We start from the raw sequence: 57671 nt of genomic DNA, 5'->3' as shown, positions 1-57671 counted from the left end.
GCCTGCGACTGGCTCGCCACCCTGGACGCCCTGTTCGCCGATGCGGAAAGCGCGGCCGGCGCCGAGGCGGAACGCCAGCGCCTCGCCGGCCTGCTCTCCGAGGAAGAGGACGAACGCCGGGCCGAAATGGCGGCGCTCGACATGGCGCGGGAGCGGGAGCGCAACCTGCTCGCCCGCGCCGGCGCGAGCGATGCGGAGGACTTTCTGCGAGTGGCCGCGCTGCTCGTGGAATACCGCGAGCTCACGCGTCGCCGGCAGGACCTGGAGGACGCCCTCAGGCTCGCCGCCGATACGCGGCCGCTCGATGACTTCCTCGCGTCCTTCCATGAGGGCGACCAGGAAACGCAGGAGAAGCGCCTTGCCACCGTGCAGGCGGAACTCGCCGCCATGGGCGACGGCGAGCAGGAGCTGGCAGCCCGCGTGGCCGAACTCAGCGCGCGCGTGGCCGCGCTCTCGCGCGACGAGGAGCTGGCCCGCATGCGCCAGGAGGAGGCCTCACTCCTCGAGCGCATGGAGCGCATGGCCCTCGCCTGGAGCCGCCGGGCCCTTGCCGCCGCCCTTCTGCGGCAGGCCAAGCTCAGCTTTGAAAAGGAGCGCCAGCCCGAGGTCATCCGCGAGGCGTCGGCCATCTTCTCGACCATCACGGACGGGCGCTGGCGCGGCATCAGCGCCTCGCTGGAGGACGCGAGCCTGCTCATCCTGCCCCCCGCGGGCGAACCCGTGGAGCCGCAGTTCCTGAGCCGGGGCGCGCAGGAGCAGGCCTATCTCGCCCTCAGGCTCGCCTACATCAAAAGCCACGCCCTGCACGCCGCGCCGCTGCCGGTCATCATGGACGAAGTACTCGTCAACTTCGATCCCGAACGCGCCCAGCGAACGGCCCGCGCTTTCGCTGACCTCGCGGCCGGCCGCGACGGCCACCAGATCTTCTACTTCACCTGCCAGCCGCACATGGTGGACGTGCTCCGGCAGGCCGCGCCGGACGCCCCGCTCTTCAAGGTGGAAAAGGGCCGCATCGCAGCCGCCTGAACGCAAAATGCGCCCCGTGGCTTTCACGGGGCGCATCCCTGACATGTTGGCGACCAAGGCCGGCTGCTAAAACTGGTAGCTGAAGCTCGCCGTCACCCCCTGGGCCGAGGTTTTCAGCCCCCCCTGAAAACTGTAGCTCAGGCCCAAGGCCATGTCACCGCCCGAAAATTCCACGCCAAGGGCGCCGCGCCAGGTGATGTGGTCCATGATCTGCGTTTCCAGCTCCACATCGGTGCGCGTGCCCGTAAAGCGGATGTTCGTCTTCGCGTCCATGTCGCCGGCGGCGGGAATGACCGAGATATCCAGCATGGGACGGCAGCTCCAGCCGCTGGGCAGCGGAAGGTCGCGCGAGAACGACACGCCCACAGGGAAGGTCCAGATATTCTGGTGCATGGCCTCCCCTTCCAGGACAGTGCCGTTGCTCTTCACATCATAACTGTCCGTATTCAGGTAGAGATAGCGGACGCCGGCATGGGGGGTCACGTCCAGCCAGGGCGTGGGGATGCGGCATTCGGCGCGCAGGCCAGCGCCGAGCGCCCAGGAGGACACTTCGCTCTTGAGCGGGCGCATCTGCATGCCCGCGGGGAGGTCCTGCTTAAGGCTGTTATAGGCCGAAGTATAGGCCACATCCGCCGCGAGCCCGAAATTGCCGCGCTGCCAGCCGGCATAGGCGCCCAAGCCCCAGAAGCCCATCTTGTTGTCCGTGGGCGCGAGCTCGCCGGAACCGCGGGCATAGCCGCCGCCAAGATTGAGGCTCAGGCCCAGGCGCAACGCGCTCTCAAAGGTGTAGTCGCAGCCGAGCGCGATGCCGCCAAGTGTGCCGCTGAAATCCATGTCCCAGTTGCCGGCGGTCATGCCGAAGCCGTTGGTGCTCTGGAAGAGCGGCATGATCCACAAAGCCCAGCCGTGCCGGTGGGACGCATCCTCCACCGGCTCGCCGTCCTCGCCCATGACTTCCATGCCGCCTTCGGGCTCCGTGCCCGTGCGCTGCCCCATGGCATTGCTTGCTGCCTGATTGGCGGCCATGGTCATCTGCGGCACGGCGCCGAGCACGGCCATGCGCGCGGCGCTCTCGATGGTGATGGCCGCAAGCCGGGCGTCATTGCCAATATAGTCGCGGCCGGTGGCCCGTGAGAGGAAACGGATGCCCGCAATATCCGAATCCACCCAGTTCGGCCCCATGCTGCCCGAGCCGAAGGCTTCATCGGCCGCCCCGGAAAGAGAGGGGTCAAGCCCGGGGAGTACGCTTGCGGCGGGCACCTGGCGCGTACCGATCATGCCGAATTGGGGCAGGCGCACCAGCTCCAGCAGGGGTGTTCCCGAGGCGAGATTGGCGCCGTTCCAGGCGCTCGCATCCGCATAGGCGCCTGCGCCGTTGAGGACCTTGTAGGTCGCCCCGTTGACGGCATCGGGGATATAGAGTTTCGCCCCGGAGCGGACATCGAAACTGCCGCCGGAAAGGGCGCCGGCCCCGGCGGCCGCGGCCGAAGCCGCGTTGACCACGAGGAGGGAACCGGGCGCAAAAATGGCGCGCCCCGGCGTCACCCCGGCCGGGCGCCCCATGACGGCGCCGTCCACCACGATGCCGGGCAGCGTAGAGAGCGTCTGCGGCTTTGCCACGGCGAGCGCCGCAGTGACCGGCCCGAGGGAGCTCGCGTCGGCCGTGTCGAACTGGCGCACGATCCAGTTGGCATCCGCGGTGCCGAGCCCCAGTGCCGCATTATTGCCCACAACGGCGCTCGCCCCGGTGGAATCCGTGAACCGGTCCACGGCCACGCGGCTGTTGATGGCAAGCAGCGTACCGTTTTGCAGCGCAAGGGATTCGATGCTCGCGCGCGCATGGTCATTGAAGGTAAGTCCACCGGACACATTAAGCTCTCCGGCGTGCAATTCGCCGCCGGAAACGGATGTCCTCCCCCCCACCTTCAGGGCGGCGATGGAAGCCCTGCTATTCTGAAGAGTGAGGCTATTGGTGATGACATTTGCGTTGCCACTTTCATTAATGGCGCCGGTGAGCGTGAGGCTGCCGTCCTGTATGGAGGCATCGTTGGCGTAGACGCTGTCAGCGAGCACATTGGTGGCCACGATGTTCTGCGCCATGATATTGCCGTTGGGGGCTCGCAAGGTCAGGGTGGCGCCGGGCCGCTGCACAAGGCCGTCCACCATTCTGGCGAAGATATTGCCGTCGATGGAGGTGACCACGGTGTCGCCGCTCACCACTTCCAGGCCTCCGTAAAAGGTGATGCCCTGCTGGGCGGTGAGAACGCTATTGTTGTGCTGGTGCGGCCCGTCCGGCGGCGTGGCGGGAGGCTGACTATCTGGGGGATTGATGCTCCCGTCGTCCAGGAGATAATCCCAGCCCATGGAGATGATTTTGGCTTCGATGTGACTGTTGTTGGTGACTACCCTGCCCGTGGCGGATGTCTGGAAAATGTTGCCTGCCGTAAGCGTGCTGTTTTCCACATACATGGGGCCCATGCGGAAATTCTGTGCGGAAGTGATGACGGCGTTGCTTGACAAAAGATGCACCGTCGCGCAGCCGATGTCATTGGCGGTGACCCGGGCCCCCGTCACCGTCAGATTCCTGCTGCCCGAGCCGGTGATCTTATTATACTCCACATCAGAGCTGATGGTCATGTTCCTGTTGATGGTGAGGTTCCCCGCGGCGGAGGCTTCCGTGACCAGGCCGCCCGCGAGCAGGAAAACGATGCCGATGGACGGCGCCACCACCCCCGCGTGCATCCGGCGGAGGGTTCGTGCCATGTCCGTAATGCGGCGCAGAAGAGCGAGCGCCCGTCGGCGGCAGGCGGCAGAGGAAGAAGCAATAAGAAGGCCCATGAAGGCTCCTTTGCCGAAGTTGCTGTAAGGGCGTCGACTATCGTTACACGGCAGGATTCAGGAGTCAATGGGGTGTGCGCCCCGGAAGGCGAATGCCCCGGCCCCGCGCGCGGCGGAACCGGGGCAAACATGGGCTTCAGCGGTCATGCCCGCGAGCTTCTACGGCACATCCGGGAAGAGCTGCAGTTTCTCGGGCGAGGTGATAGTGACGCTGTGCTTCACGCTGGCCTTGCCGTGGCCCGGAACCTCCACGTTCCAGAACAGCATGTGCTCCTGCTCGTTCTTTTGCGCCGGCGGCTCGTCCTTCAGGGTCACGGTGACGCCCTGGTCCACGACGACCGGGGCCGGGCGCTCCAGCTTCACCATGACGGGCCGCGCGTGTCCGTTGCTCACCGTATAGGTCCAGGCCCAGGTCCAGGTCTTGCTGGTGCTGATGATGCCGCTCTCGCCCTTCTTGCGCGCGTCGTCGAAGGTGCGCACGCTGACGCGCGGGTCGGCCCCGAAATAGAGCGTCGCCTCGCCGCCGCGCGGGCGGAACATGCCGCTCCCCACGCTCTGGCCGTCCACGCTGTAGTCGGCCATGCCCTCAGGCCACGCAGTGTCGCCCGCAAGGTCATGCTTCGCGAGCAGCCACACGCGGCTGTCGCCACGGGTGGGACGCGCCAGCCACTGGAGCGGCGCCTCCCAGGTGTCCGCCGTGATCATGAGGCGCGAACGCCCCTCGGGCAGGCCCGCCTCCGCGAGCGTCCAGCTCGCATAGACCGATGTGGTGTCGGCGGCAACGCCCGCATTGGCCGGGGCTGCGTCCGCGGCGCCCTCGGCCGCCACCTTGGCGCTGCGCACCGCATTGAGGGCCAGGGGCACGGGCCTGGGCTGCGGCCTCGGCTGCGAATCCACCACCCATTCCGCCAGGGGCGCGGGCTCGCGCGGGCCTGTGCCGCGCGTGGCCAGCGTGACCTTCGTCCCCTGCCAGTCGATGCCCGAATACTGCCAGACATCGGCCATGAGGCGCACGTCGATGGCGCCGCCCTTGCCTTCCTCCGGCCGGGCGTTGAAATCATAGACCGCGTTCCATCCGCAGTGGCGCCAGGTATAGGAATAGCGCACAATGACCTTTTCCCCGGCGGGCACGGGCTTTTGCAGGGTCACGCGCACGAGTTCGCCGAGCCGCGCGCCGGCGGGCAGGCGCTCGATGCGCTGCCTGAGGAGCTTGACGCGCGCTTCCAGCGTTTCCTTTTCCAGCGCCAGTTCCGGCACGCTCTCGGCGATGAGCCGCCCGCGCTGGGCCACGTCCTGCGCGCCGGCGTTTTCCGGCGACTGCCAGAAGGAGATGGCGGCATTGACGGCCGCAAGGCGCGCGTCGAGGCGCATGCGCTCGGTGACGAGTTCTTCCCGGGCGCGGGCAAGTGCCGCGGATTCCGTGAGTTCCACAGGCTCGGTGCTCCAGCGCACGATGGTCTGCCCGGGCACGGAGAGTTGCAGGTTGTCGGCATCCGGCGGCAGCGCAAAAACCAGGGTCTTGGCGGCATCGGGGCCCGAAGCCTCGGGCGCCAGACGCTCCTCCACATCAAGGCGCCCGCCCACCGGCGAGAGCAGGGCCGTGGCCGGGCTCGCCAGCGTGAAACCTGCGGCATGCGGACGCGCGGGCGCCGCGGCGGCCGCCGGCCACGCGAGGGAAAGGCAGAGCAGCCCCCCGAGCACGGCAAGGGCCGCGTCGCGGACCGGCCCGCGGGCACTCTGGGGGATCGGGTGTATCTTTGCCATGGCAAACTCCAGCAGGGCCGCGCCTAGCGGCCCGGGTTCAGCGGGTGAGCCTGCGGAACTTGAGGCGGTGCGGCGTCTCGGCCTCCTTGCCGAGGCGCTTCTTGCGGTCCTCCTCATATTCCCGGAAATTGCCCTCGAAGAAGGTCACGTGGGCGTCGTCCTCAAAGGCCATGATGTGCGTGGCCACGCGGTCGAGGAACCAGCGGTCGTGGCTGATGACGAGCACGCAGCCCGCGAAGTTGTCCAGCGCGTCTTCCAGAGCGCGCATGGTGTTGACATCGATGTCGTTGGTGGGCTCGTCCAGGAGGAGCACATTGGCGCCGGACTTGAGCATCCGCGCGAGGTGCAGGCGGTTGCGCTCGCCGCCGGAGAGCACGCCGGCCTTTTTCTGCTGGTCCGCGCCGTGGAAGTTGAAGCGCGTGCAGTAGGCGCGGGCGTTGACCTCGCGGTTGCCGAGGCGGATGGTCTCATGCCCGTCGCTGATGAGCTCATACACCGTCTTGTCCGGGTCCAGCGATTCGCGGCCCTGGTCCACATGGGCGAAGACCACGCTGCCGCCCACGGTGAGGCGGCCGCTGTCGGGCTTTTCCTGCCCGGTGAGCATCTTGAAGAGCGTGGTCTTGCCCGCGCCGTTGGGTCCGATGATGCCCACGATGGCCCCGGGCGGGATGACGGCGGTGACATCCTCCATGAGCAGGCGGTCGCCCATGGCCTTGGTCACCTTGTCGAGCTCGATGACGCTCTTGCCGAGGCGCGGCCCCGGCGGGATATAGATCTGCAGGTCGGGCGCGCGCTTCTCGCTCTCGTGCGAGAGCATGGCCTCGTACGCGTTGAGGCGCGCCTTGCCCTTGGCGTGGCGACCCTTGGGCGACATGCGGATCCACTCCAGCTCGCGCGCAAGGGTCTTCTGACGCTCTGCCTCGGCCTTTTCCTCCCCGGCAAGGCGCTTCTGCTTCTGCTCGAGCCAGGAAGAATAATTGCCCTTCCACGGGATGCCCCGGCCGCGGTCCAGCTCCAGTATCCAGCCCGCCACATTGTCGAGGAAGTAGCGGTCATGAGTGACGGCGATGACGGTGCCCGGGAAGGTGGAAAGATAGCGTTCGAGCCAGGCCACGGATTCGGCGTCGAGGTGGTTGGTGGGCTCGTCGAGCAAAAGGATGTCCGGGTTCTGGAGCAACAGCCGGCAGAGCGCCACGCGGCGCCGCTCGCCGCCCGAGATTTTGTTGACGGGCATGTCGCCGGGCGGGCAGCGCAGGGCGTCCATGGCCATTTCGAGGCGCGACTCCAGGTCCCACACGCCGTTGGCGTCCATCTTTTCCTGCACCTCGGCCTGCCTGGCGAGGAGCGCGTCCATCTCCTCGGGTTCCATGGGCTCGGCGAACCTGGCGTTGATCTCCTCAAATTCCCTGGCGATGGCGACGAGCGGGGCCACGCCCTCCTCCACCACCTCGCGCACGGTGCGCGTTTCGCCGGCAAGGGGCTCCTGCTCCAGATAGCCGATGGTATAGCCCGGGGCGAGCACGGTCTTGCCGTCAAAGGCCTCGTCCACGCCGGCCAGGATCTTGAGCAGGCTGGACTTGCCCGCGCCGTTCAAGCCGAGCACGCCGATCTTGGCGCCGTAAAAATAGGAGAGGTTGATGTCCTTCAGCACTTCCTTCTGGCCGTGCTTCTTGGACACCCGGATCATGGAATAGATGATCTTGTCCGGTTCGTTGCTCATAGGCTCCTCAGGGTTTGCCGCCGCGTGAAGGGCAGGCGGCGCGGGGAACGCTACACGGAAAGGCCCGGCTTTTCAAGGCGCGTGGGCGGGGCCGCAAGAGACGGAAAACGCCGGGACCGGCCCGGCGTTTCCTGAATTTTCGGGCGCGCCCGCGTTGCGGGCGAACTCCCTACGGATGATCCTTGAACTTGTTGGAGACGGCCGGGCCGCCGCTGTGGCAGGGGGTGCAGTCCATGATGCCCTTGCCCCAGTTGGCCTCGTTGCCCTTGGTCATGTGGCATTCGCCGCAGTAGGCCACGGACTTCTGCATGGGGATGGTGCTCTTGAAGTCCTTGCCCTGTTCGATCTTGGCGTTGAGGATCTCCACGGCCTTGCGGGAAACGTCGGCGGTGAGCCGTCCGCAGCGCTCGTTGCGCTTCTTGCTCGTGGCCTCGATCTTGTTCTGGAAACACCACTTGGAGACCGAAAGGTGGCAGAGCACGGAATCCGAAACATTGCTGGGGATGGGCCCGGCCACGCCCTGGGCCTTGTCGCCAGGGTTGTACATGGGCAGCGCCGTGGTCTCATACCAGCGGAAGAGCTCGTTCACCATGGGGTCGCGCTCCTTGCGGCCCCAGAAGAGCGCAAAGGCCGCGGCAGCGCCGTAAAGCGCGCCGCAGATGGTGCCCCAGTTGGAGATGCCGCCCTTGTTGGCCTCGAGCATGGTGAAGGGGAACTGGTTGTAGGGCGCGCCGTATTTTTCGCCCATGACGCCGATGATGCTGTAGAAGGTGCCGTACCCGCAGGCATAGCCCTTGTACCAGTAGCCTTCATAGGCCACCACCTGGCACTCGGCGGGGTCGAGCTTGTGCGGCGTCCAGCCGAACTCGCCGTTCACCTGGGCGAAATGGCCGCCCGCGGGAGCCGCCGGGGCCTGCGCCTCGGCGGCGAGCCCCGGGGCCGCCAGGCCGGCCGCAAGACCGCCCACGGCGAGGCCGCCAAGACCGCAAAGCAGATGCCTTCTGTTACATTCCATGACTGTCCTCCCGATTAGATGCTTGCGGACGCGAGTCCGCACCCCCAGCACAAAATGTGCTAAAAATCACTAGCACTTTCTGAAATTTACGTCAAGGCGGCGCCGCCTTTTGCCCCGTATCCACGGCTCCTGAACGGGAGCTGCCAGCGGCAGCCCGGCGCCGTTGCGGTACGCGGCGCGCCTTTTGAACTCTCCCCGCACTTTCCAAAAAAAATTTTGCGTTTGCCACTGGACGCCGGCTCAATCGTACTTATTGTCTCCCGGTGTGGAACGCGCGGCGGCGTTTCCCCATTTTTGTCAACCGCCGCGCAAGTTTCGGTCACCCATGCAGAATTCCCCGAGGAGGAATGACATATGTCAAAGATCATCGGCATCGACCTGGGCACCACCAACTCCTGTGTCTATGTCATGGAAGGCAAGGAACCCAAGTGCATCACCAATCCCGAGGGCGGACGCACCACGCCGTCCGTGGTTGCCTTCACCGACAAGGAGCGCCTGGTGGGCGAGATCGCCAAGCGCCAGGCCGTGACCAACCCCAAGCGCACCATTTTCGCCATCAAGCGCCTCATGGGCCGCAAGTACAACAGCCCCGAGGTGGAGCGCTGGAAGGAAAATTCCCCGTACGCCATCGTGGAAACGCCCAATGGCGATGCCGGTGTCGAGGTTGACGGCCGCGTCTACAGCGCGCCGGAGATCTCGGCCATGATCCTTGCCAAGCTGAAGGCCGATGCCGAAGCCTACCTCGGCGAAACGGTGAGCGAAGCCGTCATCACCGTGCCCGCCTACTTCAACGACGCCCAGCGCCAGGCCACCAAGGACGCCGGCCGCATCGCCGGCCTTGAGGTCAAGCGTATCATCAACGAGCCCACGGCCGCGTCGCTGGCCTATGGCGCCGACAAGAAGACCAACGAGAAGATCGGCGTCTTCGACCTTGGCGGCGGCACCTTCGATATTTCCATCCTCGAAGTGGGCGACGGCGTTGTGGAAGTGCGTTCCACCAACGGCGACACCTTCCTCGGCGGCGAAGACTTCGACCAGCGCATCATCAACTACCTCGTCGAGGAGTTCAAGAAGGAGAACGGCATCGACCTCTCCAAGGACAGCATGGCCCTGCAGCGCCTGAAGGAAGCCGCGGAAAAGGCCAAGAAGGAACTGTCCACCGCCATGGAGACGGAGATCAACCTGCCCTTCATCACCGCCGATGCGAGCGGCCCGCGCCACATGCTCATCAAGCTCACGCGCGCCAAGCTCGACTCGCTCGTCAGCGACCTCGTTGACCGCACCATCGAGCCCTGCAACCAGGCCCTCACCGATGCCGGCCTCGACCCCAATCAGGTCAACGAAGTCCTGCTCGTGGGCGGCATGACCCGCATGCCCCTCGTGCAGCAGACCGTGGGCAAGTTCTTCGGCAAGGAGCCCAACCGCTCGGTCAACCCTGACGAAGTGGTCGCCATGGGCGCCGCGATCCAGGGCGGCATCCTCACCGGCGACGTGAAGGACGTGCTCCTCCTCGACGTGACCCCGCTCTCCCTCGGCATCGAGACCATGGGCGGCGTGTTCACCAAGCTCATCGACCGTAACACCACCATCCCGACCCGCAAGAGCCAGGTGTTCACCACCGCCGCCGACAACCAGCCCTCCGTGTCCATCCACGTGCTTCAGGGCGAGCGCCCCATGGCGGCGGACAACATGACCCTGGCCCGCTTCGACCTCACCGGCATTCCGCCGGCGCCGCGCGGCGTGCCGCAGATCGAGGTCTCCTTCGACATCGACGCCAACGGCATCGTCAATGTCTCCGCCAAGGACATGGGCACCGGCAAGGAGCAGTCCATCAAGATCACCGCTTCTTCCGGCCTCTCCGAGGACGACATCCAGCGCCTGGTGCGCGAGGCCGAGGCCCACGCCAGCGATGACAAGAAGAAGCAGGAGCTCATCGAGGCCCGCAACCATGCCGACAGCCTGATTTATGGCACCGAGAAGTCCCTCGCCGACCTCGGCGACAAGGCCGACGCCTCGGTCAAGGGCGACATCGAGACCCGCATCGCCGACCTGCGCAAGCTGATGGAAGGCGAGGACGCCGCGGCCATCAAGCACGCGGCCGACGAGCTCGCCAAGGCTTCGCACAAGCTCGCCGAGCAGCTCTACCAGCAGCAGGCCCAGCAGGCCGGCGCCCAGCCTGGCGCGGACGCCGGGGCGGCCGGTGGCGCTGCGGGCGGCCAGGCCGGCGGCAACGACGACGTGGTGGATGCGGACTTCACCGAAGTGAAGAAGTAGCCCAGCACACCCAAGCGGAATATCAACGGGCAGCCCCTCGGGGCTGCCCGTTTTGTTTTCCGTGCTCTGCCAGGGGCATGGTGCCAAAATGTCGCGCATTGCATCAGTGCAGACCAACTCAGGAGGAGGCCCCGGAGAGTCTTGGCATAGCCCTTTTAATTTTTTGCAGGAATTGAGCGATACGCCGGATACACCTTCCTCATGTACAGTGGCGGAAGCGCTTAAATTTTCCGAATAAAGCGCGCGGGATTTCCGGCCACTATCGTATTTGGCTCCACATCATGCGTGACCACACTCGCTGCGCCCACGACCGCATTTTCCCCGACGGTAATGCCGGCGAGAATGGTGGCACCCGCTCCGATCCAGGCTCGTGCGCCAATGTGGACAGGCTTGCAGGTGATGACCTGGCGCTCCACCAGGTCATGATTGTTGCTTAAAAGCTGCACATTTGCGGCCAGCATGGCGTTGTCGCCGATGAAGATGCCACCGGCCGCCATCATCAGGCAGCCGTTCATGACAACGACATTTTTCCCGATCTGCACCATGTGCGGCCTGATTGCCGTGAGCGGAGCAAAGACCACGCTCCCCTCTCCCATTGTGGGAAAAATCTCCCGCATCAGGGCCGCGTATTCCGGCGTTTCCGGCATGGTGTGATTGAATCGGAACACCAGCTGCGCGTGGTGTCTCGCGAGCGCAAGCTCTTCCTCTGTCTGCTGTGTTACATCTATGCGGATTTCGTCCATTTCCGTATCCTCGGCTAGGCTGAACCTCTCCCGCGGAGGCTACTTCTGGTGGATGGGGCACCAGAAAAATACCCAGAAAAGTCAAAAAAGAATATGCAAATTTTTCGTCTTTTATGCCGGGCGCTTGTTCCAAGTTTGGTACGGTCTCCAGCGTTGCTGGCGGTATCGCTTGCGGCCCCCGGCCAAAAATGCCCTTCGCGCCACAGGCTTGAGGAATGTTCCATGCGCAGGGAAATTCCATGGAGGCCCTCACTGCCAGCCCCTGCGTGACGCGCCCCAGGTAAAAAATTGTCCTTCCTGGCGCCCATGTTGCATCTGTTACAGATGTTTTTTTGTGAAAAACCTACCATGCCTCCTGTAAACCCATATCGCGGCGCTGGCGTCGCCTGGAGGCAGCATGATCAATACCATCAATCAGGAACTCTGCACCGGCTGCGGGACCTGCCTGAAAACCTGCGGCCTGGATGTTTTCAGGCTTGACACCAACCAGAACACCATAAGCCCGTGCAGCCGGGAATGCCCGGCCGGCACGGACATGCGGGCCTATAATGCCCTGATGCAACTGGGGATGCGCGAAGAGGCCGCCCAAAAACTCAAGGAGCGCAATCCCTTCCCGGCCATCACCGGCAGGGTCTGCCCCCATCCGTGTGAAAAAAAATGCAGCCGCGCGGAGGTGGACGGGGCGGTCAACATCAATGCCGTGGAGCAGTATCTCGGCGATCTTGATCTGGACACCCTGCCGGAACGGCCGGCCGTGCGACATCTCGCCAAGGTGGCCGTGGCGGGCTCGGGGCCGGCGGGGCTCTCCTGTGCGTGGTACCTGGCGCTGATGGGCTATCCTGTCACGGTATTTGAGGCGGCGTCCGAGCCCGGCGGCATGCTGCGCTGGGGCATCCCGGCCTACCGGCTGCCCACGGCCGTGATCGACGCACAGATCCGGCAGTTGCGCTCGCTGGGCGTCCGCTTTGTGTGCAATACGCGCATCGGCGATGGCTGCGACATCAGCCTTGAGGAGCTCGGCCGCAGGGGCTTCAAGGCCGTCTTCCTCGCGCCCGGGGCAGGCCTGAGCCGGCGGGCGCAGATCCCCGGCGAGGAGGCGGCGGGCGTGTTCCATGGGCTGGAATTCCTGCGGGCGGCCCGCACGCCCAGGGATGCCAGCGTTCCCGCGGTCTATGGATTCAAGCCCGGGTGCAGCGTGGTGGTGGTCGGCGGCGGCGACGTGGCCATGGATGCGGCCATCACGGCCGCGCGCATGGGCGCCGGGCATGTGGAACTCGTCTGTCTGGAAGACGAGCAGACCATGCCCGCCTTTCCGCACAATATTGAGGACGCCAGGGACGCAGGCGTCATCATCAACGCCGGCTGGGGGCCGGTGGAGGTGACGCTTGCCGACGGCCACGCCAAGGGCCTGAAAATCAGGAAGTGCCTCTCGGTGTTCGATGAAAACCACAAGTTCGCGCCCCGCTTCGATGACGCCACGCAGCGGGAGGTCGCCGGCGACATCATCATTTTTGCCATCGGCCAGACCCCGGATTTCACGCCCTTCCCCGAACTGAAAAAGGCCACGCCCGGCCGCCTGGAAGTGGACCCCGTCACCTTTAATACCTCCATCTGGAATGTTTTTGCCGCGGGCGACGCGGTAAGCGGGCCCTCTTCGGTCATTTCCGCCATCGCCGGCGGGCGTGAGGGCGCCATCTCCATCGACAGGCTGCTCAAGGGCGCGCACCTGCACAGCGACAGGACCGATACCCGCAAGATCCCCGAAACGCTGCCCGGCAAGGGCGTGCTGGGCGCACCGCGCAATGAGCGCACGACCGTGAAGGCCGACGGTTTCGGTGAGACCCGCAAGGGTCTCGATACCGTGGCCGCGCTCGATGAAAGCATGCGCTGCCTCACCTGCGGGGCCAAGTCGAAAGTCACCTACCGCGACGACTGCATGACCTGCTACTTCTGCGAGCTGCGCTGCCCCAGCGATGCCATTGATGTCTTCCCGTTCAAGGAAAGGCTGCCCTACACCATCGAAAGCAACACCCACGCCTGGTAAGCGCCCGGGAAGAAAAAGGAGACTGCAATGGCGACCAAACCCATTACCTATGATTGCGACATCCTGGTCATCGGCGGCGGCTTTTCCGGCTCGTGGGCGGCCATCCGCGCGGGCCAGCTCGGCAAGAAGGTGCTCGTCATCGACAAGGGCCCGAGGGACTGGGGCGGCCTTGGCATGGAGTCCGGCGGCGACATGATCGTCATGATGCCGGAATACCAGGTGGAGGATCTGCTGGAGGAGCTGGTCTATTACTTTGACGCCCTGTGCGACCAGGACCAGCTCAAGACCATTCTTGAAGCCTCCTACCATCGCTTCTGCGACCTGGAGAGCTGGGGCCACAAGTTCGCCCGCGACGCTCAGGGAAAGCTCATGAGCATCCCCCAGCGCGGCCTCAAGTACATGCGCTATTACTTTTATCATCCCTATGGTCAGGGGGGCATCCACACCACCTTCACCCTGCAGCGCAAGATGCGCGAATACGGGGTGCGNCGCCTCTCCAATGNGGAGATCACCGACCTCATCAAACAGGACGGCCATGTCTGCGGCGCGGTGGGCTTTCACGCGCGCGGGGCGACGCCCTGCATCCTGCGCGCCAAATCCGTGGTGATGTGCACCCATGTGGGCGGCTGGAAGCAGTCCTACCTGTCCAACACCTGCGCCGGCGAGGGCGCGGCCCTGGCCTTTGCCGCGGGGGCGCGCCTGCGCAACATGGAATTCCTGCAGGACTGGAACGTGCCCGTCCAGTTCGCCTGGGAGGGCCAGACCGGGATGCTGCCCTACGGCGCGCGCTTCCTCAACAAGGAGGGCGAGGACTTCATGCTCCGCTATTCGCCCGAGCGCGGCGCCAAGGTGGACCCGCATTACAACATTCGCGGCATGGCGCTGGAGGCGCGCGAGGGCCGCGCGCCCATCTGGTTCGACACCAGCTCCATGAGNGAGGAGGGCGTGAAGGTGATGACGCCCACCTTCGGCTGGATGCTGCTCAACGCNNAAAAGCTGGAACAGCAGGGTATCGACTTTTTCCACATGAAAACCCAATGGATGCCGCAGTTGCATTACAGCTTCGGGGGCGTGGACGGCGATACGCGCGGTCGCACCGGGGTGCCGGGCCTGTTTGTGGCCGGCCGTGCCCTGAGCGTCAATACCGGCGTCTATATGGGCGGCTGGGACACCTGCATCACCAGCACCACGGGCTATATCGCCGGCGAAGAGGCCGCGCGGGAAATGGACGAGGCGCCGGGCGCGCCGCTGGATGACGCCTTCGCCCTCGAACAGCTTGCGAAAACGCTGGACCTGCTCGGCAAGCCCGGCGTGCCCCCGAAGGATATCGTGCGCCGCAACCAGGAGATCATCAATCCCGTCGATGTGAGCATCCTCAAGACCGGGCGCGGCCTCAGCCGGGCGCTCGCCGAGCTGGAGGAGCTGAAGGAGAATGTGCTGCCTGAAATGACGGCGCAGGACCCGCACTATCTGCTCAAGCTCGTGGAGGCCCGCTCCATGACCCTGCTCACGGAAATGTACCTCAAGGCCGCCCTGGCCCGGCAGGAATCGCGCTGCGGCCACTTCCGCGAGGATTTTCCGAAGCGGCGGGAGCTGCCGGAATGGATGATCGTGGAAAATGCCGACGGCCAGGTGCATGTGAGCAAGCGGCCTGTGCCCCTGGANAAGTATCCCGTGCAGCCGCGCCGCTATTACATGGATGATTTCGCATGGCCTGACGCCGCCGGAGTCAGGGCGCCGGCATAGGCGCCTGTGTGCCGTGAACGACTGCATAGTGGCGGCGCTGCCTGGCGCCGCCATGTTCCAGGAGGTACACCATGTCACAGATGACGTTAAGCCCCGCCCGCTTCAAACTCATCGGCTGCCTGCTGTCCCTGGCCGTCTATGTTTTCGCCATGCTGCTCCCCACTCCCGAGGGGCTTTCCCTTGCGGGCAAGCAGTCGCTTGCCCTGATGATCTCCGCCATCATCGTCTGGGTAACGGACGCATTGCCGCTCTCCATGGCCTGTGTGCTGTTCCTGTTTCTCCAGTTCATTCTCGGCATCGTGCCCATGGGCGACGCCCTGCGCAATTTCGCCATTCCGCCGGTCTTTTTCTGCTTCGCCATGTTCTGCATCGTCGTCGCCTTCCAAAATTCCGGCCTGACCAGGCGCGTGGTGCTGTGGACGAGCCTCAAATCCGGCGGCCGGCCGGGCAGGCTGCTCTTTTTGCTCATGTTCACGAGCGCCCTTCTCTCCACCATCCTGGCCGATGTGCCCGTAGTGGCCATGATGTTTCCCGTCGCGCTTTTCCTGCTTGAGCAGAACAAATGCGTCCCCGGGCAAAGCAATTTCGGCAAGGCCGTCATGCTCGGGCTGCCGCTGGCCTGCCTCATTGGCGGCGTGGGCACGCCCGCGGGCAGCGGCACCAATATCCTGACCATGAACATGCTGCAATCCACGGCCAATGTGCAGATCAGCTTTTTCCAGTGGTCCGCCATCGGCTTCCCCATGGTCCTCCTCATCACGCCCATCGCCTGGTGGGCCGTGATGAAGGTCTACCCCCCGGAACTGACGCAACTTGCCGGCATGGACACCATCGCTGAAGACTACCGGGCGCTGGGGCCNCTGACCTCAAAGGAGCGGCTCTATATTTTCCTCCTCGCCGTCAATGTGGCGCTGTGGTGCACCACGGATTTTCACCATCTCTCCCTGCCGGCTGCCGCCGTGCTCGGCTGCACGCTCTTCGCCCTGCCGGGCATGTCCTTCATTGACTGGAGCAGGGACCGNAGCCGGATCGGCTGGGATATCCTCTTTCTGGTGGGCGCCGCCAACTCACTGGGTGTCTCCCTGTGGCAAAACGGCGCCGCTGCCTGGATCGCCGGGCTGACCCTCGGCGGCATCGAGGGGCTGCCCCTGGTGCTGACCATCGCGCTCGTTTCTTTGTTCACCATTGCCATCCATCTTGTCATCCCGGTCAACACGCCCATTGTGGGCGTNATCCTGCCGCCGGTGGCCGCGCTGGCNGCGGCGCTGAACATCAACCCCGCCGTCCTGGCGCTGCCCCTGGGCTTCAGCGTTTCGGCCGCCGTGCTGCTGCCCCTCGATGCGGTGTCCCTTGTCACCTATCAGGCCGGATATTACAAAATGTCCGACATGTTCAGGCCCGGGCTCATCATTTCGGCCGGCTGGATCATCATCACCNTGGCGCTNATGTACCTCATCGCNACNCCGCTCGGNCTGATGAACGGCTGANANCNGNNTTCAGGGGNANACATATGACNGACGTGCCNGCCTCAGCCATCCACACNGCCACCCTGCCGGGGATCAACCGGGAATGGGCCGGGGNGTGCCGGTTCGGCACAAGGATTTCCTGGAAGAAGGGCACNTANTTCAATCCNTATNTCGGCGAAAAAAGTTTTTATTATCTTGGGGCNGGNAGNCTGATCATCCTGCATGGCGCGGCCAANGGNCAGGTGCGCAACCTNNTNTGCATGCACGCNGGGTCCTTGCTCAATCTCGCNCATGTGCTGGGCANTTCGCTCACCACATTCATAGATGAGGAGTGCCGCTTCTATTGCCTCACNGANGTNACTGCNTGGCGATTCCCCGGNAAACTGCTGGANGACANNGAGTTCATNANNCAGCACCCGGANCTGATCATCAATCTNATGCANTCNCTTGGCGTGCGCCTGTTGCTGATGCACAACACGGTTTCCAGCACCGGCAACGGCGATACTGCCGTAAGGCTGGCGCGCTTCTGTTTCAACATGTACGCATCATCACAGGGGAGCCTCGCCATTCCGCTGGANATGCCNCTNACNGAGCTCGCCAACCTTTTGGGAATGCACAGNATNTCCCTGTTCCGCGCCATAAGGNGNCTGAAGGACGCCGGCGCGCTTCAGAGNCTCACNCGNNGCGAGATAGTCATTCGGGATGTCGCNGCGCTCNGGCANTACTCCCTGGNTTGATNCGTGTCAGNNNGCGNNGCNAGNNCAGCGGNATGGGAGANCANCANGGAGNGCCNNNTCCNTTTCTTTCAGAAANACGGCGNGNTACGCGCCGAANNTGNGTGTCTTTCGCTTGNCGCCAAAACGGNNGTCCATGCGCCAGAGNTTNCCCCNAGTTTTCCACAAGATGCGGACANGNAGAGNTNAAGCCCCTNNGNGTCGGCGAGCTTGGCGGGAGTTCCNTCTGACTTCAAATTCCGAAGCATGGTGTCGTTCAGTGGCATGGCGCAAATCCTTTNCTGGCAAGGGGTTTCGGGGCGACGGTATTTTTCTGGAAGNCNCTCCTCCATTNTGGCNNGTACCGTTCCTCATACCGTCTTTTNNGCGTTTTGTCCCTGTTCTTCCCCGCACCTCGTTGGACGTGCCATCGCCCAAAAAGCTAAGTCCCGCAAGGCTTTTTGAACCTTGCGGGACTTTGTTGGATTCTTTCCTGGTGCCGAGGGCGGGACTCGCCTCACTCGACTGACCCAGCAGTTGTAACTCGCTGAATTGTTGATATAATTTTTGTAGTGCCCAGTATCTCCGTGAGGTTTTGACCTACCTGATTGGCACACCAAAAGTCAAGGAGGCAGTTCGAGTCCCTAAAACGGACTCGCACCGAAACCTATATCACCTAGCCAAACTCCCCCTTTGTCTTCACCGCACAGGGTAGTCATTCGAAAAATTTATCACGAAATATCGCGAAATAGGAGCCCATTTAAGACCAAAATTTCTCGAAATTCGTAATTATTATTTTTGAAATTCAAAGAGTTACGAGGGAGGTCAAGCTATTGCGAATTGACCTTCAAACTTCATCAGTGATTTGTCTCATTTCGTGTGTTCCGCGCAGTATAGAGTATCGTGAGTCTGGCCCCCTTTTGGGTACCGGGGACAATGAATACACTCAACTTATGGCTCGATCCCTCCAAGGCGCAAGCGGTCTGAGTATATGACTGTCTTAGCGTAGCCGTAGCCATCCCTGCTTTTCAATTCAATTAAGGCTTCCTGGGCTGGAACCGCCAATTTCGTGCATGATGCGACGCTCTAAAGCTATCTCGGTGGAAAGCAGATAATAAACCAAGTGGAATGTTTTGGTATCATTTGCTGAATTAGATTTACTAATGAATGCAGTAACGATTTTCAGCAGATCTTCTTGCCTACGATGAATTAATAGTGATGATACACTAATACCATAATATATACTTTTAGTACTTTCTTCTGAGAAAGATAATTCATTCAAACATAATGTGGGACAGACTCGTGAAATTCATCGAATAATCCACGAGATTTACGGGATTTGGGATGTGCCCGTGAGTAGGCAGTAGGTAATACTTATTAGTACTTAGCATTGTACTTAGTACTACTAGGTATAAGCACACTAGGCTAGGAATCAATGGGAATACTACAGCTAGATAGTATGCTGGCTAACACCCAAACACAAGGAGCGATGTCATGTCGACAGCAAATGAAGGCGATTACCCCGTGATCCCTCAGATCCAGGAGAAAGCAACCCAACTCTTCGATTCTTACCAGCAAAGACATTCAAGGGTTTTATCTGTCCGCGAAGATATTCGTTATCCTGCGGATTATGGCCCGGTATATGACAATGAGGATATAGCAAAGACTATGGCAAAGGTAGCTCAAACCTTCAAACGAAAGGGGCTTGATCCTGCCTACATATGGGTAAGGGCAGAAAAGAGCTCTGAACATCCTCACTACCATTGTCTTGTTTTGCTTGATGGACAGAAGACACGCTCAGCGGGGATGGTTTACGATGTTACTGAGAGGCATTGGCAAAATACTATCGGAGCTTCAGCCGTAGGATTAATTGAGCGTTGTAATGGGGATAGAGAACATCCTCATGAAAACGGCGAAGTCATACCTCGCTCCGTGGGCAGACCGGATTATGTCAATCGTCAGATAAGCTACATTGCAAAGACGAAAGAAAAAAGTCCTCGAAAAGATGGTCTCAGGGACTTTGGGATGTCAAGGCTGAAGAAGAACCCCACCACGCAAAACTCAAATTGAAGGAGAGTAAGGGCATGAATAGGCAGGAGCAAGTGTACCCCACAGAGCAGCCTCATCAAGCGCCTGTGACGCAAGAATTGTCTTGTCGTGTCGGCAGTATAATGGACAAATTTGGTCAGGTGGGTCTCAGTGTGGCTGGGGTCACTATGGAGGCTACTCAGATACCCTCGGTCGCCAATCAGCATGTGGCAGTGGTGAAGGCTGGCATCACTGTCCAGTCCCATGAATTTCAGGGCATAGGAGCAGCATGTCCAGCAGATATAGGAGAGGAAAACAACGCGCAGAGTCTCTTCAACAAAGCCTGTGCCAACGCCTTGACAAATGCTGCTGGGCTGGCGGTTATCGCCCAGAAAACTCATCCTGCCCATCACGCGGGGTCGACTGGCAGCCCCACTTGCGGTGTCCAGAGGGATGAGCTGGGACAGGCTCTATCTCCTCAGTCAACGAGGAAATACCACCATAATCCCAACGCAAATGCCTCTGCCAGTCAGATGAGGCTCATCAAAACTATATGCAAAGAGAGAAACATCTCAGAAGCTCAGGCTCGTGAGTTGGCGGTAGTACCTGTGAATGGCCCGCTCAATAGCCTACAAGCCAATCAGGTTATCCAAGCCGTCAAGGCGAAGGGGCGGCAATAGCAATGCCCGGAGCAACCTATCGGTGAAGGTATCTCCATGTGGATTGGGCCGGAAAAATCCATCAGCCAAAATTCGAACCCTATCTCCAGATTGCCATCATTCTGAGGGGATACCTCACATTGCCTCTGGCATGGGGTATCCCCCACAGCAGCAAAATACACAATTCCATCAAAGAAAAGGTGGCGGACAGATCGGGGCTAAAACAGGGTAATCCGCGGAAAACGATTATGGCTGGTGTCCCCGCTGCGAGACCATACTAAGAGAGCCTTCTCCCGTGAACAGTGGCGTAGCACCCCGAGTCAGCCTGCCGCAGACCTCTTCAGGGCTTGGATTGCCACCACCAGCAGATGAACCAAGTCCTCCTGCGTTGCGGCCGGTAGAGGCTTCAGCATGTCCTCAATGGTGTCCAGCCTCACCCGGAGCGGGATGTCCTGGTTACGAAAGAGGTCGGCCACCTGACAGTCAAGAATTTTCGCCAGTTCCTCCAAGCGTGAGAACCTTGGAGCTGCCTGCCCACTCTCAATACGGGATAAGGCAGAGCCGGATATATGGAGCGCTTCCGCCAGGCCGTCCTGCGTCATTCCAAGCTGTTTCCGGCGTCTCGCTATGTTCCCCCCTACGAGCTCAGACAGTTTCAGAGTCTTCCTGGAAGCCACAGCACGCTCCTTTTTGGCATGGAAGCGTACCTTGCCAAAGAGGAGACGCAAACCAAGTTTGAAGAAAGATTCCTTGACTTAAAGCCAACAGCTTGCAAAGAAGTTTCTGCGAGAAAAATTTACAAAACCTTTGTGAAATTCCAGATTACGGAAGGTTGCTGCCGTAAGGTTCCAAACAGCCGAATGGCGCAACCTTTAGACAAGGAGTTTCACAATGGGTGCTATCGGGTCATTCATCATCGGAGCGGTGTCGGGCATTCTCGGGTTGGGGCTTGCCTCTGGCCTCATTACCAATCTTTCGGGCGACAGCGACCCGCAAGACGAGTCGAACACGGAGGAGGAGTAGCCATGCTGCCGCTTGTTTTTCTCGGAGGTGCCCTAATGGGGGCGGCTGGGCTTGTGGCTGCGGCTCTGCATGATGACAAAAAGACGGAAGCGGCCTTTTCCCCCTTGCTTAAGGCCCCGGAAGATCTCACCGAAGATGAGGTCGCAAGCCTCCTTGGGGATTACGCGCTCAAGGCCAACCTCCTTAGTATCAAAATCAGCCAAGTGGGGATTGAAAGTGCTGGCTTGCAGGGGACATCCATTGAACTGCCCGATGACGGGATGTTCCAAAAAATCGCCAACAGCATCGGTGATGGCCTCACCAAGACGGCCAGACACCTGCGGTGCAATGAGCTTGAAAATCTGAAGGAGGAGGCATCCAAGCTGTATGGCAGATACCGGGGGGTCTTCCGGCGGGCGAATGCTCTTCTGCGTGAACGTGGCAGAAGACCCATTGATTTACGCGGGCTCACACTCTCCAAAGCGAAAGTATCGGTTAATAACGCCATTGAGAATGAGAACTGGTGCTTCGACTTTGAAGATGCAGAGGATGGGATTCGCAGCTTCCTCGAAAAATCGTCAGAAATTGCGGAGCAGTTCATCGCAATCTTCGAAGGCCAGGAAAAGATACTGGCCCTTGGCGAAGGTGACTTTCCCGTCCTTCCGTCGTAGCGGGAAAAGTGAGCCGGGGGTAGCAAATGGTCATTCCACCGCGATTCTCCATTGTCTGGCTACTCGCATCTATGGTTAGGAAAAAGAAGTCACTCATTCGCTATGGGGTGGTGCCTGCCATCCTGCGGAGGTTGATGAACCAGTTCACCTGCCCACTGCACAAGGATTAAGAGGAAGTGTCCGCGCCTATTTCTGGCGCGGACACTTGTCAAAATAACGATGATCAAGCAAGACGCTGACGCCACTCCCGGAGTAAAACTCCTCAGATTGTTCCAGAAGCTTATGCTGGACGGTCGCAGGCATTTCCAGACAGACCTCGCGGCGTATCTGAACTGTTCGCCTCAGACAGTCATGCGCCTGATTTCTGAAATTGAGAGCGTCATCGGTACCAACTTGGTCACGGGATTGGAAAAGCATAGGCGATGGTATCAAATACGGAGCATCTCCAGAAACATGCTTGGGCTTGAATTTGAGGAGCTCCGATACTTGGCAATCTGCCGCGATTTGGCCGAGCCCTATCTCTCCAAGCAAGTTAAGGAGCGCGTGGATAAGAGCATATTCAACTTCTCAATCCTCATGGCAGACCAGGAATTTTCTGCGGGGCAGAACCTGAACAAAAATCAGATTGCATACTGCACCAAAGGGTGGATCGATTACACCCCTTACTTCGGTTTTCTGGAAACCTTGTCGCACGCCATGGAATCAAAGCGTATTTGCCTGGTGCGCTACAGGGCGGCTGGGGCAAAACAGACGAAAGAGCATCGCTTTGCGCCAGCGCGCATTATCAGCATGAATAATGCTCTGTATGCGCTTGGTGCAGGAGTTGCTGAAGACTTCAAATCAATGCGGCATCTGACGAGCCTTGCCATCCACCGCGTCAAGGATGTGGTTCTGACCGACAAGCCCATTCTGTTCACGATTCCTCACGAGGAAATCGGCTTATTCGGCTTGCCGTGGCACGAGCCGAAAACATTCAGAATTCATTTCAAGCCGGGCCGGGTGGTCGAGTATGTCAAAGAGCGTGTGTGGTCTGGCAAACAGAAATTTTATCCACAAGCGGACAGCAGCCTGATTTTGGAGCTGGAATCATGCAGCCAACCAGAAGTCGAAGCCTGGGTGCGCAGCTTTGGGGATGACGCCCAACTGCTCCCCGATGAGAACCATCCTTGTGGAGCTTTAGGAGCTTGATATGACCAAGGAATCTCTTGAGAAAAAGTACGAAATCGCATTCGAGCAAGCGGCAGCACTCCAACCTATCTTTCCTGAAGCTGCCAAAAGGGAAATGGCGCAGATGGTGGAGGTAATCGCGCGAGGAAATGAGAATATTCGTTCTGAGTTGCAGACCAATCGTCGTATCGAACAGAAAGGTGGCTATATCGCCGAAGAATTCCATGCAGAGACGTTTAATCTCGATTCCATTTATAATGAGAGCGATGCGCGAGCAATCACAGATCGCTATAAGCAGGACTGGCAAGAACAAGGCTTAAGCCGCAATGATAATCCTGATGTTGTGATTGTCGAAGAGGGAAAAATTACAACAAAATCGCAGTTAAAATACGAAAAAACCGCCAAAAAAACCGCTGGTAAACTCTCTCAAAAAAATGCGGATGGAAGTGTTAAATATGGGCAAAATGACTCCTATATTGTACCTAAGGATCAGAAAAATGAAGTTAAAAATTACTCTAAGCAGCGCTCCGTAGAAAAAGCAAATGCGGGAGACGCTGAACTTGCAGAATCGTTTAAACAGACCTCAGAAAAAACAACTGATACACTCTCAGATGGTAAAGCAACATCAAAACCTCTTTCCAAGAAGGAAGCTAACGAACTAGGAAAAGGTAATCTTGATAAGCTTAAAGAAATCGAGTCTGACTACCAAACAGCCTCGACACTCAAGCAGATGGGCAATGCGGCAGTAGGGGCAGCGGCCATGTCCGCCGTGGTAAGCGGTTCGGTAAACACGCTTAAATATATCCAGCTTGCGAACAGCGGCGAACTCACGGCGGAGGAAGCTACCGTGAAAATCCTTGGCGAGACTGCGGCAGCGGCTGCCGACAGCGCCGTCAAGGCATCGGCCAATGCCGGAGTCCAGAGCCTTATGGTGCGTTATGGCACCGAAGAGGCTGCCATGCAGGTTCTGGCGCAGCAGGGCATGAAAAATATGCTCAAGACAAATGCCGTGACGGTTGGCGTGACCTGCGCGGTGGATGCTGTCAAGGATCTCGTGCGCCTAGGAACAGGGCAAATATCCACCCAGGAATTTTTTGACCGCCAAGGAAAGGGCGTCCTCATGACATCGGCAGGTGTCGCGGGGAGCGCCTTGGGGACGGCTGCTGGAGCGGGGATTGCAACCACCCTTGGTCTTTCGTCGGGCACTCTTGCTGTGACTGTGCTGGAATTTATCGGCGGTATGTCAGGGGGTATGATTGCGGGCCTTGCGATGGCGCTTGCGATTGAGAACGGCATAGAAAAGCCCTACCGCGATTTGGTTCGCAACACCGAAAATCTCAAGGCGGCAGCTTGCGAACTGGAGCGCGTCTCCAGAAATGTCTTCCGAAGCCAGATTCTTTTTACCAAGTATCTGGAAGCTGATTATCGGCTGGAGAAAGAATTACAGACGCAAATGGATCGCGTGGACGAAGCGGGCCAGCGCGCCTTCGAGGCCATCAGCAAAATCTAACTCCTCAAATAAATCGGAGGGATATACCATGTCCAATCTTACAATGACGCAGGCTGAAGAGAAGACCATCGATTCCCAAATTGAACAGATGATGGACTGGGCCAAGACCCGCAGTGCGGAGGCGGAGCAGCTCGCTCTTGACTCAGCACGTCTTATGGCTTGCACAACCGACCGTGTAGATCGCCTTAAAAACCAAGGGTTTTTCAAGCGATGCTGGAATCGTTTTTCAGGCAAAGCCGGTGAAATGGAAAGGGCCAATACCAATGACATCATCCAAATGCAGAAAACAGCCTTTCGCTATGTGAATATGCTTCAGGAACAACAACTCCTCATGGCTCACTCTCTGCTCTCTCTCAAAAATAATCTCATCTCGCTAGCGGTGAAAGAGGAAGAAACAAGAAATCTCATTGGAATGCTCGCTCAACGGACACTGGAACGATTTGAAAATCTGGAGAACCGGGTTGACCAGCTTGAAATTTCCACGAATCTACAAGGGTGGCTGCTGGGGCTTGAAGAACGGGAATATGACGAAAAAATTCCTACGGAGTATATGCGGCTCTTCAGGGTTATCAATGATTTTTACAACATCAAGAAAGATAATTGGAATTATAATGATCTTATGTTTATGAGAAAGGCCATACGAACAGTCGGCATTAATCCGAAGCAAAAGATTTCCCTAAACTCCTTCATCGACAAGCTTACCGATGAAATTCAAAGTGAAGGAGTTGGATTTGAAGCATATGGTCAAGCGATTACAATGTTTAAGCCGGAAGGTATTGAAAATTATAGTAAATACGTTGTAGAAAATATTTCATCTCCTGTTTTCGTTTCTATGCATGGATTAAAAACTCAATACATGGATCGGCTCGATATAGTTGAAGAGCTTCAAGATGAGATGAACATATCAGCAGGAGAAGCATTAAAAAGACTTCTACGGCGTAGTATTAACAATATGAACGTCAATCTCGATTATGAATTTCCATTAGCTGAAACAGCAATAGAAATACTTGGTTGTCTTAGATTGGGGGAGAGACTCTCATCCAAAAATATTGAGGAAAAAGAGATTAAGAGTAATCTTGAAAATATAGATATAAAAATATCTAGTACACCAAATGCAGTTGAGAGAAATGATAAACATTTTGATTGTGCCAAAGTAAAGAATATCAATTTGAATAATTGCAGCTTTCTTCCCTTTGAGGCAATAGAGGTTAGATTGGGCAGTAGGGCAGAAGAGATTAAAAATATTATACAATTTAAAGGAAGATATATAGCTGCGACTGCAACAACTATATACTCTAGCGAAAATCTCCATGATTGGAATAAAATACATGATTTTTCAACGGATGCAGGAATTAGTTATTGGCTGAGTGAAGCTGGAGGTTACTTATTTACTAACCAAGACTGGAGCACTCGCGTTTATTATTCGGAAGAAGGAAATAAATGGAATGAACTAAACCTGCAAAAGAAATTTCGAGGGGAAAATATTTATTATGATAATGTATTGCATAACGGAGAATTATTTCTCTTTTCTGGGCGATCAAGTATAGATTATTCTTATACAAAATCAGGAATTATATTTGATTCAAAAGAAGAAACCTCATTTCTTGCAGGTATAATATCTTTCGGCAGAGATTTTAATGATCTGAGAAGTTTTAATTTTGCAGATGAATATGATCAATATAATATTAAAAATACTTTGTGTATAGGGAAAAAATTTTATATTTTGCTAAGGCACGATCGATATGATGAGAGCAAATTATTGTCTTCGCAAAATTGTATGGAATGGGAAGAAATTGATGATTCCAGGATTGGAGACGAAATTCATTCCATTTCGAAATTTGGAGACTACCTTATCATTGATAGTGATAAGCCGTATCTTTTAGATACAAAAAATAATAATTTAAGTATTTTTTCAGGACCAAATGAAGATTCAAGCTTTAGTGACTATAGCTATCAAGAGATAAAAAATAGCCTAGCGATATACAAAGGCGCTTATGATTCAAATATGTATATCACACAGGACTTAAAAGCATGGAAGAATATAGAAGTTCCGACCTTTGATAGTGGAAAAACGCTTCCAATAATAATAAATAGTGAATATTTAATATTTGTTTCTGATGATAAAATATATTGTTCGAAAATTGAGCATAAATAGTACGTAATATTCTTATTCAAATAGTATAAGATATATATTATATATCTGAATAAAGCAAACCCATTTTATTTACCCCCGAAAGCCCCACCGTTTTAATCGGCAGGGCTTTCTCATTTAAGGAGGAGGATTTTGGATACTTACTGCTCGGAAAATATTACGGAACTGGCCCAAGCACTCATTAACGTCCAAAAGCTGATGACCCCTGCTGCCAAGGATGGCAAGAACCCTTTTACCAAGAGCAATTACGCCACGCTCAACTCGGTTATGGAATCATGCCGGGATATTCTCCTGGATCAAGGCATCTGGCTGACGCAACTCCCTGTCCCGGCTCCTTCGGAGCTGGGACAGGGCTATCTGGGGCTCTTGACCAAGCTCACTCATGCAAAGACGGGCCAATGGCAGGCGTCATTGGCGGTCATTCCGCTCCCCAAGAGCGACCCGCAGGGCATGGGGAGCGCCATCACCTATGCCCGCAGGTATGCGCTCACCTCCATGCTGGGGATGATAACCGAGGATGATGACGCCGAGTCCGCCAAGGAGCCCAAAATGTCATCTGCATGGGCACGGACGCAAAGGGCGAACTACTCTCAGGAGCCCCGACAATCCCGCAGGCAGCCAATCTCTGCCGAGCCCGTGCGACAAGGGGATGACTTCGGCAGCTTGCCGAAACTCGAAGGCGTCTCCTACCAGTATGTCACCGCGCAGGATGGTCGTCAGTGCATCATTGCCACAGGCAACACTCTCGCCAAGAAGGAACTTTTGAGTGGGGCGGGTTTCCGCTGGCACGCACAGAGGAAATACTGGTGGAAATATGCTGAGGCGGCGTAAGCAAACAGGAGAGATAATGGTAACGCAATCCCGTGAAAAGGCCCTGCTGGAGATAGTCCGGCGGGGCCTTTTTCTGGCTTCGGCGCATACTTCAACCGCCATCCTGGGCGACCGCTCCGCCTACCTTGGCATGAGCGACCTTGCCCGCTATGCGGACTGCCCGCGAGCAGCAGTTGCCGGAAAGCTGGGTGGGCGTGACACCACCCTTGAACACCTGCTCACCCTCCAGCGGGGGCACTGGTTTGAGGACGGCATTGCCGGATGCCTTGGAAGTGAAGGCTTGCGCTTCATGCGTCAGGTGGAGATCGCCCACACCCATGCTGGCGTCCCACTCCGGGCGCATCTGGATTTGGCTCTTGCTTGGGATAAACCCCGGCCTGCTGTGCGCGTGCTGGAAATCAAGAGCATGGAGACGTTGCCCAACGAGCCATATCCGGCCCATGAGCGGCAGGTCATGGGGCAGGTCTCCATGCTTGAGGAACTTTGGGATGCGCCCGTTCTCACGCTCCAGCGTGAGAACGGGAGCATTGCTCNCATNCTCGNCTNAACTTCCCGGAGCTTTGCCGNCGGGAGCTTGGGGTGAATCTCCCCANNGACNCAGAGAAAGTATCNGTGGANGGNTGGTTGCTCTGCCTTTCCATGTGCGANGCNCGGGCNTTTGGGCCATACCTGCCCGATGCCGATGTCCTTGAGTCNCTCCNNGAGCAGGCGGTGGAATATTGGGCNGCGTTTTGCGCCGTGAAAGAGGNGNCGGNAGCCCTGAANGACATCCCGCACGCCANNGGATTTTATCNGCTCTGNGCGANCTGNGCNTATGCNGCCGATTGTCCCCGCTTTCCGNAAGCCGCCGACATGCCGCAATGGGAACCGGCCCTCGACAAGCTGGCNGAGCTCAAGGAANGGCGTACNGAGCTGGATNCGGAAATCCGCGAGGTGGANAGTGCGCTCCGGCTGGCGCACAGGCTCGCCATNCCGGGNGAAAATGGCAATGGCGGCTGGATNACCGCNGGGAGNTATCGCTTCAAGGTCAGCCGCACCGAGNCNCNGCGAACATTGGACAAAGCGGCCTTGTGTGAGGAGTTGAGTGAGATCTTCCGGCTCGAACATCTGGAGGATATTGACGTGGACGCGCTCCTCAAGCGCCATGAAAAGGTCGGCGCTTCCTCGTCCCGTCTGTCTGTCAACAAAATCAACTAGGAGGAAAACATGGGCTACTGTTCCGAAGTTGGGCTTGCCCTCACAAAGAAGGGCGTGGAANCCATGCAAAGCAGGCTCGCGTCCCCGGCCATCAAGCCGGAGACGCGNGAGCGTATCAGGGATTTCTTCGACCATGCGGACAAGCACGNCAGNGANGAGNAAAGCGGCCATGAGGCGTGGTANTGGGACTANCTCAAGTGGTACGATGATGACCCGGCGCACTTCCCNGAGGTNGACTTCGTGGAAAAACTCATGGCGGAACNGGATGCTGCGGATTTCCGCTTCATCCGTATCGGAGAGGACTACGAGGACANCGAGGTACGCGGCAGCTTCTGGGANAACCCCTTTGACATGGAACTGGGGCGNAGCATCAGCTTTTCNCAGGCTGTCTAGCTGAGNCTCTCNGGGGGATAGTGCTGCGCGGTGTGGACAAGGGCGACAATTTCTACGGCAGCTTCCTGTATCCTGTAGATGAGCANATAATTTCTGTGCGCCAGCAATTCCCGTGTCCCGCCGATTCGCCCCTCATGGCCCATCAACGGATATTGGGCCAATTCCCTGGCCTTGGAACGAAAGAGAACGTCCATCCTGATTGCCGCATCGACATCCTCTTCAGCNATATAGGAAACGATGGCCTCAAGATCGCTCTCCGCCTCCNTGGCCCAGAGNACGNTCATCCGGCCTGACGCCCGTGCCTGGTGAGAAGCCTTGCGATGCGGGCTTCAGCGCGCCTGTCCACTTCTTCGCTGGAAAGNACGTCNCCNTTGGCAATATCCNGAAGCCCTTTGGCNACCTTTTCCCGGACATAACGGTCATAGCCGATATAGTTGCTGATGGCTTCTTTCAGGGCGTCTTCCCGTGANTAGGCAGTCGCCATAGCCGTGCCNTCAAGCGCCGCAAGCGATTGGTCATCCAGCGTGAATTGGACTTGTGGCATAGNTNTCTCCATTTCCCNCACCATAACCCAGCGGACAGCCTCTCGTCAAAAGGGAGGCTGTCCGCTTTTACGGAGCNGACATGAACNNAANNGACATCCTGAAATCCCTCACCTCCAAGGAATTTGACGCNGGTCAGGTTTTCAGCGGCAGGCCNACGGGNACAAAGGTCAGGGGGTACGAGCGGCCNTCNCCTTTCACNCCCCAAATNAANCCNGACTACATTTTCCACGAAACNAGCCGCGATGTCATCGTCTGGCTGATTTCACCGCCTTCGCCCCTCTATGTCTGCGGCGTTCTGGGCGTGGGGAAGTCGAGCCTCATCACCCAGCTTGCCGCACGGCTCAATTATCCCGTCTTTGAGGTCACGGGCCACAATCGGCTGGAGTTTCAGGACTTGGCCGGGCACCACATCGTCCAGAACGGCAACATGCGCTTCGAGTATGGCCCGCTCGCCCTGGCGATGAAGTACGGGGGCCTGTTCCTNCTGAACGAGCTGGATCTTCTNGANCCNTCCACCGCAACGGGGCTGAACGGAGTGCTGGATGGCCGNCCGCTCTGNATCCCCGAAAATGGCGGNGAGCTGATTGAGCCTCACNCCATGTTNCGNTTCGCNGCCACGGCCAATACCAATGGGGGAAGCGACGAGACCGGGCTATATCAGGGAACCCTCAGAATGAACATGGCCCTCATGGACAGGTTCACGGTCATTGAAATCAGCTATCCCACCCCGGAAGCCGAGACAAAACTCCTGGAGAAAACAGCCCCCAATCTTCCGGCGATTATCCGCAGGAAAATGGTTGAGTATGCCAATGAGGTTCGGCGGCTGTTCATGGGCGAAAACGGCTATGGCAGCNACAGCATCGAGATAACCTTCAGCACNAGAACCCTNCTGCGNTGGGCNGACTTGACGGTGCGCTACCAGCCCCTTGCGAAGCANGGNATNCAGCCGCTCTCCTATGCCCTTGACCGCGCNCTGGGCTTCAGGGCCACGCGGGAAACGCGGGCCATGCTCCATGAACTTGTGCAGNGGATATTCCCNGTGGGCNTNATGGGGGAGAAGCCCCGCGCANNCTATGTGCAAAAGCCCACGAAACCCGCTCCCACCGCTGCAGATCCCAGCCAACTCATCTCACAGGCTCTTGACGCCCTTATCCGGGAAGCCGCCACGGCCCCCGCGCGGTTGTCGTTTGAACCGCAAATCAGCCTCCAGTGCCCGACCGCCCAAGGCGACAAGTTCTGGCATGGTTCCGCCACGCATGACGCGCTGACGCTCTGGTGGGGAAAGGTCGGCACACAGGGCGCGCGGAAGTGCATCGCCAAGGATCAGTGCCGACAGGGCAACCCAGTGCTGGAATTACGGGAGCGCGCGCTCCGCAAGCTCGCCAAGGGTTACGCCATCAACCAGCATGAAACCAGGCTTCCTTAGGAGGGAATACACATGGAAACGATAACCGACATCACAGTTCTCGACCAACTGCTTGTGGTGAACCTTGATACGCATATCTGGTCGGCAAGCAGAAAGCTCCTGCCCGAAGATTTGGGCAACACCGAATTGCCGCCCGATGAGCTGGCTTCTCTCGGGAGCAAGAAAATCTGCAACCCGGAGGAAATGAACATTTTCAAGGCATTGAAGGCCCGCGCCGAAAGCCTTTTGCGCCAGAACGGCATCAGGTTTTTGAGCGGCTGGGCTGTCCCCCAGGAAAAGATGGAGGATATTGACAGCAGCCTTGTCGCCATACGCGACGACTTCAACACGGCCAAGGAAAACTTCCTGCAACGCTATGAAAACACCGTTAGGGAATGGATCGACAGCCATCCGGCATGGAGCGGCATCATCGCCAATTCCATCGTGAGCGAGGACTATGTTCGCTCCCGGCTCGCGTTCCGCTGGCAGGTGTTCCGGGTCCTGTCTCCTGAGATTTCGGAGCATACGCGGGACGATCTGGTAGATGATGTAATCAATCTTGGTGCCACGCTGTATGAGGAAATTGCCAAGACGGCCACGGAGACTTGGAAGAATTGCTATGAAGGCAAGACCGAGGTCACGCGCAAGGCTCTTTCCCCACTCAAGTCCATGTATGAAAAGCTCATGGGCCTGACCTTCGTGGAACCACGGGTGAGCTCCATCGCATCCATCATCAGCACGGCCCTGAGCAGTATCCCCAAACGCGGCCCCATCACGGGCGCAAGGCTGCTCATGCTCCAAGGGCTGGTGTCCCTTTTGCGAAATCCGCAGGAAATCGTGAAGCACGGCCAGAAAATTCTGGACGGCCAGACCTCCGGGGATGTCCTCTCCGCGCTTTCCGGCATGGGAACATCCACAGAAATCGTTGAGGAATCTCCGGGCGTGGGGGAGCCGGTACTGCCCGATGTCCCCGAGCTTCCGCAGCTCCCGGCGCTGGTGAGCTGTGGCTTATGGTGACGCCCACCCTCCATAGCTAACCCGCAAGGGAGAAGATATGAACCAACACAGAAACCTCATCAACGCCCTGCCGCTGGTCGCGGATGCGCTGGGGCGCAAATACGGTGTGAAGGTGCTTATCGGTGGTAGCACAGCCTTCACCGATGGCAAGAACATCCACCTCCCGAGCCTCCCGCTGGACGCCGATGAAACTGTCATCCATCTGGCGCGAGGCTATCTTGACCATGAAGCCGCCCACTTGCGGATAACGGATTTTGCGGCGCTTGCAGACGCCCAACTCACGAGCGTTGAAAAGCACGTCTGGAACATCCTTGAAGACTTCATGGTGGAGAAGGCGCTTGCAGACCTCTATCCCGGCTGCCGTGAGAATTTTGCATGGCTCATCCGGCATCTGTTTCTCACGGAAGCGGATGCCCACGAGCAGGATATGACTTCTCCGGCTACCGACATCTTCTCTTGGCTTCTCCTCAGCCTTCGTTCGCTGGTCGTCCCCGAGCTTCGGCAAGAGCAGGAGCGGTTGGCGAAGGGCATCGAGTACGCCTATCCGAGCTTGCTTGAGGAACTGGAGCCGGTCGTGCGGAATGTCCCGACTTCCTGCACCAGTACCCTCACCTGCATTGAAGTAGCACGAAAGATTGGCAGGCTGCTCAATGACTACGCGAGCCGACAAACGGGGGCAAACAGCAAGGAGCCTAATGAGGCCGGAATGGGGCACCCTTCAGGGACAGCCGCCAGCGCAAATTCCGGCTCGGAAGTCCGCGTCCCTCCCAGCTCGGAGGACGGCGATTCGGAGCTGTCCGGGGAAACTGCTCAGGACAACTGCTCCGAAGCCACAGGCCAAAAAACTGAGCACGCCGGGGCCTCGCTTCAGGATGTGCTGGCGGGTGCGGGCCTCCCCACGCAGGACATTGGCAGCTTGGCGGGCAGGATGCTCGAAGGGGTCAATCAAAGCGAGAGCACGGGACAACTCACTGTTGCCATGCCGATGCCGTTTACGGGAGACGCCCTCACGGAAAAGGAGGTGAAAGATATACGGGCGGCAACAGCGGCGTTGCGGACGCGGCTGACCGCCTTGTTTCAGGCAGAAGTCCACGTCAGGAACCACATCGGCAGAACCGGCAGGATTGACCGCCGCCGTGTGGCGAGGATTGCGGCAGGCGAGACCAAAATCTTTGGTAAACGCGGAAAAAAACATGGCATCAGCACGGCTGTCCATATCCTTCTGGATGTTTCCGGCTCCATGCAAAGCCAGAACAAAATCACCCTGGCCTGTCATGCCAGCTTCGCATTGGCCCACACGCTTCAGCAGGTCTCAGGCATCGGGGTGGCTGTCACCTCATTTCCCAATGGCACACGCCCAGAGGAGGAGCGGATAGTGCGGGCGTGGTCAACTGTCGCGCCGGTGCTTGTTCACAAGCGTAGGCTCCATACCCGTTTCAAAATCCAGAGCAATGGCACAACCCCAATGGCCGAAGCCGTCTGGTGGGCCATGCAGCAACTATGCGCTCTCAAGGAAAGCCGCAAAGTGCTCTTGATCCTCTCGGATGGCGAACCCGACAGCGTGGAGGAGGCCAAGGTTGCGCTTCATGCCTGCCTCGCCCAAGGCATTGAGGTGTATGGCATCGGCATTCAGAACAAGGCCATACGGACGCTTCTGTGCGGCAAGAAAATACGCGTCATCTATGAACTCAACGAGCTGGCCCCGGCCATGTTTGAACTGCTGCAAAGGGGCTTGCTCAATGCGTACCGGGGCAGGAGGAAGTATGAAAATCCCGCTTGACCTGGGCAATCGCCATCTGGAGATTTTGAGGCGTATATGCGCGGCCCCGTGGCCCAAACGCCTCAAAGTTGGCCCTAAAATTGGGCCTCATATCACCTGTTAACCTTAAAGGAGAAGGGAGGGCAATATGAGCTTCGTACCGTGGGTTCCTGTCATTATCGCAATCCTTGAAATCGTAAGGGAGAAAATGAATGACTGACCGCACATCGAATCTTCTGGCAAAGGTAGAGGCGGGGGCTGACGCTCCCGGCTCTTTTGGTGTGTTCCCTGTCCCTCAAAGCGGCATGAGCAGGCTTGGAGCCTTCGCGCTGGGCGTCCTCACGGGCGTTATCGGGGTGGCTGTGGCCGCAACAATTCTTGAGGAAATGAAATATGAAGGGGAAGCGGACGACAACGAAGAAGACGATTGGAAAATGACTAACGGGATGAAAGCAAATTAGGACAAATAGAATATTCATCTGGGGGTTAGCTTTTGCTAACCGCCATTTGAAATATCTAATTTATACTTTGAACTGGGGCCTGACCCTTTCAAATTAATTTGTAAACGTTTTGACTTTTTATTTATCTTTTTTATCATTTTTCTAAGAGATGTATTAGATTGAGAGAATTTTGATTTTGAAATTATTTCTTTCAATGACATAGCATCATTGTTTTTATATAGGGTACAAAGAATATCATTTTCATTTGTATTATATAAATTAGTATCCCAAGGAATACTTTCCTCCACAATGCTATCACCTGATATGTTGATAATATTTGAATCTTTTACATTTCTTTCCCATCTATAAAACTCATCAGGAGTTTTAGCTAATCTTAGGAAAAAACTAGATTCCGTACAGTCTAGTTGAGGCGCCATCTTGACTTTAGGATAACTAATCTTTAAATTGACCCCTTCATAAATTTGAGGACGCTTGTCTTTCATGACTTTAAAAACATTTGTTGCATTCTTTAAAAAGACTGATGAGCCATCCATATCACCATCAATATTTGAATGATGTATAATTAAAAAAGAAGTATTTAATTCAGTACTTGCCTTATCAATAAAATCCATAAAGGATATAGCACTTGATGGTGAGTTTATACACTTTGGTGCAGCTTTTGTTAACGTGTCAATTATGATAATATTTATACCTTGTTGTTTTATTGTATTTTTCAAGCTATCAAAAAATTGTGTTGATTGTTGACCATTCCAAATATAAGAAACATTTGGATCTAACTTTTTTAAAGAAAATTTAAAGTTATCATTAATGAGAGCTTTATCTAAACCATATGCTTGAATTAATTTGTCAATATTGCTGATAAAAATATCAGGATTTGTTTCGTAATCAATATATAGTACTTTTTTCTTGGTAACGACTGAAAAGTCAAAAATATCCATCCCTGACACTAAGGCTAGCGCTAATGACAGACACCAAATACTTTTGCCAGAAGTTGATTCCCCATAGCAAAAGGTTGTTGTCTTAGGAGACAAAATATTATCTAAAATAATATTACAATAATCATGAGGTACAAAGTTCGTAAAATCAGTTATAGAACTTATATGAATATTACAGATATTAGATTCAATTTTATTATTTATGATGTTCATCTGAATCAACCAATTTTCATATTGCCTTGGCCTAAACAAAAATTCACTTTCCCCCAAAAATTTAGGCCAATCTATTTCTTTTAGAGAAATCGATTGTTCTACAACATTTTTTATAAATAGCTCTTTATTAAATATGGATGGTGAGATAGTAATTTTATCAAATGGATAAATTGTACGAATAGATATGAAAACATTAGAACCATTAATATCAAGAAGTTTACCTAATTCAAGTGCGTTTAAATAGGATTCTATTTGCGGTAACGGAACAATAATCACGTCGCGGTACTTAAGATACGATATATCAAATTTTGGAGATGATGTATAAAAATTATAAGTCGATGGGACGAATGGGAGCGTATTAATTAGAGATATTAACTTGTGCGCTACAATCTTGTCAAAAAAAACAATAACCTTCTTATGATCATAAGTAGTTATAAGATTAGAATTCAATAAAAGTGAAGTATCATATTTATATCCTGGCATTATCTCTTTTATAAATTTTGGCATGCCGTTATCAGGTGCGACAAAACAAATGTTAATTGGAAAATAATGGTTTCCGTCTGCACTAAAATAAAATGCTTCTCCAGATTGGAAGTCACCATCACAGGCAGAATATTGTAAAACAAACTCATAGATAAATTGTTCATCATTTAAAGAAAAAAGATTTGGGAGATTTTTTAGTCTAGTATTTTGGTTTAATTCTAAGAAAGAAGATTCTCTATCATAACCAAAAGTATTAGGATTTTCAGGGTATTCATATCCGAAAAGATCTTTTTTGTGGAGTGAAAAATATTTCTCCCCAATTTCTTGGGTAACTATATCGATTGGCTTCCTGCTTTTCCGTGATAAATTGAGTATAGGATCATCTGTTGCATATTGCTTATTTGGATACATATTCAAGCTATAAATCGACGCCGGTTCCTGTTCAAATGGCTTAATTATACCAGTAGGAATACTACTTATGCGTGAATCAATGTTAAGAAGATGTGTTATAATTTGCCGATAAACAAAAAATTGTTCTCGATCATTTAGGATATATTGCCCGCAATTTTTTTCACCAAAGAACTTCTTAAATAGGTCGTTCCGGGATGTATACATAGTTAGCTCCAATGCAGCTTGCTTATCACTTCATTATAGCATTGCAGGACGGAAAACTTACTCCCATATTGTTTTATCGATAATCTGACCTGTTCATGACCAAAGACTTGAGTGAATATATCCGACTGTAGATTTCTCTTCTTAAAATAATCACTGAATGTATGGCGCAATGAATGGAAGCTCTTCTTACCGAAAATTCCTTTATTCTTTATCCAATTTGAAAATTGTTTTCCCACTTGTTTTCCATATTTTGGACTCTTATCCGTCTTATTCAGCAAAGGAAATAAGCGATTAGAATTCTGCTTCATATCGTTACAATATTTGATAAATCCAAATTCCACCAAATCGTTATGAATAGGAATCTTACGAATTGCATTTTTCGATTTTAGAATTTTATCATTTATTCCATCATTGCTATCTAAATTTATGTCAATTATCCACAGCTCGTCTTCTTGATAAATATCTCGCGTATGGAGCTGACAAATTTCTTCTAAGCGCATTCCAGTATAGAGGCCAATAAGCGGAACCCAGTAATATGCAGGATTCTTAAATGCCGAGGATAAATAATCTCCGCTGAAAAATATTTTTCTTACTTCTTGTTCAGTAAAAGCTTCTCGCAGCTCAATAACTTGCCTATTATCCTTGATGCTTAAATTCCTTGCAGGATTAGTTTCTAAGTATCCTTCCTCTATCCCCCACTCAAACATCCCTGAAATGGCCTGCATCGTTACGTTTATAGTCTTAATGTTCAACGTTTCTTTCAAGTTAAGGGCGATTAATTCTTGGGCAGTTTTATTGCCATATTCTTTCTTGTGCCTATTGGGGGGCAATTTTCTCAAAATATCACGAAATTCACGAATTTTATTTCTATCAATCTCCGAAAGTGGAATATCACCCACAACATCCAGAAGTGTTTCTATCCTGTTCCTATGCGTAGGAATATTTCTTTTAGTCCAGTCCCCATCTTTTACTTTAGTTTCAATAAATTTTCAATAAAATCTCTAAGTCCCAGTCTTGAACCTCCAAGACAACCCGTCGAGAACGTCGCTGGAGGAATCTCTCCGATAAACTGCTGCTTAAACTTTCTCTCAAATGCATAATCCCCATTTGTCCTTTTAAGCATTATGCGATTTATATTTATCTTTACCTTATGATACTCATTAAGAATATATAATATATTTTCTGAAGAAAAATCGCTTTCTCTAAATATACCCCTATTAACTAATTCATATAGTACATTTGGAAAATACCATTCTACTAATTTTTTAGGATTATTTACAACAGGCTTTAGAATTGTTACATATTCGTGTTTTAGCCATTCATTATCAGATACTGAAAACATAGATTCACTTTTATCATTATCAATCCAAACTTCTGATGCAGGGTCATAAAGCTTGTTGTCAATTTCTTCCAAGTATGACGTCTGTAACGAATCAAATCGCCTTGCAACTTCAGAAAATTGTAATGGAGTAGATTGAACAGAAGAAGGAAATATTTCGTTGAGTCTCTGTGCCAAGTGTGCCTTGAGGTTCGATTTGTCAACATACCCATCTTCGTGTTGAAACGCTGCCAACCATTCAAGTTTATTTAAATCTGGCTTTGGTACACCGGTATAGACTCCAACAATCTCTTTAAGTTTGGATGCAACCACTTCTTTTATTTCATGAAGCGTACTTTCGCGATCCGCCACCAGTAGCTCCTCAACGCAACTCCACAACTGAGTCGCTAATTTTTGGGCCTGCCTGCGAAATCCTGTCTGGAGGCTCACTCGGATTTCAGTCTGTCCGAACGCTTCCCGAAATTTTTTCGGGAAAGCATACCGAAAATAATAAATATTCCCTCGCAGGTAAAGGTGGGCTGCACAGCTCTTGGTCAGCCGATGGTTAGTGGAAACGGCTGCGGGACTGATCGAAAGAATTGATTTTTTAGGCATGGGCTAACACGGCCTCACAGGCAGTTTTGACCCACCAAATTGGCACAGCAAGCGTTCTTCGTGCTTTTTGGCAGGTTTTCAGCGTGTTACGCCCAAGCTGTTTTAGAAAAAAATAAGGGATTATAGCCAGTTAGCTACAACCCCTTTCTAAAACTGGTGCCGAGGGCGGGAAAAGGCACTGAACAGAGATGTGGCGTATATAACTAGCTAAAACTAAAGGCCTTTTTCAAATGGGATTTTGCTTTTTTGACCCCATTTTTGACCCACTTTTTGACCCCATGTGCATGGTACGTTGAGAGCATATAAGGCATGGCCTTTTTGTCAAGCTGCTCCTCCAAAGGGGATTTTCTCCTCCCCTACTCAACTATGTTTTTTGCTTTGTTGCATCCAATGCCACTTCCAACGCCTTAAGCACTGTGATGGCAATCAGTATGACCATAGTAATCACTTTATTACCATCTATGCAATACATCACTAGAGGCACTTATCTTTCAAAATCTTCGCATTGGATATGAAATTCACCCTCCTATCTTAGTTATATATATCAACAATACATTCTAATAAGTATTAAATATTTTCATTTATTGTTTCGAAAAATTATTTTCCTTTTTTCTTAATCTTGCATAGATAGTTGTCCTGGATATCCCTAGCATCGTTGCTGCGTTGCTGATGTTTCCATTGCATATTTTTATAGCGTCTATTATATCGTTTTTATCCAACTTTCTTGGATTTATATAGGATTTATATTCTCTTTGTGATGATTTATCTATGTCCTGTGTAGGTGTATCACATGCCTGTATCCACACTGGGAGATCCTTAATTTTTATTCGTTTACCCTGAGAAGCAATATCCGCATATACCAAGGCATTCCTCAGTTCACGCACATTACCTGGCCATTCGTATTTCCGAAGAAATTTTAAGGTGCTTTCCTCAAAACGCTTCGTAAGATCACCAATATTCAAAAAATGCCGGATCAGGGGCTGAAGATCGCCCTCCCTTTCGCGTAATGGTGGAATATCCATGGGCAAGACACTTATACGGAAGAAAAGATCTTCGCGGAATGTCCCCTCCTTTACCATTTTGGCAAGGTCTCGGTTAGTCGCTGATATCAGCCGAAAATCAACCTCCCGCATTTTGAGTGAGTTCAGCCTTTGCACCTGCCGCGTTTCCAGCACCCGAAGCAGTACGCCTTGCGCCTCCAGCGGCAGTTCACCGATTTCGTCCAGAAAAAGGGTGCCCTTGTCGGCCAGTTCCATGAGGCCCGGCTTGCCTTCCTGGCGCGCTCCGGTAAAAGCCCCCCTCGCATAACCGAAAAGCTCGGAATTGATGAAGTCCTTGGGGATGGCCGCGCAGTTTACGCACACGAAGGCTTTATCCGCCCGCGGGCTGGCGCGCTGGATCATCCGGGCGAAGAGCTCCTTGCCGACCCCAGTTGCCCCAGTGATGAGCACCGGCTCGTCATGGGGGGCATAGCGAAGTGCCATTTCCAGCCTCTCGTGCATGATGGGGCTTTGGGTCACGATCTCCTGTTGACGGAAAATCCCCTCCGCGCTTCCCACACTCCCCGAAAGCCTGGCAAGGGCGCGGTTATTCTCCGAGAGTTTCCCAAGAATACCGTTCCACCCCTCATTTCCGACACTCAGCAACTGGGAAATAAAGCCAACGACATCCCCAGAGGCGTCGCGCATGGGGATTCGATTCACCAGGATACGCTCTTTCGCGCGCTCGCTGAAAACGGAATGTTCCTGATAGAGTTCTTCCCGCCCACTGGTCATCACGGCCTCTGCGCGTGATGAGGGGATAAAGTCTGTGATCTTGCGGCCAATGATGCTGGCAGGGGGGAGACCGATATAATGCGCGTAAGGTTCATTGATATAGCGTACGATGCACTCCCTATCGCAATAATAGACGCCAAAAGGCAGCGATTTCAGGATGGCCAGCGTTGTTTTGTCCATGCAGCCCTCCTTGAGCCAGGGATGGAAGTGTCCATATTTGTAAAAAAGTGTACAATATGAACATTTATTTGTAAATACTTATGAAGGAACATGCTCAAGGCACACATGACTATCAAAAAAATATAATATAAATCAATATGTTGTAAAATAAATCCTCTTTGGCATTCCCGTTGCTAGACAGCCGATAGCACATCCAGCCGGACTCCCTCGTGGAGCTTTTGGGAAACTGCCGCACGGCGGCATCAAGGAGGATGAGAATGAGCTGTTGCACGGGTATCGAACTCTTGAGCCCACAGGAAGCGCGCATCGAGGCGGGGCGCCTCTACGATATCCCCGAGGAGGGGCTCACGCCGGGCCGCGCCCGCATCTACAGGATGCTTGAGCGCCTTCGCGAGCAGAAACTCCCCCGGATCAGCATGGACCGCGCCAAGCTTTTCACGGAATCGATGAAAGAAACCGAGGGCGAGCACCTCGACCTGCGCTGGGCGCAAGCCATGATGCACATCGCCCGCAACATCCCCATCTGCATCGAGGAAGACACGATTCTTGCGGGACGCTGCGACGGAAAGCCGGGACGCCACGGCATCATCTTCCCCGAGCTGGAAGGCGGCTTCCTGGACAGGGTGGCGGACGCCTTTGAAGGGGATAACGACATCTATGACCTCTCCAGTGAAGATGCCCAAGCGATGCGCGAAATGGCGGAATACTGGCGCGGGCGCACCCTGCTGGACAAGCTCTACGAGAGCATCCCGCCCGATACCCGCCGCCTGATTTTCAAGGACGGGGATTATTACGGGCAGAAATACATCATCACCCAGACGGCATCCACCCGCTCCTCCCTCCAGTGGGTGCCGGACTACAGCAAGGTCATCAACCGCGGCTTTGCCGACATGCGGCGCGAGGCCGCGGAAAGGCTCGCCCAGCTCGACACGCTGGATTCTGAAGTGGCCATGCATGAGGAGCCCTTCCTCAAGGCCGTCATCATGTGCTGCGACGCCATGATCCTTTTCGCCCACCGCTATGCCGACCTCGCCGAGGCGCAGGCCAAGGAAACCACCGATCCCAAGCGCCGCAAGGAACTGGAGCGGATGGCGGCCACCCTCAGGCATGTGCCGGAATTTCCCGCGCGCAACTTTTATGAGGCAGTGCAGGCGCACTGGATCTTCCAGTGCTTCTCGCGCTTGGAGCAGCGCACGAGCTCCGTCATCTCCAACGGACGCCTTGACCAGCTGTTCTACCCCTTCTACAAGGCCGACAAGGAAGCCGGCACGCTCACGGACGACGAGGCCCTGGAAATTCTGGAAAACCTGTGGCTGAACATCGCCAACTACATCAACATCAGCGTCAGTCCCCAAGCCAAGGCCTTCTATGAAGGGCACGCGCACTGGGAGGCGGTGACCATTGGCGGCAAGCTGCCGGACGGCCGCGACGCGACCAATGACCTCACCTATCTTATCCTGCAATCCAAACGGGCGGTGCCCCTGAACTATCCGGATCTCGCGGCGCGCATCCATTCGCGCTCGCCCGAACGCTACCTGATGGAAGTGGCCGAGACCATCAAGGAAGGTTCGGGCTTTCCCAAGATCTTCAACGATGAGGAAATCATCCCCCTCTATCTCCAGAAGGGGGTGCCCCTGGAGGTGGCCAACGACTATTCCGCGTCGGGCTGCTCGGAAGTGCGCCTGCCCAACTGGGATACGTGCCTGACGCCGCACCCGTGGCTGAACCTCGGCTCGGTGCTCGAAATGACGCTGAACAACGGGCGGCTGCACGCGTTCAACAATGAGCTCTACGGCCTCGAAACCGGCGATGCCAGAAACTTCAAGACATTTGAAGAGCTCTTTGGGGCGTTCAAGGAGCAGCTCTACTACATGCTCAAGAATGCCTACATCCTTGTTCGCTGCGTGGAAAAGGTGCGCGCCGCCAACCTGGCCACGCCCCTCTTTTCCCTCCTGCACGACAAGGCCTTCGCCCAGTGCCTCGACCTGCACTCCAACGAGATCAAGGGCGGAGCCAGCATCGGTTTCTACGACCTCATCGGCCTTGGCACCGTGCTGGACTCGTTCGCGGCTATCAAGAAATTCGTCTTCGAGGAAAAGCGGCTGACCATGCAGGAAGTGTGCGACGCCCTTGATGCGAATTTTGAAGGCTATGAGAACGTGCGCGCCCTCCTCAAGACAGCCCCCAAATACGGTAACAACGATCCGTATGTCGACTCCCTCGGCTACGAGCTGGAGAAGGCCGCGGTCGCCTTTTCCCACAAGTACCGCACCGGCAACGATACCGAGCTTGATGTGCGCTATGTGCCCGTGACGTCGCATATCCCGCTGGGCCGGGTGGTTGGGGCCATGCCCAACGGGCGCCTTGCCGGCACCTATCTCTCGGAGGGCTCCTCGGCCTCCCATGGGGCCGACACCTGCGGGCCTACCGCGGTGTTGCTTTCCAATGCGAACACCAAGTACACCGGCCTGCCCGAACGGGCGGCGCGCCTGCTGAACATCAAGCTCAGCCCCGCTAGCGTGGCCAACCATGCCGGCTCGCGCAAGCTGATCCAGTTCCTGCGGGCTTTCTGCGACCTCAAGCTCTGGCATGTGCAGTTCAACGTCATCAACCGCGACACCATGCTCAAGGCGCAGAAAAACCCGGATCAGTACAAAAACCTACTTGTCCGCGTGGCGGGCTACAGCGCGTACTTCGTTGACCTTTCGCCCGGCCTCCAGGGCGAGATCATCGACCGCGCAGAGCACGCAGAGGTGTAGCCGCGTAAAGGGCCGGGGGGCATTATCCACCCCCCGGCCCTTGGCCGTGCACGAGCCTCTGGGGCTGGCTGGATCCATGCCCCGCCATAGAGCGGGGAAACGGCCTGTCAATCATCTACCGAGCCGACAAACGGAGGGGCTCCCATGGCTTCCAGCGCTGAACTCAGGGGTGAGATCTTCAATATCCAGAAGTTTTCCGTTCATGACGGCAGCGGCATAAGGACGACCGTCTTCCTCAAGGGTTGTCCTCTGCACTGCAAATGGTGCTGCAATCCCGAATCGCAGGCCACTGGCCCGGTGTATTCGCGCAATATGCGGCGCTGCCATAGCTGCGGCGCTTGCGTGAAGACATGCCCTCAGGGTGCCGTCGCCATGGAGGGAGGCCGTCTCCACCGGGATGCCGACGCTTGCACGCTTTGCGGCCATTGCGCGGAAATATGTCCTAGGGATGCCATCAGCATCATCGGCAAAACGGTAAGCGTTGCCGAGGTTATCCGTCAGGTGGCGGACGACGCCCTCTTTTACCGTGACGGAGGCGGAATGACCCTGAGCGGCGGCGAGGCCCTCCTACAGCCGGAATTCGCTGAGGCCCTCTGCCGCGAGGCACACATGCACGGCCTTTCCACAGCGATGGAGACCTCCCTGGCCGTTCCCTACGAGCATGCCGCCCGCGTCTGCGCCCATCTGGACGAGCTGATGGCGGACGTGAAGCACATGTCGCCCAAGCACCACAAGGAAGCAACGGGGCAGGATAATGTGCGTATTCTGGACAACATCCGCACGGTGTCGGAGGACTTCCCGGCGTTGCCGATCCTTCTGCGCTGCCCGGTCATCCCCGGTTTCAACGATTCAGATGCCCATGTGGAAGAACTCGCTCGCTTTGTTGCCTCGATCCGCGGGGCCCGCCTGGAGCTGTTGCCCTATCATAGGCTGGGGGCGGACAAATATGAGAACATCGGTCTTGAATATGGCCTCGCCGATGTAAACGCCCCGGCCAAGGAGAAGATGCGAAGATTGCGCGAAGTCGCTGCAAAATATGTAGAAATTGTGTGACCAGGACGCGGATTTACTGCGAACCCGGAAAAGGAGACGTCTCATGGAAACGACAGCCACCATGCCTGACATTCGGGCTGACCTTGTCAAATGGGGTGTGACTATAGCGCTCCCCCTCTTCTTCTGGTGCATTCCCCTTTCTGCGGATTATACCCAGCAACTGCGCATATTTTTCGCCATCACCACCTTTGTCATCCTGCTCATCGCCTTTGACCTCATGGACGTGATGATCCCGTCCATCCTGCTCCCAACCCTTTACTTCCTTGTCGGCATAGCGCCTGTCAATGTGGCCTTTGGCGCCTGGACCAACACGACCGTCTGGATGGTCCTGGGCGCGCTGATACTGGCCTTTGTCCTCGATGAGTGCGGCCTTTTGCAGCGCATCGCCTTTGCCTGCATCTGCCGCTGCGGGGGCACCTTCACCGGCACGATGTACGGCGTTTTCCTCGCCGGGTGCGTGGTATCGTTCATAACTTTCAGCCAGGCCTTCATCATCATGATCGCCCTGACCTACGGTATCTGTCGGGCCATCAAGCTGACGCGCTCCATGAATGCGGCGCTGCTCTGCTTTGCCGGTATGCTCGGGGCCATCACCACGTGCGTCTATATTTACAATCCCGCCTATCTGGGCCTGGGCGAAGCGGGCGTCCGCACCATTCTGCCGGATTTCAGGATATACTGGTATGATCAGCTCTTCTACAACGGGCTGTTCTTCTTTTTCTCCCTTGGGCTGCTGTGGGGCGTGAGCAAGATTTTCCATACCGAAAAAATCACCTTCGAGGGCGGCGCCCAGTATTTCCATCAGCAGCTTGCCGCGCTCGGGCCCATGACGGTGAAGGAAAAGCGAGCCCTGTTTGTTGTGGCCCTCCTGATGGTTTACCTGCTCACCGGGCCGCTGCACGACCTGCCGCCAGCCTATGGCTTCATGATCTTTCCCTGCCTGCTATTCTTCCCAGGCCTCAAGGTGGGCACGAGCGAGAGTCTGCGCAAGATCAACTTCGGCGTCATCTTCTTCGTGGCCGGCTGCCTCAGCATTGGCATTGTTGCCTCCTACCTCCATGCGGAACAGCTGGTTTCCAACATCATCGCTCCCATTCTCGCAGGCAAGAGCCCGCTGGTGGCTCTGCTCCTGATGCTGTCCATCGGGGCCTTGTGCAACCTTTTCCTCACGCCATACGCCATGATGGCTGCGCTCGCCATGCCGTTCGCGGCGCTCGCTTCGGATGTGGGCATTCAGCCCATGGCCAGCATCATGACACTGGTCGTTTCCACGGACATCATCTTTCTCCCGCATGAGGCCGCCGGCTATGTGCTGATGTACAGCTTCGGCCTCATTTCCATGGCGCATTTCGTGAAGCTCTATTTCTGGAAATCCGTGCTCATGTATCTTTTCTTCATCGCCATTCTCTATCCCTTCTGGAACCTCATGGGATATGTGTCGATGTAGAAGCAAAAATTGTTGAATGCGTCTCCAGCATTTCGAGACAAGGAGGACATCATGAAAGTTCTTGCCCTCAATGGCAGCTCCAATGCGCGGGGCGTCACACGTAAGGCCATCGACCTGGTCGGCGAGGAACTCGCCAAGAGCTCCATCGGCCTCGATGTGCTGCATATCGGTGCCAAGCCTGTGGCAGGCTGTCTGGACTGCCGCAAGTGCAAGACCAACGGGCATCACTGCATCCATAATGACATCGTCAACAGCATATGGGAAAAACTTCAAGGGTATGACGGGCTTGTTCTGGGCTGCCCCGCACACTACATGGGCATCCCGGGCCCATTCAAGGCATGCATGGACCGGCTGCTCTATTCCACGGACAATCTTGAAGGCTGGGGCCCCAAACCGGCCTGTGCCATCGGGGTGTGCCGCCGCGGCGGCGCGGTGGGCATCGTCCACCAGTTGGGCAACTACCTCAACTGCTCCAACCTGCTGGCCGTCAACAGCCAATACTGGAATGTGGTTTTCGGCTGGACCCCGGAAGAATTTCTCTCGCAGGACATTGAGGGCGTGGCCACCATGCGGACCCTTGGCCGCAACATGGCGTGGATTCTCCAGGTCATCGAGGCAGCGGGCAACCAGGTGCCCAAACCGGTTTACGAGAAGAGGCCCAGGACCAACTTCTGTCGCTAGGCATCCTCAACCAGCAGGAGTATCGATATGATACAGGAAATTTTGGCATTGACCATCGGCAAGGGCCCCGTGGCAAGCAGCAACCATTTCTACATGCGCCCGGATCTCGACCCCAAAACGGTCTCCCAACACTATTTCTGGGTGATAATGGACGATACAGCCGGTCCTGTAGTAGTGGATACTGGTTACGCGCCCGAATGCCTGCAGGAGATGAAGCTCTCCAATTTCACCTATCTCAACCATCCACGCGAACTGCTCAATCGCGCCGGTATCGACCCGGTCGATGTCAGACACGTCATCCTCACTCACCTCCATTGGGACCACTGGATCGGGGAGGATCTCTATCCCAACGCTACTTATTATATCCATGAGCGGGAGCTGGGATACGTCACTTCCTCAGAAATGCGTTTCCTCACCTATGCGCGTCATTACAATTTCAAACGTGTGGAAGCCTTCATGCGCCTTTTATATCAAAACCGGGTCCATGTACTCGCGAATGACAGGGAAATGATCGTGCCCGGTATCGAGACCGTCCTTTTCGGTGCCCACACGCCTGGATTGATGGGCGTTGTTTGCCACATGGATGGCGCAAAGAAGATCATCACAAGCGATGTCGCCCCACGCTACCGCAATGTGGCGGAAACGACGGCCTGCGGCATCCACTATGACGTCACTAGGGCCCTGACTGCGGTTGAACAAATCGGTGCTGAATCCGGCGCCATAGAGAATGTCATCCCCTGTCATGATCCGGAAGTGGGCGCCGGACATGAAGTGGCTGAGGGTGTGGTGAAGGTTGCCTGACATTCCATGTGCCTGAAGGGAGAAAAAGATGAAAATTCTTGCAATCGGGGCGGCGGGATTTCTTGGCAGCATCGTTGTCGCCGAGCTTGTGGAACGGAAAGCACACGTTCTGGTGGCCGACTTTAAGGACAAGGCGGACAACCTGCCTGCGGGTGTGGAATATCGACATCTGGATGTTATGGATTTCACTGGAGTGAGAACGGTGATGGAGGAGGCAAAGCCGGAGGTGGTCATCAACCTTGCGGGTCTCCTCACAGGTCTTTGCGCCCGGGAGCCCTACAAGGCCACGCAGGTGAACGTAATGGGCATGGCCAATGTCCTTGAAGCCTCCAGGTTCACGGGCGTGAAGCGCGTCGTGCTTTCGTCAAGCGCCGGCGTGACGGCCCCTGAAAGGATCGATACCCGTGAAGAGGCAAAGATTTCGCCCGATGTCACCATGTACGGAGCGACAAAGTTCTATGACGAGATCCTCGGGCGCGAATACCACAGAAATTACGGTATTGAAGTCGCGTGCCTGCGTTATTCGCTCATTTACGGGCCTGGAGAGGTGGCGACCCCTGGCAACGCACTGCGGCTGAAAACCATCGAGAGCTGCGTTCTCGGTAATGACATCCATATCGACGATGCCACAGGCGAAGACCGCGCGCATTTGCTCAATGTGTACGATGCCGCGCATGCGACGGTGCTGGCCGCAACCGCAACCACAGCCGTGAACGGGGTGTTCAATATCTCCGGCATGCCTGAGGATTTTCTCTCCTTCCAGGAAGTTGTTGATGTTCTTCACGAGGCGTTTCCCGGTTCCGGCAAAGTCCTTTTCACGGGGAAAAAAGCGCCACAGGAATTCGGCCTGTATTTCCATGACAAGGCCAGAAGGGCCTTTGGTTTCGTCCCAACCATCAGCGCGCGCAACGGACTCATAGCAAACGCAAAACAACGGCTCGAAAAAATTCAGAAATGACCATCCCCACCCATATGGAGTTTTTTCAAATGAAAATTATTGATTTCAGGTTGCGTCCGCCGTTCAGGCACTTCTGCCAGCTGGGCATCTTTTCGCCCGTGTGCAATGAGAAAGCCCCACAGAAATGGCATGGGGTACCGAGCCCCTCCGCGCAGAAGAAGTCGATGGACCTGTTCTGGGAGGAGATGGCCGAGGCCGGCATTTGCGGCGGCGTCGTGATTGGCAGGCAGATCCCCGATGATTCCGCATCTGTGCCCAACAGCGACATTTTAGAACTTGCCGAAATATCAGCGGGGAAAATCGTGCCCTTCGGCAGCCTGGACATCTCAAGGGGCGTGGCTGCGGCAATGGAGGAGTTGGAGGAATGCATCAGTAAAGGTTTCAAAGGCATCGCTCTCGAACCCGCGTACGCCCTCCCCCCCAGAAAGGCGGATGCCAATGTGCTTTATCCCATCTATGCCCGACTTGAGCAGGCGGGATTGCCTGTTGTCCTGACCATGAGCTTCTTCCAGGGCAATCTTGACTATTCCAATCCGGAAGCTGCCCAGCGGGTCGCAAAGGATTTCCCGAAGCTCCAGATAGTGCTCGCCCATGCGTGCTATCCGTGGATCCCTCAGGTCTTCAACCTCTGCCTGATTCAAAAAAATATATGGCTTTTGCCTGATATCTACATGCTCAACCCAGATGTCCCAGGCAATGAGATGTATGGTCAGGCCATGCGCTGGCTGAACGGCGAGCGTGTTCTTTTCGGTACGGCCTACCCCTGCTATAACCTTAAACAGGCTGTGCACGACGTGAAGCGCTTCGGGCTTAGCGACGACATCCTTGAAAAATTTTTCCATGTGAATGCAGAGAAGCTACTCGGAATCACCTTTAGTGCATGAGAACTTGCCAGCAATGGATGCCACCCCTCAAAGTGTTATGGCAGCAAGTTGGCGATCGCATCGACCGTAAGCTGTTGGAAAAGTACTTCAAGGCAGCGCAATACATGAGTGAAGGGCCGTAACCACGACCAGAGCATTGCTGATTTTCCGAGAAAGGAATGGAAAAAATGAAAGACACTCACTTTATTTATCTGGCAGATATCTTCTGTCCATGGTGTTATGGATTTGGGCCTGTGATGAAGCGGCTCGCCAGCGAGCATCCCGAGTTACCGATAAAGGTTGTTGGCGGCAACCTCATTTCACGGCCCATGACGCTGGCCGAGGATCTGGCCGCCAATCCCGGTCTGGTGGATTTCTGGCGTAGCGTGGAAAAAACAGTAGGGCGCCCACTCACCGGTGCCATTGAAGCGGCTCTCTCCGGCCGCGAAGTCCGCATGTATTCCCCAGGCGCTGACGAAATTCTGGTGACGCTTAACAGGCTGGCTCCGGGCCATGAGCTCGACCAGCTTCTGGATCTGGAGGACATGTTCTATCTGAAGGGTGTGGACATGTTTTCTGTGGAGGCCCTCGCCGGCATAGCGGCCCGCTGGGCCATCCCGTCGGAAGAACTCGCGAGCGCCCTAGACACCGAGGCGGCACTCACCGCGACACAACGCAATCTTGCCGAAGCCGGACGCCTCTTGGGGGAGGTAGGCTCCTACCCGAGCATCTTTCTCGCTCAGGGGGACAAACTCCTCACTGTCAGCCGCGGTTATGTGCGGTATGAGACCGTCACCTCCCTCCTTGAGGACGCACTGAGCGACATTGACATCGCTCCTGCCGACCACGAGGGCTGTTCCTTTGCTGAAGACTGCACCGCAGGCAAGAACAGAAATCGCGTCTAGGATGATACCGTCTTTGATCTTAGTCCAAATAGCGATCTTCGTTTATTTTATTGAAGTATATTGGCATACCATCACCAAAAAACCCAGTCCCGCATGGCTTTCTGAACCTTGCGGGACTCTATTGGCCTTTTCCTGACCCAGCGTTTCAACTCCCTAACAGAAAATATTATTCGAATGTGATTTTTCTCCGTTACCACAGTGGTGAGGGCAATGGCGTGGCGCTTTTATGTCAAGTTGCTCCCCAAAAGGGGATTTCCACCTCCACTACCCTACTATATTACTTGTTGCATCCAATGCCATCTTTACCAGCTGATGCACTGTACTCGTAATCAATATCTGTACCAAAACTCTAATTTTTGAGCACAAAGAGAGAAAATTCCTTCATTTTTCTTATTGTTACAAATTCTATTATCTATAATAAAAATCTAAAAGTTACCAAATGTAAATTAAAAAAATGATTTATAGCTTCCTGCTGATGATTTTTCTCCCCTTTTCCGTCAACGTATATTTTTGGAAGGGGCTCCTTGGGGCATCAGGTCTTGTTCGCTCAACAAGACCTGCCCCCAGTGCGGGTGACAGATAATTTTTACGAAATGTCGGTGCATGGCGCAGCCCTAAGCCGGCCATAAGCGCAGCCGCACTCTTTTCCTCTTGCCCCAGAACCTCCAGTAGACGCCGCACTTGGTCGTTCACTTGGTCGCCACCTTGATCGCTTTGGAGGACAATCAGGGCATCGAATAACGCGGCGAGCATAAACTCCACAAACGGCGTGGCTTCGCCCAGCTCATCGGCAGCGGCTAGGCTGGCATAGTATTCGGCCTGTCGTTGCCGAACAAGCGTTTCCACCGGCAGATATGCAAAGAGAGGATTCCACTTGCTGAGAATCAGAGTCTGCCAAAGACGTCCCATGCGGCCATTGCCATCGGCAAAGGGATGGATGAACTCAAATTCGTAATGAAAGACACAACTCGCAACCAACGGATGCTCGTCTGTTTGCTCCAGCCAACCAAGAAGCCTGGTCAAATGTTCATGCACGAGATGCGCGGGCGGGGCCATGTGGACGATCCTATTTTCCTTAAAAACCCCTACTCCGCCGGTGCGGAGACGACCGGGCTTTTCCACCAAATCGCACATGAGGATCGCGTGCGCGTCCAGCAAATCTTCCAGCCTATGCGGGTGCCACGCATCCAGTTTTTCGTAAGCCGAGACAGCTCCGTGTACTTCCTGAATATCTCGCAGAGGGCCGATGACCGTCTTACCGTCAATAATGTCTGTTACCTGCTCCATGCTGAGCGTGTTATTTTCAATGGCCAGGGAGGCGTGGATGGTGCGGATGCGGTTTTCACGCCGCAACTGGGGCGACAAGGAACCAACGGCAAGCTCGCCCGCCGCAGCATGAGCGCCGAGCCACTCGCTTATGGCAGCCACTTGCTTGAGGCTGGCGCTGGTGATGGTATATGGAGGATACGTCATATCGCTTATTGTTCCCATGTCTGAAAAATTCGTAATGAAATGCTTCGCAGCAAGCGTTGCCCTCCAAAGGGAGCCAAAGAAGGTCGTCGATTCTGGGCTCCTCCCGTCACAGCGGTTCTTTCTCCCGATTTTTAACGTATACGGGCCGGATAGGGAAGCGGGGGCTCTGATTCCTCGCGCATATCAATCCCCCAGCATCTCACGCCGCTTATCAAGATAGCGGGCATAATGGATAGGTACCTTTTTGTGTGCAACCGTTGTCTGACACCCGCATAGTGGGTGGTTCCTTGTCTCCGTCGCTCTCACTCCTTCGATTAGCCGCAAGCCTTAATAAAAGTACAGGGCAGGTGACTCCTGCCCTGTACTTTTATTTTTTCAACTCATCAATTATTGCTTTTGCAGCTTTCAAGATGATGATTCCTAGCAGCAAGCACCTGTCAAAGACCTTTTGCCTCGAATTTTCTTCAGCCATCATTCCTCCTCATGATTGAGCGTTGCAAGAAGTCAAACATGACCGGGGCAAGTTCTGTCAGCTTGTGAATGATTTTGCTCCTGCCTGGCAACAATTTCTCAATGTTGCAATCACTTAGGCCAACCCCGTACACTTCAATGCCTACCCTCGTTATCTGCCTCAGAGCCTCTACTGACGGCTCCCATGTGTTCGGTTGGCCATCGGTGAGTATGAGCAACAGCTTTCTCCGCTCCTGCCGTTTCACCAGTACCTGCAAGGTCCACCAAAGGGCTTCAGCCAAAGGCGTATCGTAGTCAGCGCTGATCTGGAAATTATCGGTCAACGGCTGCCCGTGCTCCATAATCGGGAATACGGCTTCGCTTTGAGCCGAGAAGGCAGGAAAGGCTGTTATCCCAACCGAGATGCCTTTGGCATGTTCCAAGGCTTTTCCCACGGCATAGCAGGCAAGCGATGCGAGCCGCATGGGCTCGCCCCTCATGCTCCCGCTGGCATCCAGCAGGACATGGACAGCCGTATCCAATCCGGTGTGGGTGCCCTCCTTCTGGAAAGCCTTTGGATTCCCTATGCTGAGGCGATAAAGGTTTGTGGGGTTCAGGTGTCCTTTTCGAGCAGGCTGACAACGCCTTTGAGTTTGAATCTGCAACAGGGAACTAAATCGGGTGCGCAGAGCAATGCTGGCCTGAAGTGCTTCCAGCTTGTCTTCCGGGCTGAGTGGCTCAAGGTGCATTCGCCCTCTGATGGCCACGTTGATGCCATCCCCCTGGTTCTTACAGGCTTGCTCCTCCAGGCTTTCGCTCACATGCTCGCCCGTACCCTTCGGAAGTTGGGCAGAATCCATGACGAAAAGGGAGCCGAGCTCTTCCGAGGCTTTCTTCGGTGATACTGTGGCAGCCTTATCGACGCTTCCTGCCTGTTGGACATCAGAGGCAGATTCGGGCGGGCCGCCGTTTTCCTCCCCTTCCTTTTCTGTCCCATCCTCCTGGCTTTGAAATGTTTTCCCATGGTCTTGCTGGTTTCCAGTGCCTCTGCCTGCCGGTTGGTTCTCGTCAGGGGGCCTATCCTGTTGCTCCTCAGAGTTTTGAGTTTGCCAATCCTGAAGGCAGGCAGCGAGCTGCTGGGCATAGGCGATGGCGGACTTTGTGTCAGGGCAGGAAGTCTGAACGTCCTTCAGGATGTCATCCATCTGGGCACGCAAGCCGGGGAAAAGCTGATCCAGGCTCTGACCTATTTCTGAGACTCTGCCCCAGAGTTCTGGCACATCCCACGCCCTCACCGTCAGAAGCACATATTTAAGGATAAGCAGCGCCGAGGATTGAGCTGCCTCCCCGGATGACTTGTCCCTCTTATCCTCCAAAAAGAGTCGCCGAATGAGCCAGTGCAGGTTCTGACGGCAGCCTGGAAAGATAGCCGCCAATCGCTGCTCGATGCGCCAGTCTTCAATGGTATTGAAGAAGTTGAAGGTTACGGGGTTCATTCTGGCAGTTTTTACCGCCTTAAAGTCCGTTTGCCGGATGTGGGCGGCTTCATGATCCAGATAGCCCCTAGCCAGCGCCAGCAAATCCCGATCACACTCCAGGGGCAAAGACGGCAGATAGATCGTCTTTCCGTCGGTTTTCGCCTCACTTCCTCCGATCCTAACCTCAATGCCGTACTGGTCGCCTAAGACGGATGCCAGCATGGGCAGTGAGTTGAGTACGTCTCGATTGCGAATCATAGGGTCTCCAAATGCAAGCTGCCCGGACATTTCCGGGCAGCTTGCATATTCGTAGGCTGCTCGTTTCAGGGGCATTACCCCTTGATTCCTCTGCCTCGCAGGCAGGGATTCTGTGAGTTGATGCTCTCACGACTACCACAAGCCCATGCTGGGAATTTCAGTCCTCGGCAACTGGGTCACAAGCTCAAGCGCGCTCTCCAGTTCGTTGAGAGCACTCTGGAGCTCACTCGCTCCGGCATCCTCCTTGTCAGACTGGGCATCCCCACTCAGGTCTGCTGCCATGAGAACGTCCAACACGCTACCGGCGGATGCGCCATTGATGAGGCCCTGTGCCTGGGTGATAAGTGCCTGGCTATCCTTCAGGAGGCAGACAAGCCCCTGGAGCAAGAGCAGGTCAGCCCCGCTGATAACGCCCCGCTTGGGCATACGATCCAGAGCTGACATGATGATGTCGGCTACCGGGGCCACATGCGGCTCCACAAAAGACAGACCGGCCAACTTGGCATGGAGGGTTTTCAGGGGGGACAGCGCCTTATGGGTCACTTCGCTTTTGCCCGCATAGACGCGCCTCCAGATGTCCTCAGCTGAACGGGCGACCTCACCAAAGAGCGTTTCGCCCAGGTTCTCCACCTCTTCGTTTAAGCCAGCTTCCAGCACCTTTCCGCTGTCCACCTGCTCATCCAGAGGAGCCACCTTGTAGAGCTGCCAGCGGAAATCCATACGTCCGCGTACATAATCCGACGAAACGATGGAATTTCGGATGATGGATGCCCATTCCTGATGCTTGGCGATCCAGGCTTCTAGAGAACGGTCATAATCTGCCAGAAAGGCGGTTTTCGCCTGAGCGAACTCCTCCCGGATGGAGGACAGCTCATTGACGATAATCTCAGCCTTGTCTTCCGGGATGGCCCAGCCGGACATGAAGCGGACGCCATGCCGATCCATGAAGGCGAAGGCTCGTGATTTGAGCGTGCTGAAGACCTTGAGGCTCGCCGGATCTGCCACACGTTTTGACCCCAGCGATGCGAGGTCTTCCGGCGGAAGCTCGGCTCCACCCAAATCCTCTGGGGTCATTTTCTTCCTGGCTGACCACAGGCTGATATTCAGATTCAGGGCCAGCAGATTTTCCAGGATGCGAATATCTGTTTGAAGCGTCGTCATTGTCTCTCCTCGTATGCGGGCGCAGTCCCGCTAACTTTCTAAAATGAGCTCAGTTCCGGGATGATGTGGTAGCCCTCGCGCAGCTTCTTTCGTGCCCGGAGCTTCAGCTCTTCCATGGGGATGCCATTCTGACAGGACGTGCGGTCGAAAAAGTGCCCATTGTTTAATCCGCCTGTGCGTCCAAAGCGCAGTTCCATCCCATCCGCCCGTGCTTCTCCAATCCAGTCCTTGCTATGGTGTCCATCCGGGGAAACCTTCCGCAGATGGATTTTCATCAGACGGGGAGTGGACAGGTTCTGGATCTTTGCCATCATGAAATTGATGCCGGCGCTCCCGCTCAGGTCGCCGTCACCGTCTTCCGGGTTTCCCTGGTCAGTGTCATCGCCATGAGTCGCCTTGTGCTGGGGGAAGTGGCGTTGAGCCAGTTCATGGAGCATGGCTCTGGTCTCTCGGCTGGCCCGATAGGCAAGCGCCCTGTCCAGGGCATAGGTGACAGGTTGGACGCCTTGCATGGCCAAGGGCTGGAAACGGACGGTCAGTTCCGCCCAACGAAGCAGACTGCGAGTGGAGAACGTCACCTCGATGGCATTAACCATGCTTGACGAACTCCCTTCTCCCATGAACAGCTTGCGCACCTCGTTGGCGTATTTGACCATGGTTGCGCAGAGAGCTTTGGGTAATGTCGGAAAGCGCTTCCTGAGCAGGGCCTTTTCCACCTGACTATCTGGATAGCCCATTTCACACAGCATGAAACGGTCGGCGAAGGCCAGGTTCTGCCGCTGTACCCCTTGGTACAGGCCGGTCTCATCACCACCGCCATTGGAATTGGCAGTGGCCACGAATCGAAACATGGGGTGTGGGGTGACCAGTTCTCCGCCGTTTTCCGCGATACACAAAGGGGCACCGTCAAGCACGCTGTTGAGGCCAGCGGCTACTTCCGGGGCAGTGAGGTCGATCTCGTTCACGAGGCAGATACCGCCATAGCGCATGGCAAGCGCCAAGGGGCCGTACTGAAAGGTCATGTTGCCATTCTGAACGGTGAGATGCCCGGCCAGGTCGGAAAACTCCAGCCTGCCGTGGCCTGTGACCTCGAAGACGGGATAGTTGAGGCGTGCTGCCAGTTGCTTGATGCAGCTTGTCTTGCCACAGCCAACTGGGCCGAACACATAGAGCGGTTCGCCGGGATTAAGAAGCCAGACGATAATGTCCCGGCTGGATTCCTGAAAGACATACTCAGGGGCAATGGCCGGGGTGTAGGCGCAGGGCTGCTCATAGCCTTTGACCACTGTGCCGCTGGGTTTGTTGCTGAAGACCTCACCTGCATCCAGGTCTTTGACCTTCAGGTTCGTGAGAAGGGTTGACGCGTCCATGGAACCTCCTAGGACTAGAATGTTGATGTGGCACCACCTCGTGCCTGAGTTTGGGTATGGGATTGGGAGGAGAAAGAGGGGGAACGGATCGTGTCCGGTCTCAGGTAGTCAGGAATTTCCCGGCTAGTCGAACGGTGCCCGGACATTTCTTAAAAGGGGATTTTGGGGGATGGCTAAATCAGCCATTTCCTTACAGTCCGCCCATTTGGCTGATTCCGTGAGAAGATATGCGAGGAAATGGCAGATACCTGCCATAAGGGTGGCCGATAGCGAGACATCTGCCACGTGGCCGATTGTGGCCGATTTCTTCGCCAAAATACTTGAGAGGCGTCCCTTACGGGCAGCCCCCGCCAAGTGAGGACTGCCCGACAAGACTCCTTTCACGCAAAGGTGATGCTCCGAGTGAGCTCCATCCCAAAAGGATCGTCCCAGAAGCCGCCGCGCATCTCGGTGTCGTCGTAGTCCTCACCGATTCGGATGAAGCGGAAATCCTCATCCGGCAGCTCCGACAAGAGCTGTTCAATGAAATCCACCTCTGGGAACCCCATGTACCATTTTCGGTAATCCCAATACCACGCCTCCTGACCGTCTTCCTCATCCTTGGCGTGCTTATCCGCACAGTCGAAGAACTCCCGGACGACCTCACGGATTTCTTGGCTGAGTTCAGGGTTAGCGAGTCTCTGCTTCAGATTTTCAACGCCTTTCTTGGTCAATGCCAATCCCACTTCTGACCGATAGCCCATGTTTTCCTCCATTAATTAATAGTGTTGACGGTGAGACGCGAAAATGGCGCGCCTGCCCGCTCATGACGGGCAAGCAGCGCATCCACGTCGATGTCATCCATTCGTTCCGAGAAGAAGATCGCCGATAGCTCTTCCTTGAGAGCATCCCGATCAAGGACGTTGCGCCCTGCCATCTGCGAAACTCTGAAACGATGCTCCCCGGTATTGATCCAGTCCTGGGTGCCCGAGAGCCGGTGTGCGAGTTTAAGCGCGGATTCGATCTCCTTGATTTCTCCATCCAAGGCGGAGCGACTGTTTTTGAGCTGCTCCAACTTGGTAAGAGCAGGTTCCCACTGTGGCTGGCTGTCCCCTTGCGGAAACTTGGGGCAGTCAGCACTGAACTGGCAGCAGGTGCACAGCGGGTGAAAGCCTTTCGCGTGCGCTATGTCATTCAACGCTGAGGTACCTTCCCTAACGGCTTCGAGAGCTTTCCAATAATCCATGGCCAGATACCCGAGTTCCTCAAACGTGTCCGTATCCGGCAGATATGCCCCAAAGGCTCGTGCATCTCGCATGGAAACGCAGAGGAGCCAGCCTTCAATCGAGACCTGATCAGGAGCCGCAGGGATAGTCAGCCCCAGTTCCCGACGACATAGGTCGGGGAAGCTAAGATGCTCATGGGCAGTCGCCCCATCCCCACGCTTCAGGGAAAATGCGGGGGCATCCCAGAGTTCCTGGAGCAAGGCCACCTGCCCCTCGACCTGTCGTTCATGGGACGGGTAGGCTTTTTGTGGAAGCGTCTCCATGCTCTTGATTTCGAGCACCCTCACGGCTGGCCGTGGCTTTTCCCAGACAAGGGTCATGTCTAAATTGACCCCTCCCCCAAAAACTGATCCATTGAAAAGTTAGTGTTCCTGGCATAGGAGCACTGCATGAAACGGAGTCGATTCAGCGAAGAGCAGATCATCGGGATCTTGCGCCAGGCAGAGGCCGGTATCCGCGTAGTGGATCT

At 55.5% G+C, this 57671-nt stretch carries 41 protein-coding genes and 2 pseudogenes (1 of these 43 running past the window's edge); 25 read left to right on the top strand and 18 right to left on the bottom strand.

The window, feature by feature from the left end; translation table 11 throughout:
• Positions 1-1026 carry the end of an AAA family ATPase gene (locus tag HDR50_RS02525; protein WP_291355628.1) on the top strand. The gene continues 2967 nt to the left of window position 1, outside the view, so 1026 of the gene's 3993 nt are visible here — the last part of the coding sequence; its start codon lies beyond the left edge, outside the window; the stop codon is at positions 1024-1026.
• A 66-nt stretch (positions 1027-1092) separates the two neighbouring features.
• Here the strand turns inward: HDR50_RS02525 and HDR50_RS02520 are convergent, their stop codons facing one another.
• The 4 genes from HDR50_RS02520 to HDR50_RS02505 all read right to left on the bottom strand — a co-directional run bounded on the left by HDR50_RS02520 (position 1093) and on the right by HDR50_RS02505 (position 8363).
• Positions 1093-3789, bottom strand: coding sequence for an autotransporter outer membrane beta-barrel domain-containing protein (locus HDR50_RS02520; RefSeq protein ID WP_291355626.1), 2697 nt, complete (start codon positions 3787-3789; stop codon positions 1093-1095).
• 234 nt (positions 3790-4023) lie between these two features.
• Positions 4024-5628: a DUF4139 domain-containing protein gene (locus HDR50_RS02515; protein WP_291355624.1), complete on the bottom strand. Its 1605-nt coding sequence runs from the start codon at positions 5626-5628 to the stop codon at positions 4024-4026.
• 37 nt (positions 5629-5665) lie between these two features.
• Positions 5666-7348: an energy-dependent translational throttle protein EttA gene (gene ettA / locus HDR50_RS02510; RefSeq protein ID WP_291355622.1), complete on the bottom strand. Its 1683-nt coding sequence runs from the start codon at positions 7346-7348 to the stop codon at positions 5666-5668.
• A gap of 169 nt (positions 7349-7517) precedes the next feature.
• A complete protein-coding gene (locus HDR50_RS02505; protein WP_291355620.1) occupies positions 7518-8363 on the bottom strand; it encodes a C-GCAxxG-C-C family (seleno)protein in 846 nt (281 codons plus the stop codon).
• Positions 8364-8717: 354 nt separating this feature from the next.
• Between HDR50_RS02505 and dnaK the strand changes: the two genes are divergently transcribed.
• A complete protein-coding gene (gene dnaK, locus HDR50_RS02500) occupies positions 8718-10637 on the top strand; it encodes a molecular chaperone DnaK (RefSeq protein WP_291355618.1) in 1920 nt (639 codons plus the stop codon).
• 221 nt (positions 10638-10858) lie between these two features.
• Here the strand turns inward: dnaK and HDR50_RS02495 are convergent, their stop codons facing one another.
• Positions 10859-11380, bottom strand: coding sequence for a DapH/DapD/GlmU-related protein (locus HDR50_RS02495; protein WP_291355616.1), 522 nt, complete (start codon positions 11378-11380; stop codon positions 10859-10861).
• 397 nt (positions 11381-11777) lie between these two features.
• On the opposite strand from HDR50_RS02495, the gene HDR50_RS02490 reads away from it, so the two are divergent.
• The 5 genes from HDR50_RS02490 to HDR50_RS02475 all read left to right on the top strand — a co-directional run bounded on the left by HDR50_RS02490 (position 11778) and on the right by HDR50_RS02475 (position 19419).
• On the top strand, positions 11778-13424 hold the full coding sequence (locus tag HDR50_RS02490) for an FAD-dependent oxidoreductase (protein WP_291355614.1): 1647 nt from the start codon (positions 11778-11780) through the stop codon (positions 13422-13424).
• Positions 13425-13451: 27 nt separating this feature from the next.
• Entirely contained in the window at positions 13452-15170 is a 1719-nt protein-coding gene (locus HDR50_RS02485) for an FAD-binding protein (RefSeq protein ID WP_291355612.1), read from the top strand.
• Between the two features lie 71 nt (positions 15171-15241).
• The gene (locus tag HDR50_RS02480; RefSeq protein ID WP_291355610.1) at positions 15242-16657 is read left to right on the top strand and encodes a DASS family sodium-coupled anion symporter; all 1416 of its coding nucleotides are present in this window, start codon (positions 15242-15244) and stop codon (positions 16655-16657) included.
• A 23-nt stretch (positions 16658-16680) separates the two neighbouring features.
• On the top strand, positions 16681-17373 hold the full coding sequence (locus tag HDR50_RS12395) for a Crp/Fnr family transcriptional regulator (protein WP_365816555.1): 693 nt from the start codon (positions 16681-16683) through the stop codon (positions 17371-17373).
• A gap of 1470 nt (positions 17374-18843) precedes the next feature.
• Positions 18844-19419 carry an inovirus-type Gp2 protein gene (locus HDR50_RS02475; protein WP_291355608.1) on the top strand — a complete coding sequence of 192 codons (576 nt, stop codon included), beginning with the start codon at positions 18844-18846 and terminating at the stop codon, positions 19417-19419.
• A gap of 937 nt (positions 19420-20356) precedes the next feature.
• On the opposite strand, the gene HDR50_RS02470 is transcribed toward HDR50_RS02475, so the two are convergent.
• Entirely contained in the window at positions 20357-20713 is a 357-nt protein-coding gene (locus tag HDR50_RS02470; protein ID WP_291355606.1) for a helix-turn-helix transcriptional regulator, read from the bottom strand.
• Between the two features lie 348 nt (positions 20714-21061).
• On the opposite strand from HDR50_RS02470, the gene HDR50_RS02465 reads away from it, so the two are divergent.
• From HDR50_RS02465 to HDR50_RS02445, 5 genes are all read left to right on the top strand, one after another.
• Complete coding sequence (locus tag HDR50_RS02465) at positions 21062-21709, top strand: hypothetical protein (RefSeq protein ID WP_291355604.1); 648 nt, start codon at positions 21062-21064, stop codon at positions 21707-21709.
• 219 nt (positions 21710-21928) lie between these two features.
• Entirely contained in the window at positions 21929-22897 is a 969-nt protein-coding gene (locus tag HDR50_RS02460) for a WYL domain-containing protein (protein WP_291355602.1), read from the top strand.
• Position 22898: 1 nt separating this feature from the next.
• Complete coding sequence (locus tag HDR50_RS02455) at positions 22899-24386, top strand: hypothetical protein (RefSeq protein WP_291355600.1); 1488 nt, start codon at positions 22899-22901, stop codon at positions 24384-24386.
• 28 nt (positions 24387-24414) lie between these two features.
• Positions 24415-26541, top strand: coding sequence for a hypothetical protein (locus HDR50_RS02450; RefSeq protein WP_291355598.1), 2127 nt, complete (start codon positions 24415-24417; stop codon positions 26539-26541).
• A gap of 129 nt (positions 26542-26670) precedes the next feature.
• The gene (locus HDR50_RS02445) at positions 26671-27369 is read left to right on the top strand and encodes an ERF family protein (RefSeq protein WP_291355596.1); all 699 of its coding nucleotides are present in this window, start codon (positions 26671-26673) and stop codon (positions 27367-27369) included.
• Between the two features lie 1586 nt (positions 27370-28955).
• Here HDR50_RS02445 and HDR50_RS12390 read toward each other — a convergent pair.
• A complete protein-coding gene (locus tag HDR50_RS12390) occupies positions 28956-29243 on the bottom strand; it encodes a type II toxin-antitoxin system RelE/ParE family toxin (protein ID WP_365816548.1) in 288 nt (95 codons plus the stop codon).
• Between the two features lie 340 nt (positions 29244-29583).
• Between HDR50_RS12390 and HDR50_RS02440 the strand changes: the two are divergent.
• The 4 genes and pseudogenes from HDR50_RS02440 to HDR50_RS02425 form a co-directional block, all read left to right on the top strand.
• Positions 29584-30542 (top strand): annotated as a pseudogene (locus tag HDR50_RS02440) (AAA family ATPase); the annotation flags it as partial.
• A 400-nt stretch (positions 30543-30942) separates the two neighbouring features.
• The gene (locus HDR50_RS02435) at positions 30943-31926 is read left to right on the top strand and encodes a DUF3150 domain-containing protein (protein WP_291355594.1); all 984 of its coding nucleotides are present in this window, start codon (positions 30943-30945) and stop codon (positions 31924-31926) included.
• Between the two features lie 37 nt (positions 31927-31963).
• Complete coding sequence (locus HDR50_RS02430; protein ID WP_291355592.1) at positions 31964-33706, top strand: VWA domain-containing protein; 1743 nt, start codon at positions 31964-31966, stop codon at positions 33704-33706.
• A gap of 191 nt (positions 33707-33897) precedes the next feature.
• A complete protein-coding gene (locus HDR50_RS02425) occupies positions 33898-34146 on the top strand; it encodes a hypothetical protein (RefSeq protein ID WP_291355590.1) in 249 nt (82 codons plus the stop codon).
• A 35-nt stretch (positions 34147-34181) separates the two neighbouring features.
• Here the strand turns inward: HDR50_RS02425 and HDR50_RS02420 are convergent, their stop codons facing one another.
• From HDR50_RS02420 to HDR50_RS02405, 5 genes and pseudogenes are all read right to left on the bottom strand, one after another.
• Positions 34182-36392, bottom strand: coding sequence for an AAA family ATPase (locus HDR50_RS02420; protein WP_291355588.1), 2211 nt, complete (start codon positions 36390-36392; stop codon positions 34182-34184).
• A gap of 2 nt (positions 36393-36394) precedes the next feature.
• Entirely contained in the window at positions 36395-37333 is a 939-nt protein-coding gene (locus HDR50_RS02415; RefSeq protein ID WP_291355714.1) for a site-specific integrase, read from the bottom strand.
• Positions 37334-37359: 26 nt separating this feature from the next.
• The gene (locus HDR50_RS02410; RefSeq protein ID WP_291355586.1) at positions 37360-38082 is read right to left on the bottom strand and encodes a hypothetical protein; all 723 of its coding nucleotides are present in this window, start codon (positions 38080-38082) and stop codon (positions 37360-37362) included.
• An 18-nt stretch (positions 38083-38100) separates the two neighbouring features.
• A pseudogene (locus HDR50_RS12385) lies at positions 38101-38325 on the bottom strand (DUF6538 domain-containing protein); the annotation flags it as partial.
• Between the two features lie 581 nt (positions 38326-38906).
• On the bottom strand, positions 38907-40280 hold the full coding sequence (locus HDR50_RS02405; RefSeq protein WP_291355584.1) for a sigma 54-interacting transcriptional regulator: 1374 nt from the start codon (positions 40278-40280) through the stop codon (positions 38907-38909).
• 257 nt (positions 40281-40537) lie between these two features.
• On the opposite strand from HDR50_RS02405, the gene HDR50_RS02400 reads away from it, so the two are divergent.
• The 8 genes from HDR50_RS02400 to HDR50_RS02365 all read left to right on the top strand — a co-directional run bounded on the left by HDR50_RS02400 (position 40538) and on the right by HDR50_RS02365 (position 49747).
• Entirely contained in the window at positions 40538-43039 is a 2502-nt protein-coding gene (locus HDR50_RS02400) for a pyruvate formate lyase family protein (protein ID WP_291355583.1), read from the top strand.
• 144 nt (positions 43040-43183) lie between these two features.
• Positions 43184-44092 (top strand): glycyl-radical enzyme activating protein, encoded by a 909-nt coding sequence (locus HDR50_RS02395; protein ID WP_291355582.1) that lies wholly within the window; start codon positions 43184-43186, stop codon positions 44090-44092.
• A gap of 43 nt (positions 44093-44135) precedes the next feature.
• The gene (locus tag HDR50_RS02390; RefSeq protein WP_291355581.1) at positions 44136-45539 is read left to right on the top strand and encodes an SLC13 family permease; all 1404 of its coding nucleotides are present in this window, start codon (positions 44136-44138) and stop codon (positions 45537-45539) included.
• A gap of 51 nt (positions 45540-45590) precedes the next feature.
• Positions 45591-46220 carry a flavodoxin family protein gene (locus tag HDR50_RS02385; protein ID WP_291355580.1) on the top strand — a complete coding sequence of 210 codons (630 nt, stop codon included), beginning with the start codon at positions 45591-45593 and terminating at the stop codon, positions 46218-46220.
• Positions 46221-46247: 27 nt separating this feature from the next.
• Complete coding sequence (locus tag HDR50_RS02380; RefSeq protein WP_291355578.1) at positions 46248-47021, top strand: MBL fold metallo-hydrolase; 774 nt, start codon at positions 46248-46250, stop codon at positions 47019-47021.
• Between the two features lie 28 nt (positions 47022-47049).
• The gene (locus HDR50_RS02375) at positions 47050-47979 is read left to right on the top strand and encodes an NAD(P)-dependent oxidoreductase (protein ID WP_291355576.1); all 930 of its coding nucleotides are present in this window, start codon (positions 47050-47052) and stop codon (positions 47977-47979) included.
• The gene (locus tag HDR50_RS02370) at positions 47976-48863 is read left to right on the top strand and encodes an amidohydrolase family protein (protein WP_291355574.1); all 888 of its coding nucleotides are present in this window, start codon (positions 47976-47978) and stop codon (positions 48861-48863) included. The genes HDR50_RS02375 and HDR50_RS02370 overlap by 4 nt, the downstream gene beginning before the upstream one ends.
• A gap of 158 nt (positions 48864-49021) precedes the next feature.
• Positions 49022-49747: a hypothetical protein gene (locus tag HDR50_RS02365; protein WP_291355572.1), complete on the top strand. Its 726-nt coding sequence runs from the start codon at positions 49022-49024 to the stop codon at positions 49745-49747.
• A 459-nt stretch (positions 49748-50206) separates the two neighbouring features.
• On the opposite strand, the gene HDR50_RS02360 is transcribed toward HDR50_RS02365, so the two are convergent.
• The 6 genes from HDR50_RS02360 to HDR50_RS02335 form a co-directional block, all read right to left on the bottom strand.
• Positions 50207-51220 carry a Fic family protein gene (locus tag HDR50_RS02360; RefSeq protein WP_291355570.1) on the bottom strand — a complete coding sequence of 338 codons (1014 nt, stop codon included), beginning with the start codon at positions 51218-51220 and terminating at the stop codon, positions 50207-50209.
• A gap of 464 nt (positions 51221-51684) precedes the next feature.
• Positions 51685-53406, bottom strand: coding sequence for a VWA domain-containing protein (locus tag HDR50_RS02355; RefSeq protein WP_291355568.1), 1722 nt, complete (start codon positions 53404-53406; stop codon positions 51685-51687).
• 132 nt (positions 53407-53538) lie between these two features.
• The gene (locus tag HDR50_RS02350; protein WP_291355566.1) at positions 53539-54567 is read right to left on the bottom strand and encodes a DUF3150 domain-containing protein; all 1029 of its coding nucleotides are present in this window, start codon (positions 54565-54567) and stop codon (positions 53539-53541) included.
• Between the two features lie 38 nt (positions 54568-54605).
• Positions 54606-55937, bottom strand: coding sequence for an AAA family ATPase (locus HDR50_RS02345; RefSeq protein ID WP_291355564.1), 1332 nt, complete (start codon positions 55935-55937; stop codon positions 54606-54608).
• A 380-nt stretch (positions 55938-56317) separates the two neighbouring features.
• Positions 56318-56680, bottom strand: a complete 363-nt coding sequence (locus HDR50_RS02340) for a hypothetical protein (protein ID WP_291355562.1) — start codon at positions 56678-56680, stop codon at positions 56318-56320.
• A gap of 11 nt (positions 56681-56691) precedes the next feature.
• Positions 56692-57522, bottom strand: coding sequence for a hypothetical protein (locus tag HDR50_RS02335; protein WP_291355560.1), 831 nt, complete (start codon positions 57520-57522; stop codon positions 56692-56694).
• Between the two features lie 69 nt (positions 57523-57591).
• On the opposite strand from HDR50_RS02335, the gene HDR50_RS12380 reads away from it, so the two are divergent.
• Positions 57592-57671: transposase (locus HDR50_RS12380; RefSeq protein ID WP_365816593.1), on the top strand; the 80-nt coding region annotated here is incomplete at its 3' end.

It is taken from the genome of Desulfovibrio sp., assembly GCF_014803725.1.
Lineage (GTDB): Bacteria > Desulfobacterota > Desulfovibrionia > Desulfovibrionales > Desulfovibrionaceae > Desulfovibrio.
This window is presented reverse-complemented; position numbering and strand designations above follow the sequence as displayed.

Excerpts from the sequence above, each read along its gene's own strand:
- HDR50_RS02355 (WP_291355568.1), bottom strand. The coding sequence starts at position 53,406 with ATGATTCGCAATCGAGACGTACTCAACTCACTGCCCATGCTGGCATCC.
- HDR50_RS02370 (WP_291355574.1), top strand. The coding sequence starts at position 47,976 with ATGACCATCCCCACCCATATGGAGTTTTTTCAAATGAAAATTATTGAT.
- HDR50_RS02475 (WP_291355608.1), top strand. The coding sequence starts at position 18,844 with ATGTCGACAGCAAATGAAGGCGATTACCCCGTGATCCCTCAGATCCAG.
- HDR50_RS02520 (WP_291355626.1), bottom strand. The coding sequence starts at position 3,789 with ATGGCACGAACCCTCCGCCGGATGCACGCGGGGGTGGTGGCGCCGTCC.
- HDR50_RS02395 (WP_291355582.1), top strand. The coding sequence starts at position 43,184 with ATGGCTTCCAGCGCTGAACTCAGGGGTGAGATCTTCAATATCCAGAAG.
- HDR50_RS02385 (WP_291355580.1), top strand. The coding sequence starts at position 45,591 with ATGAAAGTTCTTGCCCTCAATGGCAGCTCCAATGCGCGGGGCGTCACA.
- HDR50_RS02430 (WP_291355592.1), top strand. The coding sequence starts at position 31,964 with ATGAACCAACACAGAAACCTCATCAACGCCCTGCCGCTGGTCGCGGAT.
- HDR50_RS02390 (WP_291355581.1), top strand. The coding sequence starts at position 44,136 with ATGGAAACGACAGCCACCATGCCTGACATTCGGGCTGACCTTGTCAAA.
- ettA (WP_291355622.1), bottom strand. The coding sequence starts at position 7,348 with ATGAGCAACGAACCGGACAAGATCATCTATTCCATGATCCGGGTGTCC.
- HDR50_RS02380 (WP_291355578.1), top strand. The coding sequence starts at position 46,248 with ATGATACAGGAAATTTTGGCATTGACCATCGGCAAGGGCCCCGTGGCA.
- HDR50_RS02405 (WP_291355584.1), bottom strand. The coding sequence starts at position 40,280 with ATGGACAAAACAACGCTGGCCATCCTGAAATCGCTGCCTTTTGGCGTC.
- HDR50_RS02360 (WP_291355570.1), bottom strand. The coding sequence starts at position 51,220 with ATGACGTATCCTCCATATACCATCACCAGCGCCAGCCTCAAGCAAGTG.
- HDR50_RS02490 (WP_291355614.1), top strand. The coding sequence starts at position 11,778 with ATGATCAATACCATCAATCAGGAACTCTGCACCGGCTGCGGGACCTGC.
- HDR50_RS02335 (WP_291355560.1), bottom strand. The coding sequence starts at position 57,522 with ATGACCCTTGTCTGGGAAAAGCCACGGCCAGCCGTGAGGGTGCTCGAA.
- HDR50_RS02425 (WP_291355590.1), top strand. The coding sequence starts at position 33,898 with ATGACTGACCGCACATCGAATCTTCTGGCAAAGGTAGAGGCGGGGGCT.
- HDR50_RS02375 (WP_291355576.1), top strand. The coding sequence starts at position 47,050 with ATGAAAATTCTTGCAATCGGGGCGGCGGGATTTCTTGGCAGCATCGTT.
- HDR50_RS02340 (WP_291355562.1), bottom strand. The coding sequence starts at position 56,680 with ATGGGCTATCGGTCAGAAGTGGGATTGGCATTGACCAAGAAAGGCGTT.
- HDR50_RS02450 (WP_291355598.1), top strand. The coding sequence starts at position 24,415 with ATGTCCAATCTTACAATGACGCAGGCTGAAGAGAAGACCATCGATTCC.
- HDR50_RS02350 (WP_291355566.1), bottom strand. The coding sequence starts at position 54,567 with ATGACGACGCTTCAAACAGATATTCGCATCCTGGAAAATCTGCTGGCC.
- HDR50_RS02455 (WP_291355600.1), top strand. The coding sequence starts at position 22,899 with ATGACCAAGGAATCTCTTGAGAAAAAGTACGAAATCGCATTCGAGCAA.
- HDR50_RS02420 (WP_291355588.1), bottom strand. The coding sequence starts at position 36,392 with ATGTATACATCCCGGAACGACCTATTTAAGAAGTTCTTTGGTGAAAAA.
- HDR50_RS02345 (WP_291355564.1), bottom strand. The coding sequence starts at position 55,937 with ATGGACGCGTCAACCCTTCTCACGAACCTGAAGGTCAAAGACCTGGAT.
- HDR50_RS02435 (WP_291355594.1), top strand. The coding sequence starts at position 30,943 with ATGGAAACGATAACCGACATCACAGTTCTCGACCAACTGCTTGTGGTG.
- HDR50_RS02515 (WP_291355624.1), bottom strand. The coding sequence starts at position 5,628 with ATGGCAAAGATACACCCGATCCCCCAGAGTGCCCGCGGGCCGGTCCGC.
- HDR50_RS02365 (WP_291355572.1), top strand. The coding sequence starts at position 49,022 with ATGGAAAAAATGAAAGACACTCACTTTATTTATCTGGCAGATATCTTC.
- HDR50_RS02400 (WP_291355583.1), top strand. The coding sequence starts at position 40,538 with ATGAGCTGTTGCACGGGTATCGAACTCTTGAGCCCACAGGAAGCGCGC.
- HDR50_RS02495 (WP_291355616.1), bottom strand. The coding sequence starts at position 11,380 with ATGGACGAAATCCGCATAGATGTAACACAGCAGACAGAGGAAGAGCTT.
- dnaK (WP_291355618.1), top strand. The coding sequence starts at position 8,718 with ATGTCAAAGATCATCGGCATCGACCTGGGCACCACCAACTCCTGTGTC.
- HDR50_RS02465 (WP_291355604.1), top strand. The coding sequence starts at position 21,062 with ATGCTGCCGCTTGTTTTTCTCGGAGGTGCCCTAATGGGGGCGGCTGGG.
- HDR50_RS02505 (WP_291355620.1), bottom strand. The coding sequence starts at position 8,363 with ATGGAATGTAACAGAAGGCATCTGCTTTGCGGTCTTGGCGGCCTCGCC.
- HDR50_RS02460 (WP_291355602.1), top strand. The coding sequence starts at position 21,929 with ATGATCAAGCAAGACGCTGACGCCACTCCCGGAGTAAAACTCCTCAGA.